Source organism: Coprococcus sp. AM11-30B (genome assembly GCF_027674365.1).
Taxonomy (GTDB): Bacteria; Bacillota; Clostridia; order Lachnospirales; family Lachnospiraceae; genus Allocoprococcus; species Allocoprococcus comes.
The window spans coordinates 1-57,671 of the sequence record NZ_JAQDVB010000009.1; the positions used below are offsets into that span (position 1 = coordinate 1).

56 protein-coding genes, 2 tRNA genes, 4 pseudogenes and 1 riboswitch are annotated in these 57,671 nt (G+C 41.4%); of the genes and pseudogenes, 14 read left to right on the top strand and 48 right to left on the bottom strand.

Annotation, left to right across the window (positions count from 1 at the left end):
• Window positions 1–217 (top strand): hypothetical protein (locus tag PGU50_RS07285; protein WP_270246549.1); only part of this gene is annotated, 217 nt, incomplete at its 5' end.
• Window positions 218–367: 150 nt separating this feature from the next.
• On the opposite strand, the gene PGU50_RS07290 is transcribed toward PGU50_RS07285, so the two are convergent.
• The 6 genes from PGU50_RS07290 to PGU50_RS07315 all read right to left on the bottom strand — a co-directional run bounded on the left by PGU50_RS07290 (window position 368) and on the right by PGU50_RS07315 (window position 5,732).
• Window positions 368–1,408, bottom strand: a complete 1,041-nt coding sequence (locus PGU50_RS07290; RefSeq protein WP_270246551.1) for a D-alanine--D-alanine ligase family protein — start codon at window positions 1,406–1,408, stop codon at window positions 368–370.
• A 119-nt stretch (window positions 1,409–1,527) separates the two neighbouring features.
• Window positions 1,528–2,250: an HAD family hydrolase gene (locus tag PGU50_RS07295; protein WP_008374436.1), complete on the bottom strand. Its 723-nt coding sequence runs from the start codon at window positions 2,248–2,250 to the stop codon at window positions 1,528–1,530.
• Window positions 2,250–2,915 carry a DUF1847 domain-containing protein gene (locus tag PGU50_RS07300; protein WP_117824122.1) on the bottom strand — a complete coding sequence of 222 codons (666 nt, stop codon included), beginning with the start codon at window positions 2,913–2,915 and terminating at the stop codon, window positions 2,250–2,252. The genes PGU50_RS07295 and PGU50_RS07300 overlap by 1 nt, the downstream gene beginning before the upstream one ends.
• A 171-nt stretch (window positions 2,916–3,086) precedes the next feature.
• Window positions 3,087–3,722 carry a DUF5052 family protein gene (locus PGU50_RS07305; protein WP_117824123.1) on the bottom strand — a complete coding sequence of 212 codons (636 nt, stop codon included), beginning with the start codon at window positions 3,720–3,722 and terminating at the stop codon, window positions 3,087–3,089.
• A gap of 47 nt (window positions 3,723–3,769) precedes the next feature.
• Entirely contained in the window at window positions 3,770–5,017 is a 1,248-nt protein-coding gene (locus PGU50_RS07310) for a hypothetical protein (RefSeq protein WP_147344787.1), read from the bottom strand.
• Window positions 5,010–5,732 (bottom strand): HAD family hydrolase, encoded by a 723-nt coding sequence (locus tag PGU50_RS07315; protein ID WP_117824125.1) that lies wholly within the window; start codon window positions 5,730–5,732, stop codon window positions 5,010–5,012. The genes PGU50_RS07310 and PGU50_RS07315 overlap by 8 nt, the downstream gene beginning before the upstream one ends.
• A 293-nt stretch (window positions 5,733–6,025) precedes the next feature.
• Between PGU50_RS07315 and PGU50_RS07320 the strand changes: the two genes are divergently transcribed.
• The 5 genes from PGU50_RS07320 (at window position 6,026) to PGU50_RS07340 (ending at window position 10,022) form a co-directional block, all read left to right on the top strand.
• Window positions 6,026–6,346, top strand: coding sequence for a hypothetical protein (locus tag PGU50_RS07320; protein ID WP_147344788.1), 321 nt, complete (start codon window positions 6,026–6,028; stop codon window positions 6,344–6,346).
• Window positions 6,347–6,421: 75 nt separating this feature from the next.
• Window positions 6,422–7,687, top strand: coding sequence for an extracellular solute-binding protein (locus PGU50_RS07325; protein ID WP_117824126.1), 1,266 nt, complete (start codon window positions 6,422–6,424; stop codon window positions 7,685–7,687).
• Window positions 7,688–7,713: 26 nt separating this feature from the next.
• On the top strand, window positions 7,714–8,571 hold the full coding sequence (locus tag PGU50_RS07330; RefSeq protein WP_008374422.1) for a carbohydrate ABC transporter permease: 858 nt from the start codon (window positions 7,714–7,716) through the stop codon (window positions 8,569–8,571).
• The gene (locus tag PGU50_RS07335) at window positions 8,564–9,340 is read left to right on the top strand and encodes a carbohydrate ABC transporter permease (protein WP_022220100.1); all 777 of its coding nucleotides are present in this window, start codon (window positions 8,564–8,566) and stop codon (window positions 9,338–9,340) included. Before PGU50_RS07330 ends, PGU50_RS07335 begins: the two co-directional genes overlap by 8 nt.
• A 4-nt stretch (window positions 9,341–9,344) precedes the next feature.
• Window positions 9,345–10,022, top strand: a complete 678-nt coding sequence (locus PGU50_RS07340; RefSeq protein ID WP_008374417.1) for a hypothetical protein — start codon at window positions 9,345–9,347, stop codon at window positions 10,020–10,022.
• Between the two features lie 74 nt (window positions 10,023–10,096).
• Here the strand turns inward: PGU50_RS07340 and PGU50_RS07345 are convergent, their stop codons facing one another.
• The 10 genes from PGU50_RS07345 to PGU50_RS07390 all read right to left on the bottom strand — a co-directional run bounded on the left by PGU50_RS07345 (window position 10,097) and on the right by PGU50_RS07390 (window position 23,285).
• Complete coding sequence (locus tag PGU50_RS07345; RefSeq protein WP_270203576.1) at window positions 10,097–11,629, bottom strand: AAA family ATPase; 1,533 nt, start codon at window positions 11,627–11,629, stop codon at window positions 10,097–10,099.
• 78 nt (window positions 11,630–11,707) lie between these two features.
• Window positions 11,708–12,178 carry a hypothetical protein gene (locus tag PGU50_RS07350; protein WP_055246762.1) on the bottom strand — a complete coding sequence of 157 codons (471 nt, stop codon included), beginning with the start codon at window positions 12,176–12,178 and terminating at the stop codon, window positions 11,708–11,710.
• Window positions 12,179–12,826: 648 nt separating this feature from the next.
• On the bottom strand, window positions 12,827–14,674 hold the full coding sequence (locus PGU50_RS07355; RefSeq protein WP_270246554.1) for an ABC transporter ATP-binding protein: 1,848 nt from the start codon (window positions 14,672–14,674) through the stop codon (window positions 12,827–12,829).
• 1 nt (window position 14,675) lies between these two features.
• A complete protein-coding gene (locus tag PGU50_RS07360; RefSeq protein ID WP_270246555.1) occupies window positions 14,676–17,069 on the bottom strand; it encodes an ABC transporter ATP-binding protein in 2,394 nt (797 codons plus the stop codon).
• Window positions 17,070–17,101: 32 nt separating this feature from the next.
• Window positions 17,102–17,602, bottom strand: a complete 501-nt coding sequence (locus PGU50_RS07365) for a MarR family winged helix-turn-helix transcriptional regulator (protein ID WP_117556915.1) — start codon at window positions 17,600–17,602, stop codon at window positions 17,102–17,104.
• Between the two features lie 275 nt (window positions 17,603–17,877).
• Complete coding sequence (locus tag PGU50_RS07370) at window positions 17,878–18,903, bottom strand: threonine aldolase family protein (RefSeq protein WP_270246556.1); 1,026 nt, start codon at window positions 18,901–18,903, stop codon at window positions 17,878–17,880.
• Window positions 18,900–19,538 (bottom strand): thiamine phosphate synthase, encoded by a 639-nt coding sequence (gene thiE, locus PGU50_RS07375; protein WP_117556911.1) that lies wholly within the window; start codon window positions 19,536–19,538, stop codon window positions 18,900–18,902. Before thiE ends, PGU50_RS07370 begins: the two co-directional genes overlap by 4 nt.
• The gene (gene thiM / locus PGU50_RS07380; protein WP_118217481.1) at window positions 19,525–20,346 is read right to left on the bottom strand and encodes a hydroxyethylthiazole kinase; all 822 of its coding nucleotides are present in this window, start codon (window positions 20,344–20,346) and stop codon (window positions 19,525–19,527) included. The genes thiE and thiM overlap by 14 nt, the downstream gene beginning before the upstream one ends.
• Window positions 20,347–20,629: 283 nt before the next feature.
• Complete coding sequence (locus tag PGU50_RS07385; RefSeq protein ID WP_270246558.1) at window positions 20,630–22,072, bottom strand: MFS transporter; 1,443 nt, start codon at window positions 22,070–22,072, stop codon at window positions 20,630–20,632.
• A gap of 37 nt (window positions 22,073–22,109) precedes the next feature.
• Window positions 22,110–23,285: a M20 family metallopeptidase gene (locus PGU50_RS07390; protein ID WP_008374392.1), complete on the bottom strand. Its 1,176-nt coding sequence runs from the start codon at window positions 23,283–23,285 to the stop codon at window positions 22,110–22,112.
• Window positions 23,286–23,565: 280 nt separating this feature from the next.
• Here PGU50_RS07390 and PGU50_RS07395 point away from each other — a divergent pair, with 280 nt between their 5' ends.
• On the top strand, window positions 23,566–24,885 hold the full coding sequence (locus PGU50_RS07395; RefSeq protein ID WP_270246559.1) for a hypothetical protein: 1,320 nt from the start codon (window positions 23,566–23,568) through the stop codon (window positions 24,883–24,885).
• A gap of 144 nt (window positions 24,886–25,029) precedes the next feature.
• Here PGU50_RS07395 and PGU50_RS07400 read toward each other — a convergent pair.
• Window positions 25,030–25,100: transfer RNA gene (locus PGU50_RS07400), tRNA-Trp, on the bottom strand.
• 73 nt (window positions 25,101–25,173) lie between these two features.
• On the bottom strand, window positions 25,174–25,680 hold the full coding sequence (gene nrdG / locus PGU50_RS07405) for an anaerobic ribonucleoside-triphosphate reductase activating protein (protein ID WP_117835428.1): 507 nt from the start codon (window positions 25,678–25,680) through the stop codon (window positions 25,174–25,176).
• Between the two features lie 352 nt (window positions 25,681–26,032).
• Here nrdG and PGU50_RS07410 point away from each other — a divergent pair, with 352 nt between their 5' ends.
• The gene (locus PGU50_RS07410) at window positions 26,033–26,542 is read left to right on the top strand and encodes a hypothetical protein (RefSeq protein WP_270246560.1); all 510 of its coding nucleotides are present in this window, start codon (window positions 26,033–26,035) and stop codon (window positions 26,540–26,542) included.
• 86 nt (window positions 26,543–26,628) lie between these two features.
• Here PGU50_RS07410 and nrdD read toward each other — a convergent pair whose 3' ends face one another.
• The 16 genes from nrdD to ribD all read right to left on the bottom strand — a co-directional run bounded on the left by nrdD (window position 26,629) and on the right by ribD (window position 41,454).
• A complete protein-coding gene (gene nrdD, locus PGU50_RS07415) occupies window positions 26,629–28,818 on the bottom strand; it encodes an anaerobic ribonucleoside-triphosphate reductase (RefSeq protein ID WP_008374382.1) in 2,190 nt (729 codons plus the stop codon).
• Window positions 28,819–28,958: 140 nt separating this feature from the next.
• On the bottom strand, window positions 28,959–29,552 hold the full coding sequence (locus PGU50_RS07420; RefSeq protein ID WP_055249251.1) for an HD domain-containing protein: 594 nt from the start codon (window positions 29,550–29,552) through the stop codon (window positions 28,959–28,961).
• A gap of 227 nt (window positions 29,553–29,779) precedes the next feature.
• Window positions 29,780–30,193 (bottom strand): ATP synthase F1 subunit epsilon, encoded by a 414-nt coding sequence (gene atpC / locus PGU50_RS07425; RefSeq protein ID WP_117556897.1) that lies wholly within the window; start codon window positions 30,191–30,193, stop codon window positions 29,780–29,782.
• An 11-nt stretch (window positions 30,194–30,204) separates the two neighbouring features.
• Window positions 30,205–31,602 carry a F0F1 ATP synthase subunit beta gene (gene atpD / locus PGU50_RS07430; RefSeq protein ID WP_117556895.1) on the bottom strand — a complete coding sequence of 466 codons (1,398 nt, stop codon included), beginning with the start codon at window positions 31,600–31,602 and terminating at the stop codon, window positions 30,205–30,207.
• Between the two features lie 8 nt (window positions 31,603–31,610).
• Complete coding sequence (gene atpG / locus PGU50_RS07435) at window positions 31,611–32,504, bottom strand: ATP synthase F1 subunit gamma (protein WP_118217476.1); 894 nt, start codon at window positions 32,502–32,504, stop codon at window positions 31,611–31,613.
• A gap of 1 nt (window position 32,505) precedes the next feature.
• Window positions 32,506–34,014, bottom strand: a complete 1,509-nt coding sequence (atpA, locus tag PGU50_RS07440) for a F0F1 ATP synthase subunit alpha (protein ID WP_022220892.1) — start codon at window positions 34,012–34,014, stop codon at window positions 32,506–32,508.
• Between the two features lie 5 nt (window positions 34,015–34,019).
• The gene (atpH, locus tag PGU50_RS07445; protein ID WP_330614332.1) at window positions 34,020–34,550 is read right to left on the bottom strand and encodes an ATP synthase F1 subunit delta; all 531 of its coding nucleotides are present in this window, start codon (window positions 34,548–34,550) and stop codon (window positions 34,020–34,022) included.
• The gene (atpF, locus tag PGU50_RS07450; protein ID WP_270246562.1) at window positions 34,534–35,028 is read right to left on the bottom strand and encodes a F0F1 ATP synthase subunit B; all 495 of its coding nucleotides are present in this window, start codon (window positions 35,026–35,028) and stop codon (window positions 34,534–34,536) included. Before atpF ends, atpH begins: the two co-directional genes overlap by 17 nt.
• Window positions 35,029–35,061: 33 nt before the next feature.
• On the bottom strand, window positions 35,062–35,280 hold the full coding sequence (atpE, locus tag PGU50_RS07455) for an ATP synthase F0 subunit C (RefSeq protein WP_270246563.1): 219 nt from the start codon (window positions 35,278–35,280) through the stop codon (window positions 35,062–35,064).
• Window positions 35,281–35,334: 54 nt separating this feature from the next.
• Window positions 35,335–36,000: a F0F1 ATP synthase subunit A gene (locus tag PGU50_RS07460; RefSeq protein ID WP_081445281.1), complete on the bottom strand. Its 666-nt coding sequence runs from the start codon at window positions 35,998–36,000 to the stop codon at window positions 35,335–35,337.
• Between the two features lie 493 nt (window positions 36,001–36,493).
• A tRNA-Trp gene (locus PGU50_RS07465) sits at window positions 36,494–36,564 on the bottom strand.
• A gap of 124 nt (window positions 36,565–36,688) precedes the next feature.
• A complete protein-coding gene (mgrA, locus tag PGU50_RS07470) occupies window positions 36,689–37,687 on the bottom strand; it encodes an L-glyceraldehyde 3-phosphate reductase (protein WP_270246564.1) in 999 nt (332 codons plus the stop codon).
• 167 nt (window positions 37,688–37,854) lie between these two features.
• Complete coding sequence (gene ribH / locus PGU50_RS07475) at window positions 37,855–38,328, bottom strand: 6,7-dimethyl-8-ribityllumazine synthase (protein ID WP_117556889.1); 474 nt, start codon at window positions 38,326–38,328, stop codon at window positions 37,855–37,857.
• Between the two features lie 59 nt (window positions 38,329–38,387).
• Window positions 38,388–39,608 (bottom strand): bifunctional 3,4-dihydroxy-2-butanone-4-phosphate synthase/GTP cyclohydrolase II, encoded by a 1,221-nt coding sequence (locus PGU50_RS07480; protein ID WP_195255361.1) that lies wholly within the window; start codon window positions 39,606–39,608, stop codon window positions 38,388–38,390.
• An 85-nt stretch (window positions 39,609–39,693) separates the two neighbouring features.
• Window positions 39,694–40,341: a riboflavin synthase gene (gene ribE, locus PGU50_RS07485; protein ID WP_117556885.1), complete on the bottom strand. Its 648-nt coding sequence runs from the start codon at window positions 40,339–40,341 to the stop codon at window positions 39,694–39,696.
• Entirely contained in the window at window positions 40,342–41,454 is a 1,113-nt protein-coding gene (ribD, locus tag PGU50_RS07490) for a bifunctional diaminohydroxyphosphoribosylaminopyrimidine deaminase/5-amino-6-(5-phosphoribosylamino)uracil reductase RibD (protein ID WP_270246565.1), read from the bottom strand.
• A 330-nt stretch (window positions 41,455–41,784) separates the two neighbouring features.
• Window positions 41,785–41,899, bottom strand: a riboswitch (FMN riboswitch).
• A gap of 178 nt (window positions 41,900–42,077) precedes the next feature.
• Here ribD and PGU50_RS07495 point away from each other — a divergent pair.
• Together PGU50_RS07495 and PGU50_RS07500 are read left to right on the top strand one after the other, a co-directional pair.
• Window positions 42,078–43,352, top strand: coding sequence for an MATE family efflux transporter (locus tag PGU50_RS07495; RefSeq protein ID WP_270246566.1), 1,275 nt, complete (start codon window positions 42,078–42,080; stop codon window positions 43,350–43,352).
• A 91-nt stretch (window positions 43,353–43,443) separates the two neighbouring features.
• Window positions 43,444–44,067: a flavin reductase gene (locus PGU50_RS07500; RefSeq protein ID WP_022220884.1), complete on the top strand. Its 624-nt coding sequence runs from the start codon at window positions 43,444–43,446 to the stop codon at window positions 44,065–44,067.
• A 100-nt stretch (window positions 44,068–44,167) separates the two neighbouring features.
• On the opposite strand, the gene PGU50_RS07505 is transcribed toward PGU50_RS07500, so the two are convergent.
• Together PGU50_RS07505 and PGU50_RS07510 are read right to left on the bottom strand one after the other, a co-directional pair.
• A complete protein-coding gene (locus tag PGU50_RS07505; RefSeq protein WP_022220883.1) occupies window positions 44,168–45,346 on the bottom strand; it encodes an iron-containing alcohol dehydrogenase in 1,179 nt (392 codons plus the stop codon).
• Between the two features lie 174 nt (window positions 45,347–45,520).
• Complete coding sequence (locus PGU50_RS07510) at window positions 45,521–46,402, bottom strand: LysR family transcriptional regulator (protein ID WP_118198530.1); 882 nt, start codon at window positions 46,400–46,402, stop codon at window positions 45,521–45,523.
• Between the two features lie 143 nt (window positions 46,403–46,545).
• Here PGU50_RS07510 and sdaAB point away from each other — a divergent pair, with 143 nt between their 5' ends.
• Window positions 46,546–47,214 (top strand): L-serine ammonia-lyase, iron-sulfur-dependent subunit beta, encoded by a 669-nt coding sequence (gene sdaAB / locus PGU50_RS07515; RefSeq protein WP_270246567.1) that lies wholly within the window; start codon window positions 46,546–46,548, stop codon window positions 47,212–47,214.
• 20 nt (window positions 47,215–47,234) lie between these two features.
• Window positions 47,235–48,104, top strand: a complete 870-nt coding sequence (gene sdaAA / locus PGU50_RS07520; RefSeq protein WP_270246568.1) for an L-serine ammonia-lyase, iron-sulfur-dependent, subunit alpha — start codon at window positions 47,235–47,237, stop codon at window positions 48,102–48,104.
• Window positions 48,105–48,246: 142 nt separating this feature from the next.
• Here the strand turns inward: sdaAA and PGU50_RS07525 are convergent, their stop codons facing one another.
• Together PGU50_RS07525 and PGU50_RS07530 are read right to left on the bottom strand one after the other, a co-directional pair.
• Window positions 48,247–49,971: an ABC transporter ATP-binding protein gene (locus PGU50_RS07525; RefSeq protein WP_118217469.1), complete on the bottom strand. Its 1,725-nt coding sequence runs from the start codon at window positions 49,969–49,971 to the stop codon at window positions 48,247–48,249.
• A 118-nt stretch (window positions 49,972–50,089) separates the two neighbouring features.
• Window positions 50,090–50,995: a LysR family transcriptional regulator gene (locus tag PGU50_RS07530; protein ID WP_117824150.1), complete on the bottom strand. Its 906-nt coding sequence runs from the start codon at window positions 50,993–50,995 to the stop codon at window positions 50,090–50,092.
• A gap of 169 nt (window positions 50,996–51,164) precedes the next feature.
• Between PGU50_RS07530 and PGU50_RS07535 the strand changes: the two genes are divergently transcribed.
• The gene (locus PGU50_RS07535) at window positions 51,165–52,193 is read left to right on the top strand and encodes a YeiH family protein (RefSeq protein ID WP_117824151.1); all 1,029 of its coding nucleotides are present in this window, start codon (window positions 51,165–51,167) and stop codon (window positions 52,191–52,193) included.
• Between the two features lie 620 nt (window positions 52,194–52,813).
• On the opposite strand, the gene PGU50_RS07540 is transcribed toward PGU50_RS07535, so the two are convergent.
• The 6 genes and pseudogenes from PGU50_RS07540 to PGU50_RS07565 form a co-directional block, all read right to left on the bottom strand.
• Entirely contained in the window at window positions 52,814–53,275 is a 462-nt protein-coding gene (locus tag PGU50_RS07540) for an Hsp20/alpha crystallin family protein (protein ID WP_008374342.1), read from the bottom strand.
• A 105-nt stretch (window positions 53,276–53,380) separates the two neighbouring features.
• The gene (locus tag PGU50_RS07545) at window positions 53,381–53,806 is read right to left on the bottom strand and encodes an Hsp20/alpha crystallin family protein (RefSeq protein WP_008374340.1); all 426 of its coding nucleotides are present in this window, start codon (window positions 53,804–53,806) and stop codon (window positions 53,381–53,383) included.
• 303 nt (window positions 53,807–54,109) lie between these two features.
• Window positions 54,110–54,310: pseudogene (locus tag PGU50_RS07550) on the bottom strand (tyrosine-type recombinase/integrase); the annotation flags it as partial.
• A gap of 48 nt (window positions 54,311–54,358) precedes the next feature.
• A pseudogene (locus PGU50_RS07555) lies at window positions 54,359–54,590 on the bottom strand (hypothetical protein).
• A 17-nt stretch (window positions 54,591–54,607) separates the two neighbouring features.
• Complete coding sequence (locus PGU50_RS07560; RefSeq protein ID WP_270246569.1) at window positions 54,608–55,126, bottom strand: hypothetical protein; 519 nt, start codon at window positions 55,124–55,126, stop codon at window positions 54,608–54,610.
• Window positions 55,119–55,739: pseudogene (locus PGU50_RS07565) on the bottom strand (dihydroorotate dehydrogenase); the annotation flags it as partial. The gene PGU50_RS07560 and the pseudogene PGU50_RS07565, both read right to left, overlap by 8 nt.
• Window positions 55,740–55,951: 212 nt before the next feature.
• Between PGU50_RS07565 and PGU50_RS07570 the strand changes: the two are divergent.
• A complete protein-coding gene (locus PGU50_RS07570) occupies window positions 55,952–56,278 on the top strand; it encodes a winged helix-turn-helix transcriptional regulator (RefSeq protein ID WP_117556854.1) in 327 nt (108 codons plus the stop codon).
• 47 nt (window positions 56,279–56,325) lie between these two features.
• On the opposite strand, the pseudogene PGU50_RS07575 reads toward PGU50_RS07570, so the two are convergent.
• The 4 genes and pseudogenes from PGU50_RS07575 to PGU50_RS07590 form a co-directional block, all read right to left on the bottom strand.
• A pseudogene (locus PGU50_RS07575) lies at window positions 56,326–56,625 on the bottom strand (conjugal transfer protein); the annotation flags it as partial.
• Window positions 56,564–56,926 (bottom strand): conjugal transfer protein, encoded by a 363-nt coding sequence (locus tag PGU50_RS07580; RefSeq protein WP_270246570.1) that lies wholly within the window; start codon window positions 56,924–56,926, stop codon window positions 56,564–56,566. The pseudogene PGU50_RS07575 and the gene PGU50_RS07580, both read right to left, overlap by 62 nt.
• A gap of 81 nt (window positions 56,927–57,007) precedes the next feature.
• Window positions 57,008–57,334, bottom strand: a complete 327-nt coding sequence (locus tag PGU50_RS07585; protein WP_117556852.1) for a type II toxin-antitoxin system RelE/ParE family toxin — start codon at window positions 57,332–57,334, stop codon at window positions 57,008–57,010.
• Window positions 57,331–57,639: a type II toxin-antitoxin system RelB/DinJ family antitoxin gene (locus PGU50_RS07590; RefSeq protein WP_028087852.1), complete on the bottom strand. Its 309-nt coding sequence runs from the start codon at window positions 57,637–57,639 to the stop codon at window positions 57,331–57,333. The genes PGU50_RS07585 and PGU50_RS07590 overlap by 4 nt, the downstream gene beginning before the upstream one ends.
• Window positions 57,640–57,671: the final 32 nt, after the last annotated feature.

A 57,671-nucleotide genomic window follows, 5' to 3' on the forward strand; every position in this document is an offset into this window, starting at 1 on the left:
TTCAAGGTTCAAGCAGGGGTTAGCATATAGAAAACGCTATGTTTTGACCCCGGCATCATTATATATTATTTTCAGTTTTTTTCAAGTATTTTTTTATATTTACAGTCTTTTTATGTTTCTGCACACTAAGAAAGAATGCGCCGAGGCACGTTCTCGCGCCGAGCGCGTTGCTGAGCGCCAGTGGCGCTCGTTAAGCAACGACCGAAGCGGAGCGTAGACCGCTTGCGACATTCTTCATCTTCGTGCGAGTGCGCATCTCCGGCACACAGTGCCTTTTGTTTCATAGGAAGTTCCTTCGGAATCTCCTATGAAATAAAAAACTGCCGCCAATTACGGCGGCAGCAAAACATTCTTCTATTATCTGTAATTAATTTTCATCAGCAATCTCAATCAGTTTATCCAGCAGTTCAGAATAACTATATCCGTAATCTTCCATCAGCTGTGGATACATGGAAATACTTGTAAATCCCGGAAGAGTATTGATCTCATTCAGATAAATGTTATTGGTCTTCTTATCCAGGAAAAAATCTACACGGCTCAGTCCGTGTCCGTCAATTGCCTTAAAGGCACGAACAGCATACTTACGGATCTTTTCCTGAATCTCTTCATCTACTTTTGCAGGGATACATGTCTTGCTCTCTGCATCTTCATATTTGGATTCAAAGGTATAGAATTCACCGTGTGGCATGATCTGTCCGACTCTGGATACGATAATGTCATCATTTCCAAGAACAGCAGTCTCAAGTTCGATACAATCCACGCACTCTTCTACTACAACATGAGTGTCATACTTTGCTGCCTCTTCCAGCTTCGGAAGTAAATCTTCAACTTTATCACAACGATAACAGCCCACACTGGATCCGGAACGGCTTGCTTTGATAAAGCATGGCATACCAAGTTCTTTCATAATCGAAGCTTCTACTTCTTCTGTTTCTTCCATGTCTTTTTCGACAACGACCAGTCTTCCGTCATTTCGTTTTTTCACATATACGGATTTAACCTGCGGAATTCCTGCACTTTCAAATACTTTCTTTGCAAAAATCTTATCCATACATGCACTGGATGCAAATACACGGCATCCTACATACGGAAGCTGTGCCAGTTCAAATAATCCCTGGATAGTTCCATCTTCTCCGTAAAGTCCGTGAAGTACCGGGAATGCAACATCCTGACTTCTCAGAAGATTGAATACACCTTCTACCACTTCTGCTCCGTCAAGCCAGGTATCTTTTGACAGGTCATTATCTTCCTGCTTTAAGATGTACCATTTCCCATCTTTTGCAATGCCGACAAGTGTAATCTCATATTTATCTTTATCCAGATGCTTCATCACTGAATTACAGGAAATTCGTGAAATTGAATGCTCACTGGACTGTCCGCCACAAACAACAAGTAACTTTTTCTTCATATCAGTTTCCCTCTGTTTCTTATCATATACTCTTCTCCGGTTCTCTCCGGATACTACTTAGAATAATTTACCACGTCCGCCATGCATTTACAATAAAAGTTTGGAATTTCAATAAATTTTTAAGCATTTTCCAGGCTTTCCACAAATGCAAACAGCTCTTCCATCGATCCCTGGTAATCGCTTTCGATTGGAAGATCCTTTTTATTTTCCTTCGTATCTGTAACAAGGAATGTCTTTACGCCGAGTTTCCGAATTGCAAGATCCTCTTCCACGTCATTTCCTACCATCAAACACTCTTCCGGTCTAAGATGAAACTGTTCAAGAATTGTTCGGTAATAGTCCACATTTGGCTTGCAGTAACAATTATCCTCATAAGTTGTGATCAGCTCAAAATCCTCTGCATCCAGTCCCGCCCATTTGATCCGGTTCATCGTTGCCACCTTTGGAAATACCGGATTGGTTGCAAGGTAGGTGCAGATTCCTTTTTCCTTTGCCTTTTTCACAACCTTGTCCGACAGACTGTTTGGCTGCGTCACCGCAATTGCCTGGTTAAATTCATTTGCATAGAAATCAAGGGCAATCCGTTCGGAATTCTCCGAATCCGTCGGAAGCAGTTCGTCCATATACTGCCAGAATGCTTCCCGGTTGGTACAGCTTCCGTCATTATTCACCATCGCTCCATAGCCCTTCCACACGGATGCGATAAATGCTTTCGGATCAAAGGAAATCCCCTCGGATATATATTTTTTTGCCAGAAGCGGCATATAAAAGGTAACAAATTCGTCCTGGTTCATCGGAAGCAGCGTTCCGTCAAGATCAAATAAAATATGTCGAATGTGCATTATTCTTCCTCCAGATTCAGATGATGTAACTTTTTGTAATAAGAGTCCAGCGTATACAAAGCAGCCACCGGATTATTTCCAAGCACCCGATCCTTTACAACCAGCGTTGTACTCGGCGCCTCGGCATATTTGTAAAAGAGGCTGTCATGTCCCACGCAAAGTCCCATCACGATATTGATGTCCGTCTTCTCTTTGTTCAGCATCTGCGCCTGCAGGATTGGGTTACACATATGAACTCCGACCTCCTCGCACCGTTCCGGAATGCCGACCTCGGTCTTTGGAACTTCTCCGATCTTACAGCCCACACCGTACACTTCAAAGCCGTATTCTCTCAAAAGTCCTGCCAGCAGGTGGCTTTCCTTTAAGAGTCCCACACAGCTTGCAATTCCGATCTTCTTGGCACCCAGTTTTTTTGCCCAGCGGATCGTCTCCTCCACACGGGTTGCCTGGCAGTAAAAATCGTGCTCGATCTCGGCACTTGCACGCATGATCTTCAGATCTTTTTCATCTCCCAGATAGGTATCAAACGCCCTCTGCCGGTCTTTCAAGTCCATATTATGTGACACGCAAAATCCCGGATATGGTTTGTTGTTCTCTATATTCTGCTTTGCATTGCATTTCTTAACATTACAGTCTATACATGATAACTTTTTTGTTTCTTCCATGTTTTTGTGCCTCCTCCTGATATACTGATAAGGATAACTGGTATTTTGGGGAAATGCAAGTTAAAATACTTCTGCTTTACCAGTCCCTCTGAAGAAAGACTAACCACCACCGTTATGATAGCACCCATGCTTTGATTATATCAGCCGTGAAATTTCACCACAGTAAATTTATCAGTTGGATTCCAACAAACTCTTATCAATGATCTGGAAATTCGCCCGGTGTATGTACAGCGCTTTCCCATCGATCATCAACTTCGTAAACTTTGGCAGATCATCCGGGATTTCCCAGTACACATCTTCTCCACTATACGCTACGATCGGCTGTCCCAGTTGGGATTTGATAACAACAACTCTGGCTTTTCCAAACATATTTTTATACTTATTCAGGACACCTGCGATCGCAGTATTGTCTGTAATCTTACCGCTTGCATTGCTTTCAATATCCTCCTGCGTAAAATCCACATCCGCTTTCAACGCGTCCTGCGCAAAAATACAGGTATCACCACAACTCTCGATTTCCTTTCCATCGATTGTAATCGTAATGACAGAGGAAAGCTCATATCCCGTGATAACATTACCGTCTGAATCATAGCTTGAAGTTTCCACTGCATTTCCCTGCACATTGATCTTGTCTCCTGTGGTTGTCATTACACGATTCCCGTAATTATCATAGGTCGTGATCGTGTACGAATTCCCCACTAATTTTCCTGTAATATCGTTCAATTTGGAGCTGAGCATACTGCATCCCGCAAGCGCTATAGTCATGACTGCGCATACTACTGCCATTGCAAATCTTTTCTTTTTCATAAATTTTCTCCTTTGTCCTTTCGCAGAATCATCTTTTTGCCATTACCTTACTTTATCTTAAGTATCCCTGTATAATTATGTAAAATGTCGTCCGGCTGCATCGCATCCGATACCATGGCAATCTCAAGCTTATACTCTGTATCCTCATCACCAATTGATCCCTGAACCGGCACATACCGGTCAAAGCAAACATTTTGTTTCTTTTTTGTTGTGACAATTATCGTGACATAATCCTCCGTTGTCTGAAGCTTGTAGTAGATATCTTCTTCCGGGAATGTATCCCTTGCCCGGTCGATCATGTCCGCATAATTGTAATATTCCGATTTGTCACCAAGACCTGTCGTTTTTTCATCGATCGCATTCTGCAGCTTTTCTAAAACTGCTGCTGTCCTTGCCTCATTTTGCCTGCACTCGATCGCTGACGTAATATTCACATACAGTGAAATAACAAGTATAATCCCAGCCATAACCGCTATTGATGTTAGCCAGACCATGGCAAGCTTTGATTTCTTTTTCTTTACTTCCTCTTTTGTGAGATGGATATTCGAAAATTCGTTTACAAAATATATCGGATTTTCATTTCCGTAAGCAATAATCGCATCGACCGTGTCATAACCTCTTTCAACACTGTATTTCTGCCATACACCATATTCTGAGTAAAACTTTTCCAGCCTGTAATAGAACGATAAAAACCATCCTGTATATCGTTTTCTCCGGATAAAAAACGCACAAATCCCGCCAATAAGAATTGCAAAATATCCGACTCCCATTACGCCATAATAAAGACCTTCTATTTTCGATACCTGCTTTTCCGGCAATACCGCAAGTAACTGATATTCCCCATTCTTTTCTTTTTCCCAGTATGTCTGAAACCGACTGCCATAAGAATATTTGATCGGATCCATTCCAAGTTCTGCAAGTGTGTAACTTACATGCTCACCTTTATTCGGATTTTTCAAGCGCAATGACTCGCCATCCTCCTGCACAACTCCAATTACGCTCTTTTTTCCTATGAGAGAATATCCTGTTACACTTTCAAACGGATCATACTGACCGGCTCCGAAAAACCATACCAGTGAAAGGATCATATAAACGACAAAGAGTTTTATGAGTTCTTTCCACACGTTATATTTTAAAGACCTTTCTATGATCTCTTTTTCATGTGCCGGGATTCCGGGCAGTGTGCTGTACCAGGAAGCGAACCGCTCTCTTTTGGTTTCCTCATCCATTGCTTTTCTTAGATTCATTGCTGTTGCAAGCTGCATTTTATTCCCTCTCTGCCATTTTTTAAGCATTTTCCAGCCTTTCAATGAAACAGAGTAATTCTTCCATCGTTCCCTGATAATCACTTTCGATCGGAAGATCTTTTTTATTTTCCATCGTATCCGTCAAAAGAAATGTCTTCACACCAAGTTCTCTAATTGCTAAATCCTCTTCCACGTCATTTCCTACCATTAGACACGTTTCTGGTGTCAAGTCGAATTTCTCAAGTATCGTACGATAATAATCTATATTCGGTTTACAATAGCAGTTGTCTTCATAAGTTGTTATAAGCTCAAAGTCAGCCGCATCCAGTCCTGCCCATCTGGTCCGATTCATCGTCGCTATGCGTGGAAAGACCGGATTCGTTGCAAGATAGGTATGAATTCCTTTTTCTTTTGCTTTTTTCACGATCTTATCAGTCAGTTGATTCGGTTTTGTAACTACAATTGCCTGGTTAAATTCATTTCCATAAAAATCCAAAGCAATTTTCTCAGAATTTTCCTGGTCTGTCGGGAGTAATTCATCCATGTATTTCCAAAATGCTTCTCTATTTGTACAGCTGCCATCATTTTTAACCATTGCTTCATAGCCCTTCCATATGGAAGCAATGAATGCTTTGGGATCAAACTGAATTCCTTCCGATAAATATTTTTTCGCCCAAAGTGGCATATAAAAAGTAACAAATTCTTCCTGGTTCATTGGAAGCAGCGTTCCATCAAGATCAAATAAAATGTGCTGAATCTGCATCTTCTTTTCCTCCTTTGTACATCTTCTTAAGGATAACTTGTATTTTTTTGAAATGCAAGCGTCCTCTGGTATTCTTCGAAAATCAACAAAATCATACGAACTACTTCGTTTTCAAAAAAATCCTTTATATTTTTTGACATCGTTTTATTTTTGTGTTAAAATTCAGATATCAAGACATATACATCATTTAAATTCAATCAGTTATACTTTGTAATTTTTAAGGAGGGATCATACCAATGTTCAATTTTAAATTTTACTAACTAAATATATTGTAGTAGAAAGGAGAATACTTTATGACCATTAAAGCAAAAAAAATTAGTACAATAATATGTTCATTGATAATACTCTTAAGTCTTTATGTTACACCTGTAAGTGCTGCATCAGGAGCTAGAGGTACAATTTGTCCAGGTTGTTCTGGAAATATGTTACCAAGTAGAACTTATGGAACATGGACTCCTTATCAAAAAGCTTGTTCTCACGGCTATACATATGGTACAGATAAAATGGAACAGCGGACCGTTACAACTGTAGTTAAGTGTACTAGATGCGGACTCGCATACCCTCCAACAACTTCAACACAAACACGTTTTGTAAGTTGCCATGGTTATAACTAATATATAAATACTCTCTGGAATAACAAATATATTTATACACATATTTTTATTCGAATACAACGAAGGCGTGATACTATGAAACCTAAACGGCTTGCTCTTCTTCCACTCCTCATCCTTTCAATTGGATTATCCGGATGTACAAAACTAAATAAAGATGTCTCCAAAACACTCTCTATTGTTATAGAACCTGCTTTTAAGGAGCAGGTTCTTGATGCTGTAAAATATGCCACATCCAAAAATAACTCTCTGGAATTTGAAATTAAAATATTATCTCCTGATCCTGATAAAAGATCTGCAGAAATTCAGAAACTCCGTACACAGATCATGTCTGGAAAAGGTCCTGACTTATATCTTGTTAACTGTTCCACCGATGGAGCTGCGCAGATGAACGAACCTCTTTTTGAAAATCCTTATAAGGCAATGCAAAGTGGTGTATTCGCCTCATTGGATAAATATATGAAAAAAGATTCTTATTGGCAAAAGGAAAACTATAATCCGTCTTTTCTTCTCCCCGGTCAATATCAGGAAAGACAATATATTCTTCCTCTTTCCTGCCACTATAATATGTTAATCTCCGATACTGTACTTGATTATACACAGGAAAATGATACCTTAGAAGATTGGATTTCAAATATAAAAAGTTCTTCTGACCACGCTCTGAAAAATACACTATTCGAATTAGATAATATCAGTGGTAACTGGTTTCAACCTGCTGCGGATTACAATTCCGGTCAGATTTTCTTTGATAAGGAAAAGTGGAGTAATTTCGCATTAGAATACTTATTATTTAAACAAGATTATTTAGAAAATGAAAAGACAAATAATACTGATACTAGCTCTTCGCATATTTTAATCTCATCTTTGTATGACATAAACGAACACACAACGCAAATAGACATAATCCCTGATATTCAGGGAAAAAAAATGGCTGCCATTCGTTGCTTTGGTGCTGTAAGTATGGCATCTGATTATAAAGAAGAAGCTTATCACTTCTTAATGTATTTTTTAAATAACGTAATTCAGGAATCAACTAGTACTAATGGAATGTCACTAAGCGCAAATGGTGTCCTTGGAACAGATTATCCGGTACAAGTATCTGCCATCCGTACAAAACTGTCCTTCTTAGATCAGTCAAAACAGGATTTAGCTATAAAAGCATTTCAGTCCTTAGAAGGAGCATATTTTCCGACAGAAGTTGAACATTTTATTTATGAAGAGATTATAGAAAATAGTAGTTTATTATATGGTCCGCAAACTGATTTTAAAAAGATATGGCAAGATAAGCTTTCGGCTTTAGCAGACAAAGCATGGAATGATTATCATACACAGGTGACAGAATAGTTTTAAGTGAAAGCGAGCGTGATGCAATGAAAAAAAAGAAGAAGGGATTCTTACTGGCTTTCCCTGCAATATCAGGATTTCTTTTCTTTTATCTGATCCCATTTTTGATTGTTTTGTGGTATTCTGTTTCTTTTGGTATCGGAAAACGCGAATTTGTAGGTCTTGATAATTATAAAGAACTATTTAAAAATACAATGTTTTTACTGGCAGTAAAAAACACTTGTAAATATATGCTTGTTACAATACCAGTTACTTTAGGGACAGCTCTCTGTATTTCTGTAATTTTACAACAGATTACGAAAGGTCAGAAAATTTTCCGACTCTCTTTTCTTTATCCAATCATCATGCCAATCGCATCTATAGTTTTAGTCATCCAGTTTTTTTTCAAAAATAATGGTTTTTTGAATCTGATACTAAACTTTTTTTATCTTCCTGAAAAAGACTGGCTTCATACATCAAGCGCTTTTTGGATCATCTGTATTTTATATTTCTGGAAATTTGTTGGATATTATATTTTCATTTATTCTTCCAGACTTCAGATGATTCCGAAAGAATATTATGAATATGCCAGTCTTCACGGAGCCGGAAAATGGCAGAGCTTTTATTATATTACCTGTCCTATATTGTTTCCGGTTATCCTTTTTACATTAATACTCTCCATAATGAATGCGTTTAAATGCTACAGAGAAGCCTTTTTACTTGGCGGAACTCATCCAGACAACAGTATTTATTTTTTACAACATTTTATGAATAATAATTTACAAAATCTGAATTACCAAAAGGTTTCCGCCAGTGCAACTATTATTACCGTATTTATTCTTTTTCTAAGTGGTCTTATCTATATGATATACTATTTTCTAAAGAGGAGGACTGCCGATGCATAAGTACAAACAGTACACCCGGCTCTTTGTTTTTTCGATCATAGCCTTTATTTTTTTATTTCCAATTATCTATCTGATTGTATTTTCAGTTTTTCATTCAGATACCGGATTTTCTCTGATGAATTATTATAAAGTTTTTCTGGCAAAACCTGATTATCTGATAAAATTTTGGAGAAGCCTTGCCATGTGTCTGATGATTGCGGCAGGACAAACCCTTTTTTCCTGTATGTCAGGAACAGCATTTGCAAAATATTCTTTTCCTCTGAAAAAATTCTGGTTTATACTATTTGCGCTATTTATGATTTTACCGATTCAGGTAACACTGCTGCCGAATTATATTTTATTAGAAAAACTAAAACTTTTAAACAGTTGGAAAGCTTTGATAATCCCTGCAATATTTTCACCTTTTGGAACTGTATGGCTTACTTTCGTTTTCCAGGCAATCCCAGATTCTACACTTGATGCCGCAAGAATGGATGGCGTAAATCAGCTACAAATGATTCGCTACATTATAGTTCCAAATTCAAAACCTGCCGTTATCACATTATTTATATTAGTATTTACAGAAAGCTGGAATATGGTTGAACAGCCTATCCTTTTTCTCGAAAAAGAAACCGACTATCCCCTTTCTGTTTTTCTCGCATCACTCAATCAAAATGCTGTTGGAATTCAATCCGTCTGTGGTCTACTATGTTTACTTCCAGTGACATTTTTCTTTTTATATTACAATACAGAATTGACGGATGGACTAAAAGATATTTTATGGAGTTGATAAAATGATGAAAAAGAAAACCTGGAATGCCGGATGTATGATCCTGATTTCTTTAATGATCTGTACGATTTTATCCATCCGTATAGAAAAATGGATGCAGATACCTGTAGAGATTGCAACGATCAGTCAGACAGAAGAAGAAAAGCTTAATTCTACCATCCGTATTCCCAAAAGTTGCTATAATACCGATACAAATATGATTTTTTATCTGGCAGAGCAAGAAGGAGTATTCGGAACAAAATTTCTCGCCTTTTCAAAGGCTGTCGATCCTCTTTCCATAACCGCAGATAGTATTCTTCTTCCGGAAGAAAAAGATGAAAAAGGACAACTTTTGCAGATCATAAAATGGTCTACATATCCATTAAAAGATGGAGATGAAGTCACCATCGATCAGGAAGGGGAACATAAAAAACAGTCTGGTGAAAACAGACGTATTTTAGAAAAGCAAAAATCTTTTTTCTTTTTGTTTGGAATAACCGTCCTGATTTTAATTTTTATCTTTGCTTTTGGAATTAAAGATTTGTATAAGTTTCCTGCCGGAGATTATAGAAAATGTGTCAGAGGAATGCTACTCATTCTGATTGGATTTGGTATCTTATGGAAAATTACTGCACTTGTGAATATTCCGCGAGAATATCTGCCTCCGGAATGTATATTGGATCTGGGATTTTATTTACATTAATCTATAAAACGGATAAAGTCAAACTGCTATATGAAAAAGTTTTAAATCGCAATAGCAGTTTGACTTTCTTCTTTTTATCCTATCAATACTTTTTTTCCTTCAAATGCAAAACCATAATGATGAATCTCTTCTTTTTTTAGACCTCTGTCATATAGTTCTGCATCATAACATTTTTCTTTAATCTGTGTCAGTGCCGTCTGCACAGTGTCTTCCAACGATTCTTCTCTTTTTATATTTCTCACTTTAAATTCCATAATAATCGCCGGATACTTTTTTGTTTCTTTTATTTTAGGAATCATCATCACGTCATAACGTCCAAAACCACTTTCTCTGTTCGACCGAATCTCATAGATATCAGTCTGATCCGCAATGAGTCCCAGAACAAATCCATGATAAAATCGTTCCGGTTCATTTTGTCCTACATCAAAATAACTGAATGTTGTCATTATAATCTGATTCATATAATAGTTCATAGCATCTATATCATCACTTAATAATGCCTTCATGAACTGATTATAATTGTCAAGCTGCTCAAATACGATTTGTTCATCAAAATTAACTACGATTTCTTTTCCCTGCAGCAATTCTTCCATCTTTTCTTTGATGTCTGTGGAAGCTTTTCGAATCAGTTCATCAATCATACTATTTGAACTGGTATCTGCCCAATAAGGACGGACCTGTTTTTTATCTAAAAAATTAGTAATTGACCAAGGATTATAGATATCATGCGTATTTCCAAATACAAAACCATCATACCAGGACTTTACAAGCTTTTTCTGATTGTTCATCCCACGCTCTTCTAACGCCTGAAATACTTCTTCTTCCGAAAATCCGAAACAGGTTTCATACTCCGTTGATGTCGTTGTTACAACGTTAAGATTATTTAAATCTGAAAATACAGATTCTTTCGACACGCGTGTAATCCCTGTCATCATTGCTCTTTCCAAATATGGATTTGTCTTAAACGTTGCATTAAATAAACTTCTGATAAATGCTGTAAATTCTTTCCAATATCCATAGAGATAAGCTTCCTGCATCGGGGTATCATATTCATCCAGCAAAATAATAACTTTCTTTTTATAATACCGGCTCAGGCAATTTGCCAGATTTTTTACCGCATTACAGATTGTATCATTTGCCACCTGTTTTTTGATTCCTGGATTTTTTGCATAATAATCTAACTCTTCAAAGCATTTCCTCTCACCATCCGTAAGTTCATTACTTTCAAGCAGATACCTATGTTCTGAATAGGCTTCATTGATCGCCATGATAATCCCATCTCTGGCATCTTCATAATTACTGCCTTTAATTGCGGCAAAACTCAGAAAAATTACCGGATAGGTTCCTTGCATTTTACGATACTTTTCCTTTTTCCAGACTGCCAATCCTTTAAAAAGGTCTTCCCGTCCTGTAAATTGATTGGAAAAGAAACAATTCAGCATACTCATATTCAATGTTTTTCCAAATCTACGCGGTCTGGTGATCAAAGTAATTTCATCTTTTGATTCCCACCACTTACAGATCAGATCTGTTTTATCAATATAAAAACAATCATTCTCCCGAAGAGATACAAAATTCTGTTTTCCGATACTGATTACTTTTTGCATGAAAGATTTCCTCCCTTCCTGAATATCTATGGGTTATTATATCCTATTTGTTTCTTATCTTTCAACCGCTTATTTGTGTTAAATTTCTTTTCCTTCTGTGATGGTAAAATAGGTAAACTTTTTATGATCCATTTGAATTTTTATTGTGATGGAATGATTCTTTGATTTTTCTTCTTTTATCAATTCTAAGTCTACTTTTACAAAGTAACTATTAGATTCTTTTGTTATGTTAATGTCTATTAAATTGTAGGAATCGTATTGTTGCAGAATTTTTACTGGTAAATAATAAAATGTCTTTAAGAAAGATTGGAATGCCGCTTCTGTTATGAAGTATTTTTGCAAAGGCTGAGATAAGGATTGATTATCACTTCCGGTTTCCAGAATTTTTTTGTATTCTGTCTCTGCCCTGGAATCGTCATTTAGCCATTCATATATGAAAGTAGTAATTACTTCTTTGTCCGGCTGATATTTCTGCAACGATATTATGATTATCGCACAGAGAACAATAATAGTACCAATGGAACTGGATAATCTTTTTTTCATAGGCATTATTTTAAACCTCCTTTGTTCTTTATAAATATCATATATATGATTTTTATTGATGGCAATATTTTTTACAGTTTTTCATATTTATTTTTTGCTTCATTGATACACATTTTTACATGTGTTATACTGAAAAAAATGATTGCAAAACTTAAAAGCCGAAAATGAATCAACGAAATAAGGAACTATTATTGATCTAGATACTATAAAACTCAAAAACAAGTCAACAGAATAAGAATATTTTATTGACTTAGATACTGTAAAATTCAAAGCTAATCAACGAAATATGCAGATATAGTTGATTTAGAATTTCAGAAATTAAAAACAGATCAACAAATTCGTTTAATCTGGTTGATTGAAAATTACAGAAATCATAAATAAATCAACAAATTCGGCGTTGCTAGAGATGTTGGAAAATAATTGAATTAAATTTAGGGAACGCAAGACAAGGCGCGGGAAGCGGAGCTGAAGCTCCTGTTCCGCTGGAGATTGATTAGTTTGTGGAATGATGCACTCTACTCTTTTGCCCCGACACATACGCTGTGCTGCATTCGGCTAATGCTGTCGCATCAACCGAATGAGAGCTGGCGCTCTATATAAAAATAAAAAGATGCCAAAAATCATGCTCGCATGATTTTTGGCATCTTTCCATTTTTATGCACAGCTTGTAACGTTTTCAAACTGCGAATTATACAATTCCGCATAAAACCCATTCTTCTCAAGTAGTTCTTCATGGTTCCCCTGTTCGATAATATCGCCGTCTTTCATTACCAGTATAAGATCTGCATCTCTGATGGTTGAAAGTCGGTGGGCGATTACGAAGCTGGTTCTGCCTTTCATGAGGTTATCCATGGCTTTCTGGATCTGGACTTCGGTTCTGGTGTCTACGGAGCTGGTGGCTTCGTCTAGGATCAGAATCTTTGGATCAGCCAGGATGGCTCTGGCGATCGTGAGGAGCTGTTTCTGACCCTGGGATACGTTGCTGGCTTCTTCGTTGAGAATCATGTTGTATCCGCTTGGAAGAGTCTGGACGAAACGATGTACGTGGGCAGCTTTGGCTGCTGCTACGACTTCTTCGTGAGTGGCATCGAGTTTGCCGTATTTGATGTTATCTTCGATGCTTCCGCTGAACAGCCAGGTATCCTGAAGTACCATTCCAAACATCTGTCTGAGTTCGCTCCGGTTGAAGTCTTTGATGTTGTGTCCATCGATCTTGATTGCCCCGCTGTTGACATCATAGAAACGCATCAGCAGTTTGATCATGGTTGTCTTTCCGGCTCCGGTCGGTCCTACGATGGCGATCTTCTGACCTTCTTTTACTTTTGCAGAGAAATCATTGATGATGATATGCTCCGGATTGTAGCCGAAGTGTACGTGTTCAAATTCTACATTTCCCTGTAATCCTTCTACGGATACTGGATTTTCGGCGAACTGATCTTCTTCTTTTTCATCGAGGAATTCAAATACTCGTTCGGATGCAGCGGCTGTGGACTGAAGCATATTTGCTACCTGGGCAACCTGCTGGATCGGCTGTGTAAAGGATCTTACATACTGGATGAAGGACTGGATATCTCCAACTTCGATGGTCTGTTTGATTGCAAGGTAACCACCTAAGATAGAAACTCCTACATATCCAAGGTTTCCGACAAACTGCATGATTGGCATCATCATTCCGGAAAGGAACTGTGATTTCCATGCAGAACGGAACAGGATATCATTAGTCTCATCAAATTCTCGGATCACATCTTCTTCTTTATTGAATGCTTTGACAATATTATGTCCGCCATATACTTCTTCTACCTGACCATTGATATGTCCCAGATATTCCTGCTGGCTTTTGAAGTATTTCTGTGAGTGTTTTACGATTACAGAAATCAGTACCATAGATACCGGCAGGATCAGAAGTGCGATCACGGTCATCAGCGGACTGATACTGAGCATCATGATCAGTACACCGATGATTGTTGTCACGGATGTGATCATCTGGGTTGCACTCTGGTTCAGGCTCTGGCTCAGAGTATCTACGTCATTGGTTACTCTGGAAAGTACCTCACCGTGTGTAGTCGTATCAAAATAATTCATCGGCATACGGTTGATCTTTTCAGAAATTTCTTTTCGCATGCGATAGGTCAGCTTCTGTGATACGCCTGTCATGATATATCCCTGGATAAAGGAGAAACATGCGCTGATCACGTACAGACACAATAAAGTTAACAGGATTTTACCAATCTTTGTAAAATCAATTCCGCTGCCTCCGGATACTTTTCCGACCAGACCTTTGAAAATTTCGGTCGTCGCTTTTCCGAGAACCTTTGGTCCAATAATATTGAAAACCGTACTTCCGATTGCAAATATCATAACAAAGAAAATACCGATTTTATATTCACTAAGGTAAGTAAAAAGTTTCTTCATGGTACCTTTGAAGTCTTTTGCCTTCTCGCCGGTTCCCATTCTTCCATGTCCACCGCCCATAGGTCCTCTTCTTCTTGGCTGATTACTCATACTATGCTTCCTCCTTTCCGTCAGTCTCATCATTCAAGTCTCTTGCCAGCTCTGTTTCTGAAAGCTGGGATGAAGCAATCTGATAATAAGCCTCACAGGATTTCAGAAGTTCTTTATGCGTTCCGATTCCTGCAACTTCTCCATCATCCAGGACAATAATCTGCTCTGCATGCAAGATCGTACTGATTCTCTGTGCTACGATGATCACTGTACTGTCCTGTGTATTTTCTTTCAGCGCCGCACGAAGTGCCACGTCCGTCTTATAATCCAGTGCTGAAAAACTGTCGTCAAAAATATAAACCTTCGGATTTTTTGCGATCGCACGTGCAATGGACAGACGCTGCTTCTGACCTCCGGATACATTGGATCCTCCTTGCGCGATCGGGCTGTTATATTTCTTATGTTTTTCTTCGATAAATTCGGTTGCCTGTGCAATTTCCGCTGCTTTCTTCATCTCAGCTTCGGAACCATCCGGATTGCCGTACAGAATATTGGACTCAATTGTTCCTGAGAAAAGTACACCTTTCTGTGGAACGTATCCAAGCTCATCCCGCAGATCATGCTGGGAAATGGTGCGGATATCTTTTCCATCCAATGTGATCGTACCTTCTGTTACATCGTAGAATCTTGGAATCAGGTTGATCATCGTAGATTTACCACTACCGGTACTTCCGATGATCGCCGTTGTCTGTCCCGGTTTTGCTGTAAAGCTGATATCATGAAGTACGTCCTCTTCTGCTCCAGGATAACGGAAGGATACGTGGTCAAATTTTACTTCGCCTTTTCTGGATTCTTCCAGTTTTTCCGGTGTTTTCGGATCTTCGATCGCTGTCCTGCTTGTCAGGATCTCATCCACACGTTCTGCTGCAACGGCTGCTCTTGGAAGCATAATGGAAACCATGCAGATCATAAGGAAGGACATGATGATCTGCATTGTATACTGGATAAATGCCATCATATCACCAACCTGCATCTGCCCGTCACTGACACCATGTGCGCCGCTCCATACAATCAGTATGGTAATTCCGTTCATGATCAGCATCATCATCGGCATCATAAATGTCATGGCACGGTTTACAAATAAGTTGGTTCTTGTCAGATCTCTGTTCGCTTTATCAAATCGTTCTTCTTCATGCTTTTCCGTACTGAATGCACGGATAACCGGAAGTCCGGTAAGGATCTCACGAGTAACAAGGTTCAGTCTGTCAACCAGGTTCTGCAGAATCTTGAATTTTGGTATTGCTACAATAAATAATACAGCAACAACCATCACGATCAGGATTACCCCAAGTACGATGATCCATGACATGCTGACATTCGTATGAAGAACCTTGAAAACTCCTCCGATTGCCATGATCGGTGCATACATAACCATTCTCAGAAGCATAACTGCAAGCATCTGGATCTGCTGGATATCATTGGTACTTCTTGTGATCAGGGATGCGGTTGAAAAATGGTCAAATTCTGCATTGGAAAATCCAACAACTTTTTTAAATACCTTTCCTCTCAGATCACGTCCCGTACTTGCTGCCACTCTGGAAGCAAGAAGTCCTACGGTAACACTTGCGAGCATTCCAAGAAATGCAAGTGCAAGCATCTTACCGCCAGTTGTTAAAATATATCTGTTCTGGATCTTATCTGTATTCACGCCCAGAACACTGTAGGTTTCTTTAATATATGAAGTTGCTGACTGTTCCAGCATAGTATCCGGCATATCGTCCATTTTTTCTGATATTTTATCAATAACGTCTGCTCTCTGTTCATCCGGTATCATGTTCAGGATCTCAAAAATATCTGCATTTTCGATCTTTTTCACCTGTTCATCAATGTTTTTCTGCATTTCATCCTGCTGTTTCTTGGCAAGCTCCGGATTTGCCGCAAGTGCTGCTTTCTGCTCATCTGTCATCTGGGACTGCATACTCTCTGCCTGTTTCTCAGCCTGTTCCTTTATAGAAGAAATCATATTCTCTTTCATGGATTCTTCCATCTTCTTTGTTGTATCACTTCCAGATTCAAATCCATAAGTCAGAAGCATCGGCTTTCCAAGGATGTCAAATACCTTTCCTGACTTTTCTTCATCTTTTTTCACGGAATCCTTCAGAACATAAATTGCTCCATCATACTTATAATCCGAATCGGATTCCTTTTTCTCATATGCATCCAGCACTGTCTGCTGGTCTTCTTCTGCCACAAAAAGCAACAGCTTATTCATCTCTTCCTCTGCGATTGCATCCGGAATCTTCTCATCAATTCCTCCTTGCTGGATTCCGACATTGACAATGTCTGAAGTATAAGAAGGCAATGACAGATCGCAGTACGCCTGAACGATCAGGATAACAACAATCGCTACTATAGTTGCTGCATAAGGCTTCAAATGTTTGAATAACTTTCTCATATAGCAATTATTTCCTTTCTTAGTAACTATTTTTATTCCTCAAATGGGTTTTTACATGGCATATCACGGAATTCTTTTTCCTGGAAAAGATTGTCACTCATCTGTAAAAGCAGTCTTCTGCACAGTATTTTCTCTTCTGTGCTCATATTCTTCAGGAGTGTATCTTCCGTGCTTCGGAGAATCTCATGCATGTTGCCAAGAATCTTCTCTCCACGTTCTGTCAGATGGATCCTTGTCATCCGCTGGTCTTTTTCGTCCTGCTCTTTTCTAATATATCCGAGCTTTTCCAGTTTCTGAACTGCTACATTCACCGATGGCGGCGTAATATGAATATGATCTGCAAGCTCTCTCTGTGACATCGGTCCTACCATCTGCAATATTGCAAGAATTCCTGCCTGTCCGGCTTTCAGCTCTGTATCCTTCATCTGGTTCGTCACATACCATTTATACATATGTCCGACCTGTGCAAGAAGAAGTTGTACCGGCATATTCTCCCTGGTAAAATCCCCACACTCAAATTTATCCGACTTCACCCTTTCACCTCCCGCAATTTAATTAGATGTCTATTCATTAGAAGTCTAATCGTTATTTTATGCGTATCACACATATAAGTCAACATTTATTCTCAATAATTTATATTTTTATAATATTTTTCACAAACAAATAATTAAATGCCTAATTATTATTTTCTCATATTAAAACACCACGAAAATCAAAAAAGGACTCTTCTGCTATTTTCTGTGCAAAAAAGTCCTTATCATTTACCATATCTGCCTTACCTGTAAAGCTTTATTCAATTTTTCACAAATTACATATCTTGCAGGAATGCCTTCACATTTTCCTCTTTTGTCGCCCAGGAAGTGCATAATCGGATCACACTATGGGTCTCATCGTACCTTTCCTGATAAGTTACGCCATATTTTTGACGGATTTCCTGCAATTTGGCATCTTCCACAATAATGAACTGCTGGTTGGTATTGCTGTCCATGAAGAATTCATATCCTTTTTCCTTCAGTCCGTCTTTCAAAAGCATTGCCATATCAATCGCATGTTTGGAGATTTCAAAATAAAGACCATCTTTAAAAAGCTCCAGGAACTGAACGCCAAGCAGTCTTCCTTTTGCAAGCATTCCACCTTTCTGTTTAATGCAGTAACGAAAATCTTGCTTTAGACATGGATTTGTGATTACCACAGCTTCTCCGAACAATGCACCGACCTTTGTTCCTCCAATATAGAATACATCACAACACTTTACAATATCCGGAAGTGTCACATCGGTTCCCGGTGCCATCAGCCCATAACCCATTCTTGCCCCATCCAGGAAAAGATAAAGTCCACATTCCTTACAAATAGAAGAAATATCTTCAAGCTCTGCTTTTGTATACAATGTTCCTACCTCTGTCGGATGTGAAATATAAACCATCTTTGGCTGTACAATATGTTCACGAGACTCATCACTCCAGTGCAGGTCGTAATATTCCTTGATCTGCTGTCCTGTGATTTTCCCTTCCTTTGAAGGAAGTGCCAGAACTTTGTGTCCGGTCGCTTCTACAGCTCCTGTCTCATGGACATTGATATGTCCGCTATCTGCACAGATCACTCCCTGAAATGGACGCAGAATAGAAGAAATTACTGTAAAATTCGTCTGGGTTCCTCCCACCAGAAAATGAACATCTGCCTCCGGTGCTTCACACACCTTCTTAATTGCTTCTCTCGATTCTTCACAGTAAGGATCTTCCCCATATCCTACTGTCTGCTCCATATTGGTCTCGGCAAGCTTCTCGATAATTCTCGGATGTGCCCCTTCTGTGTAATCGCTAGTAAACAAAATCATTTCAACATACCCTCTACTTTCTCTTTTAATTCTTTTGTAGCCTGCTCAATATCCGGCTGTCCGAAAACTGCACTGATCACGGCAACTCCGCAGATTCCGTTTCCGGCAAGCTCTGTCACATTCTCTTCCGTGATTCCCCCAATTGCCACAACCGGAATGTCCACCGTCTCGCAGATTTCCTTTAAAACCTTATGATCCAGCTTTGTTGCATCTGCCTTTGATGTCGTGCCAAAGACTGCACCGACTCCCAGATAATCGGCTCCATGTGCCTGCGCCTTTAGCGCCTGCTCCACCGTCTTTGCCGTAACACCGATGATCTTATCCTCACCCAGTGTTTTCCGCACATCAAGAGCTTCCATATCGCTCTGCCCCACATGCACACCATCGGCATCTACCTTCTTTGCAATCTCTACATTGTCATTGATCACAAATGGTACATGGTAGGATTTACAGAGTCTGGCAATCTCTTTTGCTTCTGCCAGAAACTCTTCCTCACCCAGATTTTTTTCCCTGAGCTGGATAAATGTAGCCCCACCTTTCAGCGCTTTTTCCACCTGGCTGTACAGGCTTTCTCCATTCAGCCAGTGACGGTCTGTTACCGCATACAGAACCATATCTTTCTTATCTAATCTCATATTTTGCACCTTCTTCCAATTCTTTTCCTTCCATATTATAAATCGCATCAATGATCCGATTACGGTAGGTTGCGTTTCCATCTCCCGGCTGCATATATTTCCAGCCAGTCTCACCGGCAAGCCCCATGGCACAGACCGCTGCTGCCGCTGCTTCCAGATTGTTCTCCGGATTCGCCGCAAGGAATGCCGTCATCATCCCGGAAAGCTGACACCCGGTTCCGGTGATCCGTCCCATCTCCGGACGACCGTTCCGGATCACAAAGCACCTCTTTGCATCACTTACAAGGTCTATTCCTCCAGTCACAGCAATCACGGAACCTGTCCTTCTGGAAAAATCCTTTATAAACGGAATCATTTTCTCCAGATTCTGCTCCGTCAGTGTATCTGCCTCGTCTGCATCCACACCACTCGTTGTACCATGTCCTGCTGCTAAGGTCTTGATCTCAGAAATATTTCCTCGGATCACATCAAACTGAATATCACGTATCAGATTCAGTGCCGCCTCTGTCCGGAAGGTACTTGAGCCAGCTCCGACCGGATCCAACAACACTTTATGATGCAGTTCGTTGGATTTTTTCCCGGCTTTTTGCATACTTTCAATCTTGCGCGGATTTAACATTCCCATATTGATATTCAGCCCCTGACAGATGGATGTGATTTCTTCAATATCAGTCGGCTCATCTGACATAATCGGACTTGCACCGCAGGCAAGAACCATATTTGCCACATCATTGATCGTCACATAATTGGTGATATTGTGTATCAGTGGTGCTTTTTTTCGTACTTCATCCAGATAGTTTCCAAGCATTCTTTTCCTCCGGTAAATCATATTATTTCTTATATCTTTAAAATTGTCTCTATAATTATAAAAAGACAGATATATGTCTGCCTTTCTTCTTTTCACTATTTCTTATTATACTCTTGATTTTCTGAAATGCAATCTGCATTTACCTGAAACATATGTCATTTCCATTCTCGTGTTACTGTATCCGGCAGATCTATAAAAGACTTCTCCAGATAACAACCGGGGCAGATGCTTTTTCACATCCGCCCCGGCTTCTTATTCACATGTTCACATGGATTTCAATATTCTATTTGCTTTCTGCTGCTTTCTTGCTCATCTCCGGTTTTACAATGAAGATTACCAGAAGAAGTCCAATCAGAGTAACGACTGCTGCTGTCCAGAATACAGATTTTACACCATTCTGGATCAGTGCTACATTGGTCGGATCAGCTGATGTACTTGCATTATATGCGACTGCAAATACCGCAACTGCAATTGTTCCTGAAAGTGAATTTGCAAAATTAACCAGAGAAGTTCCGATTCCCATGTCCTCCGGTGCCAGCATTGCCTGTGCTGTCGGCGTAATGGATACGGCACGGAAACTTTCGGCAATACCTGTAACTGCAAGTGCTACAAAATAAATCATAATCGAAGCACCTGAATTTGTTACCAAAGCCATCACTGCCATCGGGATTAACGCCAGACTTGTGCCGATTACCATTGCCTTCCATGCATTGGCTGCTTTCTTTCCTACCCATGCACCTGCAATGGTCGGAAGAATAATTGTAATAAGTGTACGAGGCATCTGCAGTGCACCTGCTGCACTCGTGGATGCTCCCATAACCTGCATGGCACCGATCGGTGCATAATAGTTCATGGCATTCTGATAGAAATAGCAGATAAATCCTACAATAAGGAGTACTGTGTAGTTTTTATTTTTAAATAATTTCATTGGAATCAACGGCTCTGCAGCTTTATTTTCAATCTTAACAAGTGCAATAAGAGCAATGATACCAATTACAAGACCTGCAAGAATCATTGGATTTGTCCATCCCATAGAAGATCCAAAGTTCAGTGCAAGAAGAATTCCACAAAGTGATACGATAAGTGCGATCATACCCGGAACATCAATCGTAACTTTTCCTTCACGTTTCTGATTTGGCATATTCATTCCGATCAGTACAATACCAAGAATAAGCGGAACTGCCGGCATAAGGATTGCTACAGTCAATAATCCCATATCTGTTAAAATACCAGCGATAATACTTCCTCCAAAACCACCAACAGCGATTGCAGTTGCAAGCATACCCATGGCCTTTGGTACATCTTTTCTTTCATTGATAAGACCTGCGATAATGTATGGTGCTGCTGTAAATGCGCCCTGTGCAAGGCTGACAATCAGTCTGAGGATCATCAGTGGAATCAGAGATCTCACAAATGCAAATGCAAAACCTGCAAGTGCACAGATAATTCCAGGAATCACTACAATGTTTCTTCGCCCAATAAGGTCACCTAATTTTCCTCCGATCGGAGTCATAATCGATACACCGATCGCACCTACGATAGAGAAGAGTCCTACATATCCCATCGCATCAACTTTTTCAAGGATAGGTGCTGTTAACGTTGCAAATACCAGTCCATACATTGCTACGGAAAGCATCATGCAGATACATCCGATCTGAACCAAGTTTTTTTTTGCCTTCGGAAGCGGAATCGCAACCTGTGGCTGTGCCTGCTGTTCTTTACTCATATTCTTTTCCTCCTGTTCCTAAAGAAACCTTTACTCTCTATTTGTTATTTTTAAGCCACTGTGAAGCGCAATGTGCAAGACAAGCTGCTCCAATCGGGCAAACATCCTCATTAAACTGTGCTTTCGGATGATGTGCCGGATACTGTCCTCTTTCATCCAGATATCCTGCTGACAGATACATAAATGTACTTGGAACCTTTTCAGCGATCACTGCAAAATCTTCAGAAGCACTTGCAGAAATTCCCGGATATGGTGTGAGTCCCGGAATTCCAAGCTCCTGCATATATCCAACCACTTCGTCGGTAAGCTTCGGATTGCAGATCAGCGGAGGAACTTCTGAGATCATCTCAATATCAACGGTTCCGTTATATACAGCTGCTGTCTTTTCAGCGACTTCTTTCATTCTGCGGACCAGAAGTTCTCTTGCTTCCGGCTTGTTGGTACGGATCGTTCCCTGGAGAACAGCGGTCTCAGGAATGATGTTTGCTGCAGTTCCGCCTGCAAACTGTCCGATTGTAAGTACACAAGAATGTGTCGGATCACTTTCTCTTGCGATCAGTTCCTGCAATGCAAGATGGATATGAACTCCGATGTTGATCGGGTCAACTCCTACATGTGGATAAGCACCATGGGATCCTTTTCCATGGATGGTGATCTTAAATCCATCTACAGAATACATCATTGTATCCTTATCATTGTACATAAAAAGTCCAATCGGCATTTTTCCCGGTGATACATGGTACGCAAGCGCTGCATCAACCGGAGGATTCTCAAGAATACCGTTCTCGATCATATTCTTGCTTCCTTCAAAAGTCTCTTCTGCCGGCTGGAACATGAATTTGATAGTTCCTTCCAGTGTATCTTCTTTTTCTTTCAGCATCTTTGCTGCTGTAAGAAGCATTGCAGCATGGAAATCATGTCCGCATGTATGTGCTTCTTTTCCTGTAGGACACGCAAATTCTTCTCCGCTTTCTTCCGGCATCGGAAGTGCATCCATGTCTGCTCTCAGAAGAAGAACTTTTCCCCCTTTACCAAGTGTGGCTGTTACCCCGTAACCACAATCCTTCGGCTCAAGTCCGTATTCTGTCAGCTTTTCCATAACATAAGCTTTGGTCTTTGGAAGATCCAGACCAGTTTCAGCATTTTTGTGGATGTGTCTGCGGTTTGCAATTGTTTCATCCTTTAATTCCAATGCTCTTTCATAGTAATTCATACTAAGCCCTCCTTTAACTTTGTTCCTGCCATTTACGTTAAAAATACTGTTCTACTTTTAGTATATTTACAGAATATTTTTATTTGTTTTTGGAACATTTACAGAATAGTTATCACGATTACAATATACCAACTTCTAACATTTTAGTCAATAATATTACAGAATATTCTTGATTTTCGTTGTTTTACCTATTGATTCGTTATTTTTTTTAATTTTCAGAATATTATGGTTGATTTATGGAAGATAATTTTATATGATACTTTTTGAGAGGTGAATGAAAATGAGAAGAAAAATTGTGGCTATTACCAGCCAGTACTTAAAGGAACCTATCTCGCAGATCGTCTCAGAACTAAAACTAAACTGCGACATCCAGGTGGTTTCCTACAACAAATTTGACACAATATCAGAAGTTTACGATTCTTACGCCGGGGACACTGACGGATTTCTTATCAGTGGTAAGATCGCAAAAGCTGCCATTGAGTCAACTGCGCACGCTTATAACCGTCCGATCGTATCCTTTGAAATTGATACAGCCGGTCTGTACCGTGCTCTTTTGAATCTGCTGATTTCCAACCGGGATCTGGATATGGACCGGATTATTCTGGATTTCCTGATTCCGATCGACGGCGGCTGTACTGCAACCGCTTTCCTTAAGGAGCTGGACATTGATACAGTTCCACCACATATTAACAACTGGACTAAGGCACTGACACGCACCAGTATCAGTACGATTGAAAATCATGTCCTTTCAGAGCTGATCCGTATGTGGAACAACAATGAAATGGATATGGTTCTCTGTCAGTACAGTAATATCCTGCCGGAGCTTCGTGCGCACGGGATCCCGACGATCTATCCGCTGCCAAGTGTCAGCCATATCCGGGATCTTGCAAATGAACTTCTGTCCACGATCGAGCTGGAGCACATGCGTTCCAACCTTCCGGTTATCATCAATGTATCTCCCCATAGTTCGACAGATAACACACCGGAAAATATCCATCAGATCTATGTCTGTATGGAAGATTTCTTTAAAAAGAATCTGATGAACTGTATTCCTCAGAAAGTGGATAATCACTGCAGTGCCCTGACCACTGTGGAAATGCTGCAGCATATTACGCACAATAGCAAGGTCTGCGAACTGAATGAATTTCTCACCGGCAAACTGCATTTTGAATGTGCTGTAGGATACGGAATCGGGGCAAATTTTGACAATGCGATCCGTAATTCTGTAAATGCCCGCAAAGAGGCTGTTCAGTTTGGAAAAAGTTTTATCCAGAATGAAAACGGAGATATGATCGGACCTCTGGGTTCATCCGACCGGAGAGTGATCCAGAATCAGTATGTGCAGAATCTTGGAAAGATTGCAAAGCAGTGTAATCTTTCACCGGTTACGATCAAGAAAGTCCTTGCCAGTATGCATGCTGCCGGTTCAAATAAGATTACAACGCACGAGCTTGCCGAACGTATGGGAAGTACGGTGAGAAATGCGAACCGGATTATTCAGAATCTGGAAAATGGGGGAGTCGCGAGGCTCGCATATACGCAGACGACCAATGCGAAGGGGAGACCTGTTAAGGTGTACGAGTTAGATTTTAATTTCTAAAGAAATGAATTGATTTACAAAAATATAGGTTGTGTCAGCATCAGACGAAAATAATTCCCACCAGATTCTTTGTGCAAACAATTGAATCTGGTGGAAATTATAGAGTATAAAAAATCTCCCGGAACTGCTTCCGAGAGGGTTCTACAGGGGATGACAGAATCGAACTGCCGCTAAGAGTTTTGGAGACTCCTGTCATACCATTTGACCAATCCCCTATTTGATTTTATGATCTAAAAAAGACCACTTGTTATTTATAGCACAGTGGTCTTTTTTTGTCAATGAATTATTTTAGTTTTTCGCATTTTGGTGGATTTCATCAAGGTGAAGGATTCTCTGGTTGCGGCTTCCGCGGAATTCCAGGGTGAGATCTTTTTCGGCTTCGATGAACTCGCCGTCTACGAGGGTATCGATACAGGCGAGCATCTTGCCAGTGTATTCGGTGTAGACTTTTCCGCCGGGGATGAGGTCTACATCATAGAGATATCCGGTGTAGCACCAGACATTTTTCTCCGGGTAGCTTTCTTTGATCTTTTGCAGGAGTCCTGCGAGTTCTTTCTGGTTTTCTGGCTCGAAGGGTTCGCCGCCTAGGAGGGAAAATCCCTGGATATATGCCGGTTTAAGTGCTTCGAGGATCTCTGCTTCTACTTCTTTGGTATATGGATTACCGTAATTGAAATCCCAGGTTTCGGAATTGAAGCATCCTTTGCAATGATGCCGACAGCCAGATACGAAAAGGCTGACCCTGACGCCGGTTCCATTTGCGATATCGTAATTTTTAATTGTTCCGTAATTCATATCTTTATACTTCCCTTTTTCTCATTATAGCAGTACTACTCTGCTGTCCGTTCTTACTCTTCTTATCAATTATAGCAAATCACACCTGAAAATCAACCACTATTGTCCTCCGGTAAAGCACGATTCCAACCGCTCCGGCGGTTTTTTGACTCCTCCAAATGCTGTGATGAGTGCTTCTACGATTTGTCCGCATACGGTCGCCCAAGCAACTGCTTTTTTGCAAAAATAATATTAGCGTTTTACAGCCAGCTCCATTATACTATACTTATAAACACCCAAAATGTGAAAGGCAGATCAATCCAATGGTAAGAAAACTATTTTAACTGCCCACACAAGCAAAGGAGGGATTCTCATGACGAAAAAAGCAGCGCCAAAAATTTATTTTATTCTGTTACTTTTGTTTATTCTGCTTACTGGCTGCTCAGACAAAAAGGCATCTGAATCAGCCGTAAGTCCGGAAGCAGAAGCAGTAATTACTGCAATGTTTACTGCGCCAAATGAAGAATTATACTCTCCGGATGCTTCTAATGTAATCGGTGAAAATACTGATGCAAATTCTGATGATGCTTTCGCCAATTCTGAGAAAATTCTCGAAAACTGGAACAAACTTGTAGGAAAATACTTTGAAACGGGACGATTAGAATATTTTATTTCAACCTATGGTCAGACCTATCTGTCCGAAGCAGCTTATAATAATACAAAAATAACGGTAAAAGATATTTCACTTGATTCCAAAACAGATGATTCTGAAACAGTTCTTGTGACTTTTAAGATCAATAAAGAAGAAATGGTCGAAAAAATCTATTTTTCTTATGACCAGGATGGTTTGATAAAAGACGTTTATCCAATTAATTTTAAATAATTTATAATAAAGGACACGGCTTCGCCAAGCGAAAGCCGTGTCCTTTATTATATCTTCTCACTATTTTTTCAAAAACATTTCCATCCTTACAGATGCAGTACCCTGTCCTTAATCTCCTGGGTCCTTCCCTGATTCCAGAACTGGGTTCCGATATATCCGCAGGTTCTTCTCGCTACAAAGAGCTTATCCTGATCCCGGTTGCCACAGTTCGGGCATTCCCATACCAGCTTTCCGGTCTCGTCCTCGATGATCTTAATCTCTCCGTCATAGCCGCAGACTTCACAGAAATCACTCTTGGTATTCAGCTCTGCATACATGATATTCTCATAAATGTACTGTAATACGGAAAGTACCGCCGGAATATTGGTCTGCATATTCGGTACTTCGATATAGCTGATCGCCCCACCCGGTGAAAGCTTCTGAAATTCCGATTCAAATTTCAGTTTGCTGAACGCATCAATTTTTTCGGTAACATGTACATGATAGCTGTTCGTAATATAGTTCTTATCTGTAACGCCCGGAATGATTCCGAAACGCTTCTGCAGACATTTTGCGAACTTGTATGTGGTAGATTCCATCGGTGTGCCGTATACGGAATAGCTGATATTTTCTGCTTCTTTCCATTCTTTACATTTATCATTCAGGCGCTGCATAACTGCCAGTGCAAATGGCTTCGCCTCCGGATCTGTATGGGATTTGCCAAGCATCCGCATACACATCTCATAAAGTCCTGCATAGCCAAGAGAAATGGTGGAATATCCGTCAAATAACAGCTTGTCAATCGTCTCACCCTTTTTCAGACGGGCAAGTGCCCCGTTCTGCCACAGGATCGGTGCAACATCTGAAACGGTTCCGAGAAGGCGTTCATGTCTGCACCGAAGTGCTCTGTGACAAAGCTCCAGTCTCTCATCCAGGATTTCCCAAAAACGTTCCATATTGCCCTCTGCTGAACATGCCACGTCAACCAGGTTGATCGTTACAACCCCCTGATTGAAACGTCCATAGAACTTATGACTTCCGTCTGCATTTCTCTGGGAATCTTCTACGGTAAGGAATGAGCGGCACCCCATGCACGGATAAACATCTCCGTTTTTCAGTTCTTTCATGATCTTTGCAGAAATATAATCCGGCACCATACGCTTTGCCGTACATTTTGCAGCCAGCTCAGTCAGATACCAGTATTTGGAATCCTCGGTAATATTATCTTCATCCAGTACATAGATCAGCTTCGGGAACGCCGGTGTGATCCATACACCCTTTTCATTCTTAACACCCTGCATACGCTGCTTCATCACTTCTTCGATGATCATCGCAAGGTCATCCCTGGTTCTTCCTTCCGGGACCTCATCCAGATACATAAACACCGTTACGAAAGGTGCCTGTCCGTTACAGGTCATCAGTGTGATCAGCTGATACTGGATCGTCTGGATTCCGCTCTGTACTTCGGTACGAAGTCTTCTCTCTGTGATCTTGTCGATGATCGCATCATCCAGAACCTCTCCGGATTCTATTCTTTCTTCAATGACACTCTTGCGGAGCTTCTGACGGCTTACATCTACGAATGGTGCAAGATGTGACAGCGTAAATGACTGTCCGCCATACTGGTTACTTGCAACCTGTGCAACGATCTGTGTGGTCACATTACACGCGGTAAAGAAACTATGTGGTTTCTCGATCATCGTCTCGCTGATGACAGTTCCGTTCTGGAGCATATCCTCCAGGTTGATCAGATCACAGTTGTGCTCTTTCTGTGCAAAATAGTCCATATCATGAAAATGAATGATTCCTTCTTCGTGTGCACGGACGATTTCCTCCGGAAGAAGGACTCTCTTGGTAAGGTCCTTGCTGACCTCTCCTGCCATGTAATCTCTCTGTGTAGAATTGATCACAGGATTCTTATTGGAGTTCTCCTGCTTTACTTCCTCGTTCATATGATCGATCAATGCAAGAATTCCGTTATCCGTTGTATTCGACTTTCTGGTTAATTCTCTCTTATAGCGATAGCGGACATACTTCTGGGCAACCTCATAACCACGCATCTCCATAATGCCGGTCTCAACCATATCCTGGATGTCCTCCACATTCACTGCATGCGTAAATTCCTCTGCCTGCTGTGCAATCTTCTCCGCAATTGCAATGATCTGAAAGTCATTCATCCTGTGGATGTTCTCAACCTCTTCATTCGCTTTTTTGATCGCATTCACAATCTTCTCCAGCCGGAAGTCTACTTCCTCACCGTTTCTTTTGATTACTCTCGTCTTTACTTCCAAATCCATCCCAACTTTCTCCTAACTTTGTTCCATCGCTCCACAAAATATAGTGTCACTTTTAAGTTTCTCCACTATATTTTGCGCTCTGTAGTATATGATACCCCATATTCACGAAAATGAAAAGGGGGATTTTTGTTTTTTTTATGTTATTTTTTTATCTTGCCATTTTCCAGATTCGGTCTTAAGAATTCTTCTTTCGCATACTCCCAGATCGCTTCTGAGCCTTTTGCCGTATTCCGGTTACGGTTCAGGATCTGTTCAATATGAACATCGTGTTCCTCCCACGCTTTGCCGTCTGTAGCCGCATTTAACATGATCGGCTGGATATTGTCCATCGTCCGGGCAAACTTCGACTCAGCAGTCTCCTGTGCCTCAAATTCCTCCCAGAGCGCCCGAAATTCCTTTCCCTGCTTTTCCGGAAGAAGTCCGAAAATCCGGTCCGCAGCCTTCACTTCCCGTTCCCTCTGCGTCTTCTTCGCATCTTCATCATAGGCATAGGTATCCCCCGCATCAATTTCTACAATATCATGGATCAAAAGCATCGTCACTGTCTTAAGAACATCGATCTTCTCATTGGCATATCCCGCAAGCAGAACCGTCATGATCGCCATATGCCACGCATGCTCCGCGTCATTCTCCTTACGCACCCCATCCGTCAGATATGTCTGCCTTCCAATAAATTTTTCCTTATCAATCTCCCGAAAGAAATTAAATAATTGCGTAAGCTCCTCTTTTTCCACGTTTTTGCTCCTTCTATGATGAAATACACTCTATTTGAACACCTCAAAATCCTTTTTCTCAGTACACGCACACTGTTATATATTCTACCACAAACTACCCTGTATCGGAACTTTTATTTTGTAAAAGATTGTACCATTTTTCCCAATAAATTTTGTCAAAAATTCCGTATTGAAAAAGCGCGCAATCTGTAGTAGATTACGCGCTTCCACATAAATTTGTTTCCTATTTACCATTTTTTTCGCTTCGACACCTTCAACCGGTTCATCGCCCTTGAAAGCGAAGCCTGTGTCCGGTAATATTCCTGTATACTCTGTTTCTGGCGAAGCTTTTCTTCTGCATACTCCATCTGCTCCTGGGCAAGTCTGGCATCGATATCCTCCGGTTTCTCTGCCGTCTGCACCAGCATCGTCACACGGTTGTTGACGATCTCAAGGAATCCGGCTCCGACCGCAAGGTTCACCCATTCGCCTTCTTCAAACTGAAGCATTGCCTCACCGATCACCACAGCGATCACCATATTTTCATGGTGCGGAAGAATTTCCATTCCACCGCCGTCCGGTACCGGCACGATCATCTTTCTGCAACGTCCTTCATAGAATACCCGGTCACTGGAAATGATTTTAAGTCCAAATGTATCCATACCTGGCACCTCTATTCTGCTTTTTCAGCCTTTGCCTTCTCGATGACTTCATCAATCGTTCCTACATTGAAGAATGCATTCTCCGGATACTCATCCATTTCTCCGTCGAGGATCATCTTAAATCCTCGGATCGTCTCTTTCAGAGGTACATATTTTCCCGGAACTCCGGTAAATGTCTCTGCAACGAAGAATGGCTGGGAGAGGAATTTCTGAATTTTTCTTGCTCTCATAACCGTTGCCTTGTCTTCATCGGAAAGCTCTTCCATACCAAGAATTGCGATGATATCCTGCAGCTCTTTGTATTTCTGCAGAACCTCTGTTACACGGTTTGCAACTTCATAATGTTCTTCTCCGACAATATCCGCCTCAAGAATACGGGAGTTAGATTCCAGTGGATCAACTGCCGGGTAAATACCCTGTTCTACAACCTTACGGGAGAGTACGGTTGTTGCATCCAGATGAGCAAATGTAGTTGCCGGAGCCGGGTCTGTAAGGTCATCGGCAGGGACATAGACAGCCTGTACGGATGTGACAGAACCATTCTTTGTAGATGCGATCCTCTCCTGCAGTTCACCCATTTCAGTTGCCAGTGTCGGCTGATAACCTACGGCTGATGGCATACGTCCAAGAAGTGCGGATACTTCGGAACCTGCCTGTGTAAAACGGAAAATATTATCAATGAAAAGAAGCACATTCTGATGTTCTTTATCACGGAAATATTCAGCCATCGTAAGTCCTGTCTCAGCGACACGCATACGTGCTCCAGGTGGTTCGTTCATCTGACCAAACACTAAGGCTGTCTTATCCAGAACTCCGGATGCTTTCATTTCTGTCCAGAGGTCGTTACCTTCACGGGAACGTTCTCCAACACCGGTAAAGATGGAATATCCGCCGTGCTCTGTGGCTACGTTACGGATCAGTTCCTGGATCAGTACAGTCTTACCTACACCGGCACCGCCGAACAGACCGATCTTACCACCTTTTGCATAAGGTGCAAGCAGGTCGATAACCTTGATCCCAGTTTCCAGGATTTCTACAACCGGGCTCTGGTCTTCAAATGACGGCGGATCTCTGTGGATCACCCAGTGTTCGGTATCTTCTTTGATTTCTTCGCCATTGTCGATGGTTTCTCCAAGTACGTTGAACAGACGTCCAAGGGTCTGCTCTCCAACCGGTACTTTAATTCCAGAACCGGTAGCGGTTACTTCCATGTCCTTGCAAAGTCCTTCACTTGCTGCCAGCATCAGACAACGAACCTCATCATTTCCCAGATGCTGCGCAACTTCCATAATACAGGTTTTTCCGTTGTTCTCCACCTGCAGGGCATCTTTGATGCGCGGCAGATTTCCGTCTTCAAATACAACGTCAACAACTGGTCCCATGACCTGTACAATACGTCCTTTATTCATACCTGTTTTCACTTCCTTTTCCGTTTCTGGGCTTTGGCGCCTGCACAAACCTCAGTAATTTCCTGTGTGATCGCAGCCTGCCTTGCCCTGTTATATATAATAGAAAGATCTTTGATGATTTCCTGCGCGCTGTCTGTTGCTGATTGCATTGCTGTCATTCGCGCATTGTGTTCGCTTGCATATGCCTCTACCAGACATCCATAGATCATACCAACCACGTAGTTTGGTACGATGCTGTCCAGAACCGCCTCTGCTGATGGATAAAGCGCGATCGCCTCTCTATGGATGTTAAGCGGCATTTTCATTTCATTAAATGAAGATCTCTCAAGCGGCAGGATCTTCATTTTTTCAACCGTTGTCAGCATCGAATTTTCCATTCTGGTGTAAACGATGTAGACCTCGTCCAGTTCACCTCTCCCATACTGGGAAAGAATCACTTCCGCGATATCTCTTGCCCTGTGCATGGTCGGTTTCTGCACAGTATAGAGGAAATTGGTGTCAATTTCCACACCCTTATTCGCATAATAGTGTCTGCCAAGCTCACCGACTACGAACAGCTTATGCTCTCCCGGTTCCTCCAGGATCTCATCCTCCACCTTGACAATGTTGTGGTTGTAAGCTCCTGCAAGTCCTTTATCCGCAGTAATGACAATGGAACCTATCTTTCGTTTCTCTTTTGGAATCTCTTCACGCACATCAAAATACCGGTGCTCGATCTCAGGAATATGCCTCAGGATTCTGGAAATCTCTCCCTGAAGTCCGTAAAAGTACGGCTCTGAATCTGTCAGCTTTTTCTTCGCCTGTCTCATCTTGGTAGACGAGATCATATACATGGCGTTCGTGATCTTCATCGTATCTTTGACGCTGTTGATTCGAGTCTGTATTTCTCTGATATTTGCCATATTAACACCTGCTGTCTTTGAATTCCTTCGCTGTTTCCACAATCTTTGCAGCCAGTTCATCGGACAGAGCCTTTGTCTGCTCAATCTCTTCACTGATTTCCGGATGAACTGTTGCAAAATAATTCAGCATATCCATCTGGAATTTCTTAACCTCTTTTACCGGAATTCCCAGAAGCACTTTATTTCGTGCTGCGCAGAGGGTGATGACCATCTCATGCATGGACATTGGATGTCCGAGTGGCTGTTTCAGAAGTTCCATCAGACCAGATCCATATTCCAGCTGTTCCTTTGTTGCTGCATCCAGATCGGAACTGAACTGTGTGAATACTTCCATCTCACGATACTGTGCAAGATCGATACGGATACTTCCGGCTGCCTTCTTCATTGCCTTTGTCTGTGCTGCACCACCAACACGGGATACGGAAAGACCTACGTTAACCGCCGGTCTCATTCCTGAGAAGAACAGATCACTTTCCAGGAAGATCTGTCCATCTGTAATGGAAATGACGTTGGTCGGAATGTATGCAGATACATCTCCTGCCTGTGTCTCGATGATTGGAAGTGCTGTGATCGAACCGCCTCCCATTTCATCACTTAAACGGCTTGATCTCTCAAGCAGTCTTGAATGCAGATAGAAAACATCTCCAGGATAAGCTTCACGTCCCGGTGAACGTCCAAGAAGCAGGGACAGCGCACGGTATGCAACTGCGTGCTTTGAAAGATCATCGTAAACGATCAGGACATCTTTTCCTTTATGCATGAAATGTTCTGCGATCGCGGTTCCTGCATATGGTGCAATATACTGAAGCGGTGCACAGTCACTTGCTGTTGATGCTACTACGATGGTGTAATCCATTGCGCCGCCGTTTTTAAAAGTATTGACAACCTTTGCGATCGTTGATGCTTTCTGACCGATTGCTACATAGATACAGATGACATCCTTACCCTTCTGATTCAAAATCGTGTCTGTAGCAATGGAAGTTTTTCCTGTCTGACGGTCTCCAATGATCAACTCTCTCTGTCCACGTCCGATCGGGAACATAGAATCGATAGAAAGGATTCCTGTTTCCATTGGAACGCTGACGGATTTACGGTCTACAATTCCTGGTGCTTCATTTTCAATCGGTCTGTAATCTTCTGCTTCGATTTCTCCCGCTCCGTCAATCGGAGCTCCAAGTGCATTTACGACACGTCCGATAAATTTATCGCCAACCGGTACTCCGGCTTTCTTTTTGGTACGCATCACTTTCGTACCTTCTTTGATCTCTACATCTGATCCGAACAGGATGCAGCCGATCGTATCTTTCTGAATGTCCTGAACCATACCTTTCAGTCCATTTTCAAATGTCACGATTTCTCCGTACATTGCATGCTCTATTCCATAGATATTTGCAATTCCGTCACCGACAGAGACAACCGTACCGACCTCGCTGTCTTTACTGATCTGATCAAAGTTCTCTATTTCATTTTTCAGAATAGAAATAATTTCATCTGAGCTAATTGAACTCACTTTGTTCACCTCCAGGTCAATTTTTGCTCTAATCTCGATAATCTTCCTTTCAGACTCCAGTCATATTCATCATCACCGGTCTTTAAGATAAATCCGCCAAGTAATGCCGGATCTTTGACTATCTCAATCTTCACATCTGTCTTATGGTACTTCTCACAAAGAAATTCTCTGATTTTCTCAAGCCGCTTTTCATCTGGTGCTTCCACACAGGTAAGCGTTGCCATCTGGATTCCTTCCTGCATTTTACAGTATCTGTCATAAGCAAAAAGAATCTGACTGATCTCGCTCATTCTCTGATTACGGCATACAACCTTGAGAAAGTTTTTTATTTCTTCCGGGAAAATCTTGTCGATCGAACTTAATTTTTCCCGCATCGGTACCACCGGACTTGCAAATGTTTCTTCAAGCACCGGTACTTCTTCAAAAAGCTTTTCAGTCTCTCCTACCGCTTCTTTTGAAATTCCAAGCTCATATAAAACACGTGCATACTGTTTTGCCGAAGGGCTACAGCAATACTCTTTATTTAACCTCTTCATTGACATGAGCATCACCTGCACCTTTCAGAAACTGATCATATATATCCTGATTTCCTTTTGTGTCATCCACAATCTTACGTGCTGCCTGCATTGCCAGTCCTGCGATCTCACTTTGCAGATCATTCATGGTCTGTTTGCGTTCATTTTCGATCGTCTCTCTGGCATCTTTCAGGATTCCTACGGCTTCCGTATTGGCTTCCTGAAGGATACGCTCTGATTCTCCGGCTGCAGTTTTCTTAGCTTTTTCCACGATCTGAATAGATTCTGCCTTTGCTCCTTCCAGAGCCTTTTCATATTCCGCTTTCAGTCTCGCCGCTTCTTCCTGACTATCACTGGCATTTTTCAGTCCGTCAGCAATCATTTTTTCACGTTTTTCCATAATTCCCATTACTGGTTTGAATAAGAATTTTTTCAGCAAAAGATAAAAGACAATCAGGTTGATGATCGTAAAGAGAAGGCTTACATTAAACTGTATCACCTGTCCCACCTGCCTTTCTTTATTTTACTTTTCTTATTTCAGCATTAAGATGATGAGAAGTCCGATGATGAAACCGTAAATAGCGGTTGCCTCGGCAAGTGCACAGCCAAGGATCAGGTTCTTGCTGATCTTGCTTTCTGCTTCCGGCTGTCTTGCGATCGCGTCTACTGCTTTACCTGTTGCCATACTGATTCCGAGTCCTGCTCCTAAACCTGTTAAAACTGCTACTGCTGCTCCAATTGCTACTAACATAATCTTAATCTCCTTTTTTTCTTATAGATTTTTGTTTCTTCTGTCATTTTTGGGTTATTCCTGCTCCTCATTCATGAAAAGTGCTGTCAGGAATACGAATACATATGCCTGCAGGAATCCATCGAAAATATCGAAGTAAAAACTAAATGGTATCGGGATAAGAACCGGAGCTACTGCTTTTAAAAGCTCCATGATAACAAACGCTCCCAATACATTACCGAACAGACGCATGCAAAGTGATAATGGTCTGATCACAATCTCCAGAACCATAATTGGTGCTACGAATGGTACCGGCTTTGCAAAATGCGCCGCCCAGTGTTTAAATCCATTCTTCCGGATTCCGGAAAATTCAATCAGGCACATACTCATGATTGCAAGTGCTGCTGTTACATTGAGGTCTTTTGTCGGTGACTTAAATCCGAACAGACCAATGATATTGGCTATCCCAATATAGATAAGCACTGTAATCAGATACGGAATATATTTCCTGTTTTCTTTTCCCATGATGTCTTCAAAGAAGTCCAGTCCTTTTCCTATTGCGGATTCCAATAAAAGCTGAACCTTTCCCGGATTTTCAACGCTCAAGCTCCGGACAAATATGATACAAAGTCCTACGATTACCGCCATGATGATCCAGGTAACTACGACCGACTCTTTTACCGGTATTCCGCCGAATATCGGGATCGTAAACACCGTCTCGCAGTTCAGCTCTTCTAACAGAGTCTCTGTTAAATGTTCCGTATCGCTCCCTCCCTTTCGTTTTATTTATTCTTATTTTAGAGTACTTTTTAGAGTGTCCTCTAAAAGTCATGCTTATATTACGCTCACACTTTTTCTTTGTCAATATTTTCAGCTTTTGTAGATTGTACAGTAAAAAAACCAATTTTTTTATCTATTTTCACCATCTTCATCTATTTTTCTTTTATTTTCTTTAGCTGTTTTTACTTCTATTTTTTGACACTTTTTTTAGTTTGTAGCATTCGAGATTCTTTTTTGACGGATTTTGTGCTTTTGTACAGTTGAATTTTTGGCATTTTTTACAATTATTTTCTTTTATTTTTATGCACTATGTATAGTGACTATGTCGAATATATATATGGTGGGATGGTTATTTTGTTTTTGGAAATGAAGAGTTGATTTGGACTTGCGCTATCACTATTCCGCACTTGATCCATTAGATAAAAAAAGGACTCAAACTGAGTCCTTCAAGTTACAGGGGATGACAGAATCGAACTGCCGCTAAGAGTTTTGGAGACTCCTGTCATACCATTTGACCAATCCCCTATATGAAATTGTTGATTGCTGAAGCAACCATGGACTATATTAACACAATGGCTGCTTCCTGTCAATCATTTATTCAATATTTTCTTTGCATCCTTTGCAAATAATTTCTTCGCGCAGGTTTCACTTACAGATCGCCCCTGCTGATCTGATCGATCTTTTTCAGCTCTTCCCGGGTGAACTTCGTATTCTGCACAATCTCCACATTCTGAATGATCTGCTCCGGTCTGGACGCTCCGATCAGCACACTGGTCACATCCTCATCTTTCAGGATCCAGCTCAGTGCCATCTGCGCAAGAGACTGTCCTCTCTCACCTGCCATCTTATTCAGTGCCTCGATCTGCGCAAGCTTTTCTTTCGTCAGTGCATCGGCATGAAGAAATCTTCCATCCACAGCAATCCGGCTGTCTGACGGGATTCCGTGCAGATATTTATCTGTCAGAAGCCCCTGTGCCAGCGGACTAAATGCAATGATTCCTTTTCCCATCTGGTTCGCCGTCTTTTTCAGACCGTTCTGTTCAATCGTCCGGTCAAAAATGGAATACCGGTTCTGGTTAATGACAAACGGACATTTCAGATCTTCCAGAATCTCCGCTGCACGTACCATTGTCGGACCATCATAATTAGAAATTCCGACATAAAGTGCCTTTCCACTCTTTACGATGGAATCCAGTGCACCCATCGTTTCTTCCAGCGGGGTATTCGGATCCATTCTATGATGATAGAAAATATCTACATAATCCAGCCCCATTCTCTTCAGGCTCTGGTCAAGGCTTGCGATCAGATACTTCCTGCTTCCCCAGTTCCCGTAAGGTCCCGGCCACATATCATAGCCTGCCTTGGTGCTGATGATCATCTCGTCCCTGTATGGTGCAAAGTCTTCTTTTAAAATCTTTCCAAAATTCGTCTCAGCACTTCCGTATTCCGGTCCATAGTTATTCGCAAGATCAAAATGGGTGATTCCCAGATCAAATGCTGTCCTGCACATTGCCTTCATATTCTCCGGATCCGCATTGGTTCCAAAATTGTGCCAGAGTCCTAAAGAAACTGCCGGCAGTAAAAGCCCACTTTTCCCACAACGGTTATATACCATGGTATCATATCTCTCAGATGATGCTGTATACATAATTCATTTCCTCCTTCATTATCTCTGAAATGAAACTTTACTATTTCTTTTACAGATTTCTCCTATCAGATAGGATACCTTTTTCCTGCATAAATGTCCAGTAAATCCCGGCATCTGCCCTTTTTTCTGCCAGAAAACGGGATTTTTTTGTAATCGGCAGCCGAAAATTACATCTGTCTCAGAAGATTAACCATTTCGATTGCAGAAAGTGCACAATCATATCCCTTATTTCCACCTTTACTTCCGGCTCTTGAAATTGCCTGCTCGATATTTTCAGTCGTGATCACACCAAATAATACCGGCACTCCGGTTGCAAGTCCGACCTGTGCGATCCCTTTGGATACCTCATTGCAGACATAATCATAATGCGTCGTGTCTCCACGGATCACTGCTCCCACACAGATCACCGCATCATACTTTCCGGATGCCGCCATTTTAGAAGCTGCTGTCGGAATCTCAAATGCTCCAGGTACCCATGCTGCCGTTATGTTTTCATCTTCCACGCCATGGCGTACCAGCCCGTCTACCGCACCACCAAGTAGTTTATTAACAATAATCTCATTAAATCTTGAAGCAACAATTCCTACTTTCATTCCTTCTGGTGCTACTACTTTTCCTTCTAATACGTTGATCTGTTTCATGTTTTTTTCCTCCTGTAATTAAAGCGTTTCTTCTATAATAAATACTGTTTATTCTCTTTTTACTTGAATTGGATTTCTTTAAAGATATGTCCCATCTTTTCCTGCTTCGTCTTCATATAAAATGCATCAAATTTCTGCGGTGCTATTTCAATCGGTACTCTCTCATGGATTGCAAGCCCGAAACCGGAAAGTCCATATACCTTCTCCGGATTATTTGTAAGAAGCCGGAGTGATTTTACTCCCAGATCCGATAAAATCTGAGCCCCTACCCAGTATTCCCTAAGATCCGGTGCAAATCCCAGACGGATGTTGGCTTCCACGGTATCGTATCCCTGTTCCTGAAGTTCATACGCTTTCAGCTTGTTGATCAGACCGATTCCCCTTCCCTCCTGTCGCATATACAGAAGAACTCCTCTTCCTTCTCTCTCGATCTGCTGCATCGCCGACTGCAGCTGCTTTCCACAATCGCAGCGGAGAGATCCGAAAGTATCGCCGGTCAGGCACTCGGAATGTACACGGCACAGAACATCTTCCCCATCGCCAATCTCACCTTTCACCAATGCCACATGATGTTCACCGGTGATGTCATTCACATACCCATAAATCTGAAATTCTCCATACTGGGTTGGCATCTTTGCACATGCTTCCCTTACGACATGTTTTTCATGGATCCTGCAGTAATCCTGCAGATCTTTGATCGTAATAAATTTCAGGTCGTACTTCTTCGCCAGCTTCCAGAGATTCTCTGTCCGCATCATCGTTCCGTCCTCTTCCATGATTTCACAGCAGATTCCACATTCTTTCAGTCCGGCAAGACGCATCAGATCAACCGTTGCCTCGGTATGACCATTTCTTACCAACACACCTCCATGCCTTGCCACCAGCGGAAATACATGCCCCGGTCTTCGAAGGTCCTGCGGTTTCGTTCCTTCTTCTGTCAGGCTGCGCATAGTATATCCGCGCTCTGCTGCTGAAATTCCCGTTGTCGTATCCACATGGTCAACGGATACCGTAAATGCAGTCGAATGGTTATCTGTATTTTCGGAGACCATCTGTGAAAGCCCAAGCCGTCCGGCCAGCGCTGCACTCATCGGTGTGCAGATCAGCCCTTTCGCATGGCATGCCATAAAATTGATATTCTCCTGGGTTGCAAATTCCGCCGCGCAGATCATATCCCCTTCATTTTCCCGGTCCGGATCATCCGTTACCAGAACGATCCTTCCCTGGCGTAATTCTTCAAGTGCCTCTTCTACGCTATTGTATTGATACTGTTTCTCCATTTGTTACTTCCTCCTGTCCGATCATAACTCATTTTTATCCTGTTCTTCTTTGTACTCTCCATTTCAATCCCGGAATTTCTTCGCATCAAATTCCATACTCCTCTAATAATTCCATGGTAAGTCCTCCACATTTTCCAGCCGGTTCCGATGGTGTAAGAAACTTTTTAATATACTTCCCTACAATATCATTTTCCAGATTCACCCTGTCCCCAGCTTTTTTCTTCAGCAGCGTGGTTTCCTCTCCGGTATGAGGAATGACTGATACCTGAAAGCTTTTTTCATTTACTTCTGCCACTGTCAGACTGATCCCATCAATACAGATTGAACCTTTTTCTACGATCAGTTCCAGAATCTCCGGCGTTGTCCGGATTTTTACCCATACTGCATTTTCTTCCTTTCTGAGTTCTTCAATCATTCCGGTCCCATCAATATGCCCTGCAACGATATGTCCGCCGAATCTGCCATCTGCCGCCATCGCGCGTTCCAGATTCACTTTTTCACCGATCTTTGTGTCACCGAGGTTGGTTCTTCGCACCGTCTCCGCCATCACATCTGCGGTAAATCCATCTTTTTCCAGGGAAACCACCGTCAGGCAGACACCATTTACCGCAATACTGTCTCCGATCCTGGTTCCACCGAGTACTTTTTTTGCCCGAATCGCAATCTTCCCGGATGATCCAGAAAGTCGGAGTGACCGGATGGATCCGGTTTCTTCTACAATTCCTGTAAACATTTACATTTCCTCCAAAACCTTATACTCTGCCAGAATATCTTCTCCAACCTGCGAGATTCTCGTAAGCTGTAGCTTTATGGCATCGTCTACTTTCTCAACTCCAAAGCCTTCCACCGGAGTCTTGCCGCCTCTTCCGCCAAAAATTTTCGGTGCGATAAAGGCTTTCACCTCATTTACGATACCGGATTGCAGGGCATCCTCATTTAAAGTTCCACCGCCTTCAATAAGTACACTGTCAATTCCCATCTCTCCAAGCTTTCTCATCAGAAGCTGCAGATTGATCTCCCCCTTTTCTGAAGGAACTCTGAGAAGCACGACTCCAAGCTTTTCCAGACTGCGTTTTTTCTCTTCTAAAGAAATCGCATTCCCCTTTTCACCGGCATATGCAACGATCGTCCGGTATCTCCCTGCTGTCTGGCAGATCTGACTGTCCACCGGAATCCTGAGCATACTGTCACAGATAATTCTGACCGGACTTTTCTTTCCCTCCAGACGCACATTCAGCATCGGATCGTCTGCCAGAACCGTTCCTATTCCTGCCATGATTCCCATATAGTTATGGCGCATCTCATGTACCAGATTTCTTGCTTCCTCACCGGATATCCATTTTGATGCTCCTGTTTTTGTCGCAATCTTTCCATCTGCTGTCATTGCATATTTCATAACTACATATGGCAGTCCTGTTGTGATATAGTGGAAAAAAACCGGATTTAACGCATCACATTCTTCGCGCAGAAAATCCTCTTCCACCTGGACACCTGCCTCGCGCAAAATCTTTGCTCCTTTACCGGACACTTTCGGATTCGGATCTCTCGATCCAATCACAACCCGTGCGATCTTCTGTTCCAGAATCGCTTCCGTACACGGTGGTGTCTTCCCATAATGGCAGCACGGCTCCAGCGTCACATAAAGTGTTGCTCCCTCGGCGCTTTCTGTCAGGGATGCGATTGCGTTCCGTTCCGCATGAAGCTCACCACATTTTTCGTGATACCCTTCCCCGATAATGCTTCCATTCTTTACGATCACGGCACCAACCATCGGGTTTGGATTTGTCCATCCACGTCCTTTTTTTGCCAGTTCAATTGCACGGCGCATGTAAAATTCATCTGTCATTTTTTCTCCTTTCTCATCTCTCCCGGAAAAACCCCCGGGAAATGTACTTTACTGAACGGTTTAGATCTATCGGATAATTTTCCTGTGAAAATGTTTTTTCCACTTAACCGGAAGTTCCTGTGAAATACGAAAACCCTGACAGCTTTTTTCCTGTCAGGGTTTTCTTTTATTGGTTGTATTTCTGTAGATCCTGCCGTATCTGCAGGAGACCTTCTATCCTGAAAACTTTATTTCCCGGTATAGAAAAAACGCTCTGAAACGATTCACATTCCAGAGCGTTTTACTTTCTTTATTCCTGTAGATATGATAGAGAATCTTTCTATCAGCAACGATCAACTTCTTCCATCCAGACTTTACTGTCGGCACTGGAATCTCACCAGTTCATACCTTACGGCTCGCGGGCTTTACCGCCGGTGGGGAATTTCGCCCCGCCCTGAAGCATTATTTAGTTTTACAAACCTTACTATAGCACGGTAACGCAGTAATTGCAAGATTATTTTTTCGACAAACCAGTATGTTTATGCTATTCTTATATGGAGATATCAGAGTCCGCTTATTACCAGGCTGGTACAGATGGTTATTTCATTTAATCTGGCTTTAAGAAAGATGAGGAATTCAAAAACATGTTTCATAAATTTTTAAAATACATTTCCCAGAGTATTTCCGGAATGATCGGTGTCTCCGTCTACATTCTGGCAGATACCTTTTTTATCTCTTACAAATGCGGTGCAGATGGACTTGCTGCCCTGAATCTGATCCTGCCGGTGTTCGGTCTGGTCTTCGCAATCGGTTCGATGATCGGGATCGGTTCTGCCACACGCTACAGTATCAGTACCGCCAAAGGTGCACCTTCGGACTACTATTTTACCCAGTCCATCTTCTGGTGTCTCATATGCAGCATTCCTTTTATGCTCACCGGAATCTTCATTCCGCATAAAGCACTTGCACTTTTAGGAGCAGATGCCGGGCTCATCCGGCTTGGACGTAATTATATGCGTATCGTCCTGCTCTTTACCCCGTTTTTTATGTCAAACTATACCTTCACGGCATTTGCGAGGAATGACCATGCGACCTCTATCGCCATGATCGGTTCCATTTCCGGAAGCTTCTTTAATATTTTATTTGACTATATTTTCATGTTCCCTTTGAATCTTGGATTTCTGGGGGCTGCACTTGCAACCGCTCTTTCACCGGTTGTGACGATGCTGGTATGTTCGACACATTATCTTGGAAAGAATAACCATGTAGAGTTTCACTGGCGCAAGCCCTCTCTTCGCCGGATCATCGGATGCTGCCAGCTTGGTGTTTCTGCATTTTTTGCTGAAATTTCTTCCGCTGTCATTACGATTATATTTAACATGCTGATCCTGCGCATTGCGGGAAATATCGGGATCGCAGCCTACGGCGTAGTTGCAAATATTTCATTGGTCGCAATGGCGATCCTAAACGGACTTGCCCAGGGTGCACAGCCGCTGATCAGCCAGAGTTACGGAAAGGGTGAACATGATCTAGTCCGTAAATTTCTCAACTGGTCTCTTGCTGCAGCACTTCTAATCGAGCTTGTGATCGTTGTACTGATCTACGGATTTACGGATACCTTTATCAGTATCTTTAACAGCGAACATAATCTCCAGCTGCTTGCTTACGCCCATACTGGTCTTAGGCTTTATTTCCTGGGCTTTTTAGTCGCCGGTATCAATATTGTGCTGGTTGCCTATTTTTCCGCAATCGACCGGGCACGTCCTGCCGTCCTTGGTTCTGTTATGCGCGGCATTATCGCAATTGCTTTCTGTGCGATTCTGTTCTCACAGATTCTGGGGCTGAATGGAATCTGGCTTTCCTTCTTAGGATCAGAAATCATCACATTTTTTGTGATTCTGATTTTCCGGAAATCTTGATTTTGTAATTGACAATTTTTCTTTTATCATGTATATTTTAATTATAGTAATGATTCTTATTATTGAGTTTAAAAGTCAGGAGGAATGTCATATGGATAAAAAAGCACTTTACAATTTATCTTATGGAGTATTTATGCTTGCAACACGCTCTGGGAATGTAGTAAACGGATGTATTACCAACACCTGCATCCAGGTTGCGAATAATCCGGTACGAATCGCAATCTCTGTGCTGAATAGCAACTATACCTGTGATCTGATCAAAGAGAGCGGCATTTTTACGTTAAGCCTGCTTGACCAGACCTGCTCTTTTGAAACGATCCGGCATTTCGGTTTCCAGTCCGGCAGAGATGTTGATAAATTCGCAAATATCACTGCACCTGCAGATGAAAATGCAGTTCCTTACCTCGGATGGCAGACATGTTCTGTTCTCAGCGCAAAAGTCGTTTCCAGACAGGATCTTGGAACACATACCCTTTTTATTGCTGAAGTAACCGATGCGAAACTTTTAAGTGACAATCCTCCTCTGACTTACGCAGATTATCAGGCACATGTAAAGCCAAAACCAGAACAGAAAAAAGAGGATAAGAAGATTATCGGATGGCGTTGTAAGATCTGCAATTATGTATACGAAGGAAGCAATCTTCCGGAAGAATTCACCTGCCCGCTCTGTGGACACGGCGCAGATGATTTCGAACCGATTTATGAAAATGCATAGCCTGTTGGAAAATAGACGTTTCAAAAAGAGGGAGTGTATGACTTGAGTTTAAGTCACGCACTCCCTCTTCCAAATTTCCTGTTTTACGATATTTCTTTTTCTAAAATACCATCAGTTTATAAATATTTTCCACATCTTTCTGATCAAGAGTTGCAAATCCTTCCACTGTACCAGTATTTACATCTCCATAACAGCATGTATGTGCCAGCTTTTCAATATCTTCTTCTTTGGCTCCAAGCTCTGCAAAATTCTTTGGCATCCCAATCGAAATTAAAAAGTTTCGAAGTGCCTCAATTCCTTCCAGTGCCGTTCTCTTTGGATCTGCAAAATCCATCTGACAGCCCCAGACACGGACTGCAGCCTGTGCAAAACGCATCACATTGTGTTCCAGTGTATAAGTAAATACAGCCGGCATAACAACCGCAAGCCCTGCACCGTGCGCGCAATCATACAATGCAGATAATTCGTGCTCGATGTTATGGCTTGTCCAGTCCTGTGTACGTCCTACTCCGCAGGAATTATTGTGTGCCATCATACCTGCCCACATAATGTTTGCTCTTGCCTGATAATTATCCGGGTCTGCAATGACTCTCGGTCCTTCATGGATCATCGTCAGAAGAAGCCCTTCGATCATACGGTCTGTCACTTCTACTTCTTCGGTATTGGTCAGATAACGCTCATACAGATGTGCCATAATATCTGTAATTCCGCAAGCTGTCTGATATGCCGGAAGTGTCTGTGTAAGTGCCGGGTTCATGATCGTGAATTTCGGACGGAATGCTTCTCCGGTTGCCCCTCTTTTGAACATTCCTTCTTCTTTTGTAATAACAGAGTCCGGTGATCCTTCACTTCCTGCAGCTGAAATCGTAATAACTGTTCCGATCGGAAGTGCTTCCTCGACAAGCTTTCCTTCATAATAATCCCAGAAATCTCCATCGTATACTGCACCTGCCGCAATTGCCTTTGCGGAATCAATTGTACTTCCGCCTCCGACTGCCAGTACAAAATCTACTTTTTCTTTCCGGCACAGATCGATTCCTTCATATACAAGACCACTTCTCGGATTTGGCTTTACGCCGCCTAATTCTACATAAGAAACCCCTTCTCCGTCCAGAGATTTCTTAACACGATCCAAAAGTCCGGAACGAATGACAGAACCTCCGCCATAATGGAGCAGTACACGACTGCCGCCAAAACGTTTTACATACTTTCCGGTATCATTTTCTGTATCCTTACCAAAAGCAAAATAAGTCGGTGCATAAAATGTGAAATTTTCCATCTTTTATTTCCTTCTTTCCTCTTATGATTTTCTGCTAATTTTTAGTATAAATCCTTTTTTGAGACTTCGCAAGATGACGTAGAAAATATTATGCTCTCCCTGCTCTTCAGATAAATTTTCGTAATACATCCAAGCCAAAATCAGTATTTTTCTTATCCATAGCCGTATTTTCTCTTAGTTGTCCTCCAGTGCAAACTCTGCAAATTTCTCCATCTCTTTTGTCTTGAACTTATTTTTATGATAGAAAATCTGACGATACATCGTAATTTCTATATCTTTCACATCCAAAAGTGTGAGTTTCTTTTTCTCAATATCATCTTCTACTGCAAAACGTGGCAGGAATGAAACGCCTCCCCCACGCATCAGCATTTTTTTGATAAATGCAGTATCACTGATCTCCAGCATCGGAGAAAGCTCTTTTCTTCTTAACGCCAGCTGACCATCAAGTGCCTGCCTGTAATTGGCATTGCGCTCTGTAAGATAAAAAGACTCTTTCAGCAGATCGTCAAGCAATAAATTTCTTTCTTTTGCCAGCCGGTGACTGACTGATGTCACAAACATAACTGGTTCTGCCTTCTCCATCACCTTAATCCAGTTGCTGTCCCATCTTGGTGTATCCAGAATATAGATCATATCCAGTTCATTATGTTCCATCATCTGGATCAGCTTTTCCGGAGAATCTACCGTGATCCGGATAGAAACCCTGGGATACTGTTCCCTGAATTTCCTTATGATCTTTGGAAATTTCACCGTACACAGAGACTCGATCGTCCCAATGTGAAGTGGGTTTTTCAATTCATCCGTATCATTCATGGATGCTTTCGCCTGATGAACATCATAAAGGATCCGGTTGGCATGCTCCAGAAATTCTTCCCCCTGCGGGGTAAGCACCACTTTCTTTCCTGTCCTGTCGAACAGCCTTTTCCCAAGTTCGTTTTCCAGCTGGCGGATCTGAACCGTCACTGCCGACTGCGAATACCCCAGCATCTCTGCCGTTCTGGAAAAGCTCTGCATCTGCGCGATCTGTATAAAAGTCTGTAATTGACGTAATTCCATCTTCTGACTCCATTATAAAAAATTTTCAACGTCTTCATAAAATCTATGAATTTGTTTCACTCATAAGTTGATGGTACAATATAACTAATAAGACGTCAATCCTTTTTACGTGCGTGAAACAATTATTTTACAGGAGGTTTACTATGTCCTTTATCAGTGTTTTTGATGTCATGGGACCGAATATGATCGGACCATCCAGCTCCCATACTGCTGGAGCTGCCAGAATCGCTCTGCTTGCAAGAAAGCTTCTCACCGGTTCTCTTAAAAAAGTAGAATTTACCCTTTATGGATCTTTTGCCAAAACCTATCATGGTCATGGTACGGACCGTGCTCTTCTCGGCGGTATTATGGGATTTGCCACCGATGACGTGCGCATCCGCGATTCCTTCCAGATCGCGACAGACAACGGAATCGAATATTCTTTCATTCCGAACAACGTAGAAACCGACGTACACCCGAATACCGTCGATATCCTGATGGTAAATGAAGAAGGGCAGGAGATGACGATCCGCGGAGAATCTCTCGGTGGCGGAAAAGCCCGCCTGTGCCGGATCAATGGTGTGGAGGTTGATTTTACCGGAGAATACAGCTCGATCGTCGTCGTCCAGAAAGATGCACCGGGCGTTGTTGCTTACATTACCAAATGCCTCAGTGAGCTTGGAATCAATATCGCATTCATGCGTCTGTTCCGCGAATCCAAAGGAAATACCGCTTATACCATCGTAGAATCCGATGATCTGGTACCGGAAGATATCGCAGATACAATCAGAAGAAACAAAAATGTATACAACGTTATGATTGTTCAGATGTAATTGGAAGGAGAATACAGATTATGGATTTTAGAAATGCAAAAGAATTATTAAAAGTCTGTCAGGAACAAGACCTTTCAATTTCTGCTGTGATGCTTCAGAGAGAGCTCACAGAGGGAGAACAGGATCCGGAAGAGACAGACCGCAAAATGGATCGTGTTCTTGAGATCATGAAATCAGCCGCTTCTACTCCGATCCATACCCCGGTCAAATCCATGGGTGGACTGATCGGTGGCGAAGCAAAAAAGATCTCAGATCACAAAGATACCGGAAAAGGTCTTTGCGGAGATCTTCTGGAAAGAGCTGTCATTTACGCGATGGCAACTCTGGAAACCAATGCTTCCATGGGTGTGATCGTAGCTTCCCCGACTGCCGGATCTGCCGGTATCGTTCCGGGACTTCTGCTTGCCCTCCAGGAAACCTATGATCTTTCCGATGAACAGATCAAGCAGGGACTTTATAATGCCAGCGCGATCGGTTATCTTGCTATGCGCAATGCAACTGTCGCCGGAGCAGTCGGTGGATGTCAGGCAGAAGTCGGAATCGCATCTGCAATGGCGGCATCTGCAACCGTTGAACTGATGGGCGGATCCCCGGAACAATCCCTTGCCGCAGTATCCACTGTTCTTATGAATATGCTCGGTCTGGTCTGCGATCCGGTCGGCGGGCTGGTCGAATATCCTTGCCAGAACCGTAATGCTGCCGGTGTGGCAAATGCAACGATCGCTGCAGAGATCGCCCTTTCCGGAGTACGCCAGCTGATTCCATTCGATGAAATGCTGGAAGCGGTGTACACTGTAGGAAAGCGTCTTCCGGCAGAGCTTCGGGAGACAGCTCTCGGCGGATGCGCAACGACACCGTCTGCATGCGCAGCCTGCCATATGTGTGATTAAGCTGTGTAATGTTTTGCAAATATAGACCAGCACACACTGCTTACAATTTTACGATATAAAAAGCTTCTTTTTCAGAAACGGCCCTCCTGTTTTTCTGAAAAGAAGCTTTTTTGTTTACTTATTTTGATTTTCTCACTTACTATTATGACATCTCATAATAATGCGCATAAATTCCACCCTGCTCAAGCAATTCATCATGATTTCCCCGTTCAGCGATTCCATTATTTGCAACCACAAGAATCTCATCCGCATTGCGGATCGTAGAAAGCCGGTGTGCGATCGTGATCGTGGTCCGGTTCTTCGCAAGCTCTTCCAGGCTCTGCTGGATCCAGCGCTCACTCTCATTGTCAAGCGCACTGGTCGCCTCGTCCAAAATCAATATCGGCGGATTCTTAAGAAATACTCTTGCAATCGAAATCCTCTGCTTCTGTCCACCCGACAGACGGGTTCCTCGTTCTCCTACAAAGCTGTCATATCCATCCGGCAGGGACATGATAAATTCATGGATATTTGCCTTCTTCGCCGCATCGATAATTTCTTCCATCGATGCCCCCGGTTTTCCATAAGCAATATTTTCCCTGATCGATCCACAGAACAGATAGACATCCTGCTGTACCAGTCCGATCTGGCTTCTCAGGCTTTCCAGTGTCAGCTTTCTTACATCCTGCCCGTCGATCGTGATCACACCTCCGGTCACATCATAAAATCTTGGAAGCAGGGAACAGATTGTCGTCTTTCCACTTCCCGACGGTCCCACAAGGGCAATGGATCTGCCAGCCGGGATCTTAAAAGATACCCGATCCAGTACCGGCGTATCATCATCACTGTAATGGAAAGAAACATTTTTATATTCCACTTCACCCTTTACATTTTCAAGTGGCTCCGCATCCGGTGCATTTACAATCTCCGGCTCCGTCTCCACAACATCCAGAAAGCGCCGGAAACCGGAAAGACCTTTCTGCATCATCTCGGTAAGCTCCACAAGAATCTGGATCGGACTGATAAAAATTCCGATGTATAGCGCATACATGGCAAGATCGGCAGCTTCCATTTTCCCATGTGCGATCAGCCATCCGCCGAACACTAATGTGATCAGATACATCATTCCCTGGAAGAAAAGATTGCCGCTCATAAAGCTTCCCATACAATGATAGTTTGCATCCTTGGATACCAGAAATCCTTCATTGCTTTTCTCGAATTTCTCCCGTTCAATCTTTTCATTTGCAAAAGACTGCACCACACGGATTCCCGCAAGCGTATCCTGCAGACTGGAATTGACATCCCCGATCTTTCTCCGGTTGTCCATAAAAGTCTCCTGCATCTGACGGTTCTGCTTATAAGAAAAGATCAGCATAAATACAACCATCACAAGCAGCGGAATCGCCAGTCTCCAGTTAATAAGAAACAAAAATGTAAACGAACCAACGATTTTAATTACGGATATAAATAAATTCTCCGGTCCATGGTGTGCAAACTCGGAAATATCAAACAGATCCGATACCAGCTTACTCATCATCTGTCCGGAATTATTCTGGTCATAATAAGAAAAAGAAAGTCTCTCATAATGATCAAATAACTTCTGGCGCATATCCCGTTCCATATGTGCCCCCATCATATGACCCTGATAACTGACATAATATTTACAAAATGTCTGTATGATATACATCACAAGCAAAGCCAGTCCGATCGGCAGAAGTGCTCCAAGGATCTGTGACGGATCCTCTGTAAATAAAGTCTTTGTCAGTGTTCTTAAAATCTGTGGAAATGCAAGATCCACCAGACTGATGATCGCCGCACAGATCAGATCCAGAAAGAATACTGTCCTGTACGGCGCATAATATTTTACAAATTTTTTCAGTGTATGCATCACTTTCTTTTGTGCAATGTCCGGATTCCCCGTTTTATCACACTTTACCTCCTTATCCCCAAAATCTTATATTGTTATTATATCGGGAATCTTTCGTTATTTCCACCTTATTCTCAAATTACTTTTGGAATTTCCCTTCTTTATCCATTTTCCCGTTTTCACGGAATTCTTCATAAATCTGCCGGTAATCTTTTTCAAAAATACTGTTCTTCCGGTAAATGAACATGATATCATGCCTGAGTTTAAAATCATTTAACCGAATCACCTGCAGCTCTTCTTTTCCTTTTATGGTCGCCTGATAGAAAAAAGTTACCCCAAGTCCTGCCTGGAGCATTTTCTGGATTACTCCGATGTTTCCGATCTCTGTCAGGTTGGCAAAGTCAGATACCTGAAGTCCTCTCCTTTTCAGCTCATTTTCCAGAATTTCTCTGGTTCCCGAGCCTGGTTCCCGCAGAATGATCCGTTCCGTAAATAAATCTTTTATCGATGCTCCCCTGAATCTTTCCGCAATTTTTTTATTTCCTGCTGCCACATATTCTTCCTGACTATAAAGAAGATACTCATATTCATCTTTTGGAAATTCTCCCTCGATGATTGCAAAATCCAGTTCTCCTGCATCAAGTTTCATAAGCAGCTCCTTTGTATTTGCCACCTCCACCCGGATATGACTCTCCGGATGATTTAGGATAAACCGTTCTAAATCCTCCGTTATCATAAATTCTGCCACGGAAAGTGTTGCACCAAAAGCATAATTCTGCACGTCTCCTGCCGCATGTCTCATTTTTTCCTGCATGTGAAATTCGTCATGCTTCATCGTAAGTGCTGACCTTTTTAAGATCTCGCCTGCTCTTGTAAGCTCCATTCTTTTCCCATTATGTGCAAAAAGCTCCACTCCGTAGGTCTGCTCCAGAAAATGAATATGCTGGGAAACTGCCGGTTGCGTCAGATTCAGCTCTTTCGCCGCTTTGGTGTAATTCATATACTTGCATACCGTTAAAAATGTATCCATGCGAAAATCCTGCATTCGTTTCTCTCCTCACTGAAATAAATTTTTCTTAACTTCTTTCCATCTATCATAATATATTTTTATTGTTTTATAAATATATATAATTTAATTTTATTGTATTTTTGTGTTATGATAGGCACTGTTATATGAGAGTAACTTATTTATTTCACTTGAAAGGGGTATTTCTATGAATTTTATAACAAAATGTTGGAAAGGCATCTTACTTTGTCTGGTCATCGCCGTTCCATGCTGGTTCCTCGGACAGACATTTCCAATCATCGGCGGACCGGTATTCGGTATCCTTGCCGGAATGATCATTACTTTATTATTAAAAGACAAATCCATGTTTCAGGACGGTATTACTTTTGTGTCAAAGAAGGTTCTTCAGTACGCTGTAATCCTTCTCGGTTTCGGACTGAATCTCTCCGTGATTCTGGAAACCGGAAAACAGTCACTGCCAATTATCGTAACAACGATTTCAACGTCCCTGATCATTGCATATCTGTTACATAAAGTTATGCATGTACCGGGAAATATTTCCACACTGGTCGGTGTCGGATCTTCCATCTGCGGAGGCTCTGCAATTGCCGCAACAGCACCGGTCATTGATGCGGATGATGAAGAAGTTGCACAGGCAATCTCTGTTATCTTCTTTTTCAACATGCTCGCCGCACTGTTCTTCCCGTCACTTGGTGCACTGCTTGGATTTTCAACCAAAAGCGGGGAAGCCTTCGGTATCTTTGCCGGAACTGCGATCAACGATACCTCTTCCGTAACTGCAGCAGCTTCCACCTGGGATTCGCTCTACGCCCTCGGTTCTGCCACACTGGATAAGGCAGTTACGGTCAAACTTACCAGAACGCTCGCGATCATCCCGATCACACTGGTTCTCGCATTTATCCGGACACGCAGCTCCAAAGCCGAAGGAAAGAAAGTGGAATTTAAAAAGATTTTCCCGATGTTCATCCTCTACTTTGTTCTCGCTTCCGTGATCACAACGATCGCAACTTCAGCCGGCGTATCCGCAGATGTATTTACTCCGCTGAAGACACTCAGCAAGTTCTTCATCGTCCTCGCCATGAGTGCAGTCGGTCTGAATACGAATATCATCAAGCTGATCAAAACCGGCGGCAAACCACTCGCTCTTGGTTTCTGCTGTTGGATCGGTATCACGATCGCCAGTCTTTCCATGCAGCATGTGCTTGGAATCTGGTAAATGAAAATCTTTCTCATACTTCAAAAGCCTTGCATAAAGCAGGGCTTTTTCTATAATACAGCTTGCCGATGCCAGCAAGCTGTTTCTCTTATTATCCTTATATCTTATACAATTACTTCCAAAATCCTTTTCCCTTGATACTCCAAGTTCTGGATTCCGCGCTTCTTATTTTTATTAAAAATTGAAACTTAACAAATATCCCCTGTCCTGTTTATAGTATTCCAGATATTCAAACAGCTGCTCTCTCTACTTCTATATTTTTTCTGCCGACTGCATTACTTGCACATTAGAATGTCCAGAAAAGGGAATGTCCATGCCATAACACTAAACATTCCCTTTCTCATGGTTGATTTTTCATTATCTGTAATTCTCCGATTCCCACATTCGAAAACTCTCTCAGATTTTATTTTTCGATTCACCACTACTACACAGCTTTTCTGATGGATATTTCTCCCTTTTTCCACATCTCAAAATACAGATCAAATCCTAACTTCATTATACTATCCAGACTTTCTCAAATTTCCATTTATATAGATGGCAAAAAGGGCAGCATACAGGATTTTGCTCCTGTATGCTGCCCTCATCATATGGTGTATTTGAAAGTTTTTAACGTGTTGTCATTATCCTTCGATACTGATATATTTCTTCTCTTCTACTGCTGGTTTTACTTCTTTCTTCGGGACAAAGAGTTTCAGGATACCATGCTTAAACTCAGCCTTGATATCTTCTTCCGTGATATCTTCACCTACATAATAACTTCTCTGGCAGGCTCCTGCGTAACGTTCACGACGGATGTACTTACCAGTTTCTTTCTCCTGCTCATCCTGATCCAGTCCTTTGGCAGCGCTGACTGTCAGATATCCGTCATTCAGTTCTGCTGTAACTTCATCTTTCTTGAATCCCGGAAGATCGATCTCCAGTTCATAACCATCTTTTTTCTCTTTGATATCTGTCTTCATCAGATTGCCTGCATGATGTCCATACAGTTTTCTCTGGATCTTACGATCTGCTTTATCATCATAAAATGGAAAATCAAAGAAATCATCAAATAAGTTATCATTAAAAATACTAGGCATTAACATAAGTCGTTCCTCCTTATAAATCTATCTGAATTTAGCTAACTTTCTTTTTAAGCGGCTGCCTCATCTGGCAGCCTTGTAACCGGACGCTTACAATCCGCATTCTGATTATCCCTCAATGGAAATGTATTTTTTCTGTTCTACAGCAGGTTTTGCTGCTTCTTTCGGTACGAACAGTTTCAATGTACCGTCTTCAAATTTGGCTTTGATGTCTTCCTGTTTGACACCGTCGCCTACATAAAAGCTTCTGCTGCAGGATCCACTGTAACGTTCACGGCGGATGTACTTGCCATCTTCAGCTTTTTCATCTTTCTTCGTGTTCGTCTCAGCACTGACTGTCAGATAACCATCTTTCAGTTCTGCTTTTACATCTTCTTTTTTAACTCCAGGCATGTTCATCGTTACTTCATAGCCTTTATCGGTATCTTTTACATCCGTTGTCATAAGTCCGGATTCACTGTAATCATATCCTCCAAATGGTTCTCCAAAGAAATCATCCAATAAGTTCTCTCCAAAAATACTAGGCATTAACATAAGTCATATCTCCTTTCAAAAGACATTTATTAATTTATTTAGCACATTCGGATTTATTCTGAAGTGTTGTTGTCATCTCAAACACCGGTCGGTGGAATCTTTATCATCTCTTTTTGTTCCCCCTCCTTTGTTCTAGTTGTAATATAACACTTGTTATTAGCACTGTCAAGAGGTGAGTGCTAATTTTTTGAGATTTTTTTTGCAAACCTTGATTTTACGAGGTTTGCAACACTTTTTCTTCCTTATAATCATCACTTTTTCTTGGTTTGACACCATTTTGACACCAATTTTTTATTTTTGGTGTCAGCTAATTGCTACGCTTTCCAGCCTTGTGATTTCACTCTCAATTCTGGACATCTCACTTACATGGTTATATACGTCCATTGTTACATCTATGTGGGCGTGTCCCATAATATATTGAAGAACTTTTACGTCTATTCTCTTTTCTGCCATTCTGGTACAAGCCGTATGTCGCATAATGTGAGCAGATACCTTTGGTAACACCCATGATTGATTACTCATAGAAGCACCACCTTGTATGACAATAGATTTTTAAAATTTAATCGTTGTCTTTTTTGTAATCGTATAAATATATTCCTCTGGTGTAGGTATTCTGTTTCCAAAGTATTGTTTAAAACGGTTTTTGTTCTTCAATGTCCGAACTATTTATAATATTGTCGATAGTCGCTTGTATTTCTGCCTTAAACTCCGATGTGGACATTCCTTTTGTTTTTGCACCGGCTTTTAAGATTGCTTGTATGTCTTTTCTATTTATTCCAATCATAAAGAATCCTTTCGATTTTACAAATGTCGCAGATTCACACGATATTCTCTTAAAGATGCTTCATCGGCATTGGAAATCTGATATTCCAAATGCTTAATCAATTTCTTCTTGTCGGCTGGCAGATTACCACGAACCTGTATTAAATTAGACGCACCATCAGTCACAATTCTTGTGTTTATTGTAAGATTTTCAACAAGTGTCTTTAATTCAATAAGTTTTTCTATTTCACTTTCTTCTTTCCAGTTTCCCTTTTGAATTTCTTGATACAATTCAGATGTCTTATAAATCGTCAACATAGAAGATTCAATGATTTTAGGATTTAACTGCTTGAAAAGCATTGCTGTCTTTTTCGCACCGACCTCTCCATGACCAGCTCCATAAATTCCTGTTAAATAAAAGAAATTATAGCTGATTCCGGCTTCGTCCAATTTTCTACATTGTTCTAATACATCTTTCGACTGGAAGCCTTTATTCATAAAGGTAAGAGATTCATCATCACCTGTTTCCACACCAATCGTAATACCATCATAGTGCAATCGGTTTTATTGCCGAACCGGATAAACCACCTGTTTTATTTGCAACACAGAATTTCCTTTTCTGTACATCTATTCTCATACCTGTAATTGTGTTGATTAGAGAAATAGAATCTGCTCCACCTGCTTCAACCGCTTTTGCTATTTCTGTTATATCAGTTACATTAGGTGTTAATTTCATGGAGATAGGCTTTTGGGTTATCTTTTTTATTTCACTGGTAATGTATTCCACCATCTTTGGCTCTTGCCCAAATGCAATGCCACCATGTTCAACATTCGGGCATGAAATATTGATTTCCAGCATATCGACAACAGTTTCAGATAGTGTTTCTACAACTTGTAAGTAATCAGACACTGAATTGCCACACACATTAACAATTATTTTAGTATCAAATTTTTGAAGAAAGGGAATATCACGCTCTATAAATACGTCAATTCCAGGATTTTGTAATCCAACAGCATTTATCATTCCACTGCTTGTTTCCATGATTCTGGGGGCTGGATTTCCTTCCCATGGAGTTAATGAAACGCCTTTAGTAACTACTGCACCTAGTTGGTTCAAATCTACAAATTCACTATATTCTTGTCCAGAGCCAAATGTTCCAGACGCAGGCATTATCGGATTTTTAAATGTAATTCCTGCAATATTGATTGATGTGTTAATTGTTGTCACCGCCTTTCTTATTTCAAATTATAGCAAGTATGTAAAACTTGAAAAGTACTGTCTTTTTTTGTTTATAGTGCTGAAAATAATACTAAGTATAAAAAACAATAGTACATTGCAATAATGAATCTAAAAAGATATAATACCATTAAAGGAGGGATTTTATGAGTAATATGAAATCGCCACTTCCTCAATGTGCGTCCATGGTTCGTATCCAAAATATTTTAAGTGGAAAGTGGAAAATAACTATTTTGTGGTATATTTCAGAATATGAAATTCAAAGATTCGGGGAACTACGCCGAAGATTAGGCGATATTACACAGTCTACTCTGACGAAACAGCTTAGAGAATTGGAGCAAGATGGGTTTATCTCACGATATGTATATCAAGAAGTCCCCCCGAAAGTAGAATATTCTTTAACTGATTTAGGGAAAAGTTTTGTACCGATTCTTCAAGATATGAAAAAATGGAGTGATATACATTTAATGTGATATTTAGGCTTGCTATGCGTAGTTTCTACGACAGCAAGCCTTTTGTCTTATTTAATAATCTTCCAGTTATCGTCCTTATGTAACACAAGTTCATACTGTGAGATTTGTGTCATTTTCGACTTGTTATCCAGATACTTCACAGACATACTGACCTTAAGATTATCGCCATCTTTGGTAAAAACAGGATTTACCAGTTCTGAAAATACATAGTCGCCGGATACAGGAGCAATCACACCGTCTTTGACATAATAGGCAAGTTCTTTTTCCGTAGCTGTCGGATAGAGCTTAAAGAATGTTTCCAAGAAAGCGGTAGCGTCCTTGACAGTATCGGAGCTGACACTGACATTTCTGCAATAAATCCTCTATACCGCCACAATAGGGAATCAACTCTTTATATGCCTGCTGAACTTCTGGCTGTAAATCCATGTAATCAAAGTACAGCTTATTTAATCGTCTGACACTGGTTGTTTTTACAATATCGCCAGCAAAAGGGAGCTTCATATCAATGATTTGATAATCGCCACTGTCAGCTTCCACACCGAACAGGTCACGGAACAGCTCATAAGCAATGGGTAAATCAAACCAGCGAGAGGTTTTATCCTCTGCTGATTTTGTCGTTTCAATCAATACGCTACATTCTCCCATCATAATTCAGTCCTTTCTTCTAATTTTGAGCATGAAAAAAGCAGTCGATCATAAATGAAAGACTGCTTTAAATCATATTCTTTATTACTTTGTATGGAGATTTAACTGATTGTCTATGTCCCGTCCGGCATACATTACTCTAAGTATTGTTACAACTTTTTTATCGTTGTCTGGAATATAAAGTACCACATAATTATCTACTGGCAATACACGAAGCCCACGGCTTTTCCACGGTTCTTTTTCATATTTTCGATAACGCTCTGACATCGTATCCAAACTTAATATCTGTTCTTCTAGACGGTCAAGCTGTCCGATTGCATTTTCCGGCGATTGTAATTCAAAAGCAATATATTCAAAAATCCCTCTCAAATCACTGTCAGCCTGTTCGGATACTTCTACTTCATATATCATAAGCCATAATCCTTGCGAATGTCAGCAAAGGCTTTCTTCGCATTTTTTGTCCGTCCAGCCTGCATATCCGCATATCCTTTCTCCAATTCTTCATTGAACTCTGCTTCTGATAATGTGCTGATATCAACAGGTCTGGCAGATGGTATTTTTACTTCAAACGGAAGTCCTCTCTGTAAGATAATCTGTTTATAAAACATATTGATAGCACTGGAAGCAGGGATACCAAGTGTAGACAGGATACTTTCTGCTTTTTCTTTGACATCTGGTTCAATCCTTGCATATAAATTTGCTGATTTTGTAGCCATATAAAACATCTCCTTTCGTGAGTAGTGTTTCC

What these genes read in the sequence shown, in the direction of transcription:
- PGU50_RS07290 (WP_270246551.1), bottom strand. Translation starts at nt 1,408, where the DNA reads ATGAAGAAAAAGTTACTTGTTGTTTGTGGCGGACAGTCCAGTGAGCAT.
- PGU50_RS07295 (WP_008374436.1), bottom strand. Translation starts at nt 2,250, where the DNA reads ATGCACATTCGACATATTTTATTTGATCTTGACGGAACGCTGCTTCCG.
- PGU50_RS07300 (WP_117824122.1), bottom strand. Translation starts at nt 2,915, where the DNA reads ATGGAAGAAACAAAAAAGTTATCATGTATAGACTGTAATGTTAAGAAA.
- PGU50_RS07305 (WP_117824123.1), bottom strand. Translation starts at nt 3,722, where the DNA reads ATGAAAAAGAAAAGATTTGCAATGGCAGTAGTATGCGCAGTCATGACT.
- PGU50_RS07310 (WP_147344787.1), bottom strand. Translation starts at nt 5,017, where the DNA reads ATGCTTAAAAAATGGCAGAGAGGGAATAAAATGCAGCTTGCAACAGCA.
- PGU50_RS07315 (WP_117824125.1), bottom strand. Translation starts at nt 5,732, where the DNA reads ATGCAGATTCAGCACATTTTATTTGATCTTGATGGAACGCTGCTTCCA.
- PGU50_RS07320 (WP_147344788.1), top strand. Translation starts at nt 6,026, where the DNA reads ATGACCATTAAAGCAAAAAAAATTAGTACAATAATATGTTCATTGATA.
- PGU50_RS07325 (WP_117824126.1), top strand. Translation starts at nt 6,422, where the DNA reads ATGAAACCTAAACGGCTTGCTCTTCTTCCACTCCTCATCCTTTCAATT.
- PGU50_RS07330 (WP_008374422.1), top strand. Translation starts at nt 7,714, where the DNA reads ATGAAAAAAAAGAAGAAGGGATTCTTACTGGCTTTCCCTGCAATATCA.
- PGU50_RS07335 (WP_022220100.1), top strand. Translation starts at nt 8,564, where the DNA reads ATGCATAAGTACAAACAGTACACCCGGCTCTTTGTTTTTTCGATCATA.
- PGU50_RS07340 (WP_008374417.1), top strand. Translation starts at nt 9,345, where the DNA reads ATGATGAAAAAGAAAACCTGGAATGCCGGATGTATGATCCTGATTTCT.
- PGU50_RS07345 (WP_270203576.1), bottom strand. Translation starts at nt 11,629, where the DNA reads ATGCAAAAAGTAATCAGTATCGGAAAACAGAATTTTGTATCTCTTCGG.
- PGU50_RS07350 (WP_055246762.1), bottom strand. Translation starts at nt 12,178, where the DNA reads ATGCCTATGAAAAAAAGATTATCCAGTTCCATTGGTACTATTATTGTT.
- PGU50_RS07355 (WP_270246554.1), bottom strand. Translation starts at nt 14,674, where the DNA reads ATGAGTAATCAGCCAAGAAGAAGAGGACCTATGGGCGGTGGACATGGA.
- PGU50_RS07360 (WP_270246555.1), bottom strand. Translation starts at nt 17,069, where the DNA reads ATGAGAAAGTTATTCAAACATTTGAAGCCTTATGCAGCAACTATAGTA.
- PGU50_RS07370 (WP_270246556.1), bottom strand. Translation starts at nt 18,903, where the DNA reads ATGATTTTGTTTACTAGCGATTACACAGAAGGGGCACATCCGAGAATT.
- thiE (WP_117556911.1), bottom strand. Translation starts at nt 19,538, where the DNA reads ATGAGATTAGATAAGAAAGATATGGTTCTGTATGCGGTAACAGACCGT.
- thiM (WP_118217481.1), bottom strand. Translation starts at nt 20,346, where the DNA reads ATGCTTGGAAACTATCTGGATGAAGTACGAAAAAAAGCACCACTGATA.
- PGU50_RS07385 (WP_270246558.1), bottom strand. Translation starts at nt 22,072, where the DNA reads ATGAGTAAAGAACAGCAGGCACAGCCACAGGTTGCGATTCCGCTTCCG.
- PGU50_RS07390 (WP_008374392.1), bottom strand. Translation starts at nt 23,285, where the DNA reads ATGAATTACTATGAAAGAGCATTGGAATTAAAGGATGAAACAATTGCA.
- PGU50_RS07395 (WP_270246559.1), top strand. Translation starts at nt 23,566, where the DNA reads ATGAGAAGAAAAATTGTGGCTATTACCAGCCAGTACTTAAAGGAACCT.
- nrdG (WP_117835428.1), bottom strand. Translation starts at nt 25,680, where the DNA reads ATGAATTACGGAACAATTAAAAATTACGATATCGCAAATGGAACCGGC.
- PGU50_RS07410 (WP_270246560.1), top strand. Translation starts at nt 26,033, where the DNA reads ATGACGAAAAAAGCAGCGCCAAAAATTTATTTTATTCTGTTACTTTTG.
- nrdD (WP_008374382.1), bottom strand. Translation starts at nt 28,818, where the DNA reads ATGGATTTGGAAGTAAAGACGAGAGTAATCAAAAGAAACGGTGAGGAA.
- atpC (WP_117556897.1), bottom strand. Translation starts at nt 30,193, where the DNA reads ATGGATACATTTGGACTTAAAATCATTTCCAGTGACCGGGTATTCTAT.
- atpD (WP_117556895.1), bottom strand. Translation starts at nt 31,602, where the DNA reads ATGAATAAAGGACGTATTGTACAGGTCATGGGACCAGTTGTTGACGTT.
- atpG (WP_118217476.1), bottom strand. Translation starts at nt 32,504, where the DNA reads ATGGCAAATATCAGAGAAATACAGACTCGAATCAACAGCGTCAAAGAT.
- atpH (WP_330614332.1), bottom strand. Translation starts at nt 34,550, where the DNA reads ATGAAGAGGTTAAATAAAGAGTATTGCTGTAGCCCTTCGGCAAAACAG.
- atpE (WP_270246563.1), bottom strand. Translation starts at nt 35,280, where the DNA reads ATGTTAGTAGCAATTGGAGCAGCAGTAGCAGTTTTAACAGGTTTAGGA.
- mgrA (WP_270246564.1), bottom strand. Translation starts at nt 37,687, where the DNA reads ATGTATACAGCATCATCTGAGAGATATGATACCATGGTATATAACCGT.
- ribH (WP_117556889.1), bottom strand. Translation starts at nt 38,328, where the DNA reads ATGAAACAGATCAACGTATTAGAAGGAAAAGTAGTAGCACCAGAAGGA.
- PGU50_RS07480 (WP_195255361.1), bottom strand. Translation starts at nt 39,608, where the DNA reads ATGGAGAAACAGTATCAATACAATAGCGTAGAAGAGGCACTTGAAGAA.
- ribE (WP_117556885.1), bottom strand. Translation starts at nt 40,341, where the DNA reads ATGTTTACAGGAATTGTAGAAGAAACCGGATCCATCCGGTCACTCCGA.
- ribD (WP_270246565.1), bottom strand. Translation starts at nt 41,454, where the DNA reads ATGACAGATGAATTTTACATGCGCCGTGCAATTGAACTGGCAAAAAAA.
- PGU50_RS07495 (WP_270246566.1), top strand. Translation starts at nt 42,078, where the DNA reads ATGTTTCATAAATTTTTAAAATACATTTCCCAGAGTATTTCCGGAATG.
- PGU50_RS07500 (WP_022220884.1), top strand. Translation starts at nt 43,444, where the DNA reads ATGGATAAAAAAGCACTTTACAATTTATCTTATGGAGTATTTATGCTT.
- PGU50_RS07505 (WP_022220883.1), bottom strand. Translation starts at nt 45,346, where the DNA reads ATGGAAAATTTCACATTTTATGCACCGACTTATTTTGCTTTTGGTAAG.
- PGU50_RS07510 (WP_118198530.1), bottom strand. Translation starts at nt 46,402, where the DNA reads ATGGAATTACGTCAATTACAGACTTTTATACAGATCGCGCAGATGCAG.
- sdaAB (WP_270246567.1), top strand. Translation starts at nt 46,546, where the DNA reads ATGTCCTTTATCAGTGTTTTTGATGTCATGGGACCGAATATGATCGGA.
- sdaAA (WP_270246568.1), top strand. Translation starts at nt 47,235, where the DNA reads ATGGATTTTAGAAATGCAAAAGAATTATTAAAAGTCTGTCAGGAACAA.
- PGU50_RS07525 (WP_118217469.1), bottom strand. Translation starts at nt 49,971, where the DNA reads ATGCATACACTGAAAAAATTTGTAAAATATTATGCGCCGTACAGGACA.
- PGU50_RS07530 (WP_117824150.1), bottom strand. Translation starts at nt 50,995, where the DNA reads ATGCAGGATTTTCGCATGGATACATTTTTAACGGTATGCAAGTATATG.
- PGU50_RS07535 (WP_117824151.1), top strand. Translation starts at nt 51,165, where the DNA reads ATGAATTTTATAACAAAATGTTGGAAAGGCATCTTACTTTGTCTGGTC.
- PGU50_RS07540 (WP_008374342.1), bottom strand. Translation starts at nt 53,275, where the DNA reads ATGTTAATGCCTAGTATTTTTAATGATAACTTATTTGATGATTTCTTT.
- PGU50_RS07545 (WP_008374340.1), bottom strand. Translation starts at nt 53,806, where the DNA reads ATGTTAATGCCTAGTATTTTTGGAGAGAACTTATTGGATGATTTCTTT.
- PGU50_RS07570 (WP_117556854.1), top strand. Translation starts at nt 55,952, where the DNA reads ATGAGTAATATGAAATCGCCACTTCCTCAATGTGCGTCCATGGTTCGT.
- PGU50_RS07580 (WP_270246570.1), bottom strand. Translation starts at nt 56,926, where the DNA reads ATGATGGGAGAATGTAGCGTATTGATTGAAACGACAAAATCAGCAGAG.
- PGU50_RS07585 (WP_117556852.1), bottom strand. Translation starts at nt 57,334, where the DNA reads ATGATATATGAAGTAGAAGTATCCGAACAGGCTGACAGTGATTTGAGA.
- PGU50_RS07590 (WP_028087852.1), bottom strand. Translation starts at nt 57,639, where the DNA reads ATGGCTACAAAATCAGCAAATTTATATGCAAGGATTGAACCAGATGTC.